The sequence below is a fragment of the Pseudomonas cerasi genome, from assembly GCF_027983475.1.
Classification (GTDB): domain Bacteria; phylum Pseudomonadota; class Gammaproteobacteria; order Pseudomonadales; family Pseudomonadaceae; genus Aquipseudomonas; species Aquipseudomonas cerasi.
Map to the genome: position 1 here is coordinate 286,612 of NZ_JAQJVM010000004.1, position 57,671 is coordinate 344,282.

Sequence of the window (57,671 nt, forward strand, 5' to 3'; positions counted from 1 at the left end):
TCTCCGGGCCGATCTTTGCCAATACCATTCAGGGCTTCAGTGACACCCTGAGCCGACACGGTTTTCAGTTGCTGCTGGCCTCCAGCTACTTTTCCGCCGAGCAGGAAGAAAGCGCGGTACGGGCATTTCTGGGCTGGTCACCGGCGGCACTGGTGCTGACCAGTCGCTTTCACAGCCCTGCTACCGAGAAAATGATCGAGCAGACCGATGTCCCGGTGATCGAAACCTGGGACCATCAACCCGACCGCAGTCCGATCCAGATCGGCTTTTCGCACTACGACGTCGGCGTCATGGCAGCCCGTTATCTGCATGACAAGGGCTACCGGCGAATCGCGTTCGTACAGAACAGCATTGCGGGCGACTTCAGCGCACTGGAGCGCCGCGACGGCTACGCTGCGACTCTGGAAGGGCTCGGTATCACGCCGTGGGTCTTCGTCCCGGACGCGGACCGAGCGCCATTCGAGGCAGGCAAACAGGCGATGGACACCCTGATGAACCAAGAGCCCCGCCCTGACGCGATCTTCTTCGCCAACGACAACCTGGCAGCCGGCGCCCTGCTCGCCAGCCAGCGCGCAGGCCTGAGCATTCCGCAGGATTGCGCCGTGATGGGTTTTGGCGACTACGCCTTCGCAGAAATGATGCTGCCCAGCCTGACCACCATCAAACCGCCCGCACTGCAGATCGGCGTAATGGCCGCCACGCGGGTGCTTGAAAGCCTCGGAGTGTTACCAGTAGAGGGAGAGATACAACGCCTGAACCTGCTGGAATGCAGATTGGTAGAGCGAGAGAGTACGTGAGCCTGCCGCACTCTCGAGCCTAAGCGGGAGCGTGAGGAACGATGACCCTGTAACCATCGTGCGACGCTCCGCGTCGCATGCCGTTCTGGACGCTCCGCGTCCTCTCCTGAACATGAGGCGCGGCGCAGAGCGTGAGGGACGATAGTTGTAACCGCCCCCCACGCCCCGATCACCGCACCAGATGCAGGAACTGCATATGCCGCTCGTACTGATCGAGCACGTCGTTGATGACCTGTTCCTTGGTGTAGCCCACCAGGTCGTAGTCCTGACTGCCCTCGCTCAAGTGAACTTCGGCGCGGTAGTAGCGGCGATTGTTCAATTGCTTGGAGCCCATGCCGCCACGAGCGAACGAAGGCGTGAAGAAGCCTTTCATCTGCACTTGGTAAATGAACGGACGTTCTTCGCCGTGACCGATTTCCAGGGTCACCGAGTCGTTGGACGGGTCGGGCACGTTGACCACGTTCAAACCCTTTTCGACGAACACCGCCGTCACTTCTTCAATCGCCGGACGCACGGTCTGATCGAGGAAACGGTACACCTCGTCTCGCGACGGGTAATGCACAGCTTGGCTCAGGCGCTGACGCCACCCGCCGCGCCTTGAACCGGACACTGGCGCCAACGAATACAGTTGCGCAATCTGGCGCTGGGATTCCATGACGAACGCTTTGTGCAGGCCCCACATCATCAGCAGCAGAATCAGCGAGAACGGCAGCGAGGTCAGTACCACAGCCGACTTCAGCGCATCGATACTGCCCGAGAACAACAGGCCACTGGTGATCAGCGCCGTGGCCACACCCCAGAACACCCGCAGCCATTTCGGACCGTCTTCGTCAGGGTTGCCGCCTTTGGCTGACAGTGTCGACAGCACCACAGTGCCCGAATCGGCCGACGTCACGAAGAACACAAAGCTGATGAACACCGTGACCGCAATGACCGTCTTGCTCCACGGATAGGTTTCCAGCAGCAGGTACAGGGTCATCGACGGATCGTCGATAGCCGATTGACCCAGCGCAGTCATGCCATGGTTGAGCACTTGATCGATGGCGCTGTTACCGAAGATCGACATCCACGCCAGGGTGAAGCCCAGCGGGATCAGCAACACACCGAAGACGAACTCACGGATGGTCCGGCCACGCGAGATACGCGCAATGAACAGGCCCACGAACGGCGCCCAGGCAATCCACCAGGCCCAATAGAACACCGTCCAGCCGCCCAGCCAGTCACTCGGCTCGTTGTAGGCATACACGTCGAAACTCTTGCTCGGCAGTGCACCCAGATAGTCACCGATGTTCTGCACCAGCGTGTTGAGCAAGTGCTGAGTCGGGCCGGCGAACAGCACGAACAACAGCAACGCACAGGCCAGCAGCATGTTGATGTCGGACATGACGCGCACGCCTTTGTCGACACCGGCGATCGCCACTAGAATCGCAGCGCCCATCATCAGGGTGATCAGTCCGACCTGAATCCAGTGGGTGTGCGCCACGCCAAACAGGTAATCCAGACCGGAGTTGAGGTGCAGCACCCCGAAGCCCATGTCTGCGCCGAGGCCGAAGATGGTCGCAATGATGCCGAAACCATCGACCGCATAGCCGATAGGGCCGTTGATGCGTTTGCCGATCAGCGGATACAGCGCCGAACGCAGGGCCAGCGGCAGGTTGTGCCGATAGGCGAAATAGGCCAGCGCCATCCCGACGAAGGCAAACACGCCCCAGCCATGCAGCCCCCAGTGCAGAAACAGCAACTGCATGCCCTGGCGTGCTGCTTCTGCGCTACCACCCTCGCCCTGCGGCGGTTGCAGCAGGTGCGTCAGGGGTTCTGAAACGCAGAAAAAGAACAGCGTGATGCTGATGCCGGCGGCAAACAGCATCCCGGCCCATGACAGGTAACTGAACTCGGGTTCGTCGTGGTCGGCACCGAGCTTGATCTTGCCGAAGCCCGACAAGGCGGTGACCACCACGAAGACCAGGTACAGGGTCATGACCATCATGTAGTACCAGCCGACCGTGTTGGCCGCCCAGTTTTGCGCCGCCAGCAGCCATTCGCCGCTGGCTTGCGGGAACGCGATCACGACGATGCCGAAAATCAGAATAAAACTCGCAGCGAAATAGAACACTGGAGCATTCATGCGAACCATGCCGCTTGAAGAGGAACTCGCAGAACTCATCGGTTGAGTGCCTCCGGACTGATAAAACCAACTGCAAAAAGCGGATACGGCAAGGGTAAGCCTCCTGTTGTGAGCGGGCAGCGAACCACCGGTTTAACTTGAACGAGCGTTCAATTTAAACACGAAAACACCCGCGAGACCTAATCGCAGGCCGGTGAATGCTGGCTCAGGCCTGGGTATGACGCATGCTTGATCGGGTTCGTTCCCATGCTGAAGAGGCCATTTGCAGCCCGCCAAATGCGCTGTTTGCAAACACCCAGCGGCAGTTCATTCCCGGCCCGAACGCGGCGCACACATTCCCCGCACCAATCTGTTACCTGCCGCCCCAAAACTGCGCAAAAAGTCATTCAGGTAACAACGTCCAGCCCTCTTCGGAGAAATGCCCCTTTGCTGATCAAAAGCACCAGGCCCGCATAATTAAAGCCCTGCAGATAGATTCGATGGGCAAAAAACAGCGACAGCACAAAGTTGGTCTTTTGATTGCATATGCTTGTATGTACAAGTAGAGACAGGCTGAACACTCTGTCTTCTACCCAAGTGAATAGGCCTGCTTCGCCAGGCGCTGCTCGCCCTTCATCGGGCTGGTTCGAATTGATCGCCGAGGATTTTTTTGTGACCGAGAATAATCAAGACCTTAAGCAGGACTGGACCCGCCATCGCGAAGGCGTCGTACGGGCTGCACGCGGTACTCAACTGACCGCCAAGAGCTGGCTGACCGAAGCACCGCTGCGCATGTTGATGAACAACCTCGACCCGGAAGTCGCCGAAAACCCCAATGAACTGGTGGTTTACGGTGGCATCGGTCGTGCCGCACGCAACTGGGAGTGCTACGACAAGATCGTCGAAAGCCTCACTCAGCTCAACGATGATGAAACCCTGCTGGTGCAGTCCGGCAAGCCGGTCGGCGTGTTCAAGACCCACAGCAACGCCCCGCGCGTATTGATCGCCAACTCCAACCTGGTGCCGCACTGGGCCAGCTGGGAGCACTTCAACGAACTGGATGCCAAGGGCCTGGCCATGTATGGCCAGATGACCGCCGGCAGCTGGATCTACATCGGCAGCCAGGGCATCGTGCAAGGCACTTACGAAACCTTCGTCGAAGCCGGTCGCCAGCACTATGACGGCAACCTCAAGGGCCGCTGGGTGTTGACCGCAGGTTTGGGCGGCATGGGTGGCGCGCAGCCGCTGGCCGCGACATTGGCCGGGGCCTGCTCGCTGAACATCGAATGCCAGCAGAGCCGTATCGATTTCCGCATCAAGACCCGCTACGTCGACGAACAGGCCGCTGATCTCGATGACGCACTGGCGCGTATCGCGAAATACACGGCCGAAGGCAAAGCCATCTCCATCGCCCTGTGTGGCAACGCGGCGGACATCCTGCCGGAAATGGTCCGTCGCGGTGTGCGCCCGGACATGGTCACCGACCAGACCAGCGCCCACGACCCGCTCAATGGCTACCTGCCCAAAGGCTGGACCTGGGACGAGTACCGTGCCCGCTCGGTCAGCGAGCCGACCAGTGTGGTCAAGGCGGCCAAGCAATCGATGGCCGAACACGTCGAAGCCATGCTCGCCTTCCAGCAAGCCGGCATTCCGACCTTCGACTATGGCAACAACATTCGCCAGATGGCCAAGGAAGTCGGCGTCACCAATGCCTTCGATTTCCCGGGTTTCGTGCCCGCCTACATCCGTCCGCTGTTCTGCCGTGGCATCGGGCCGTTCCGCTGGGCCGCGCTGTCGGGCGATCCGCAGGACATCTACAAGACCGACGCCAAGGTCAAAGAGCTGATCCCGGATGACGAGCACCTGCACAACTGGCTGGACATGGCCCGCGAGCGAATCAGCTTTCAGGGCTTGCCAGCGCGTATCTGCTGGGTCGGTCTGGGCCAGCGCGCCAAGCTGGGCCTGGCCTTCAACGAAATGGTCCGCAGTGGCGAGTTGTCGGCACCGGTTGTAATCGGCCGCGACCACCTGGACTCCGGCTCGGTCGCCAGCCCCAACCGCGAAACCGAATCCATGCGCGATGGCTCCGATGCCGTCTCCGACTGGCCGCTGCTCAATGCCCTGCTCAATACCGCCAGCGGTGCGACCTGGGTCTCGCTGCACCACGGTGGCGGCGTCGGCATGGGCTTCTCGCAGCATTCCGGCATGGTGATCGTCTGCGACGGTACGGATGAAGCCGCCGAGCGTATCGCCCGCGTATTGCACAACGACCCGGCCACCGGGGTGATGCGTCATGCCGATGCCGGTTACGACATCGCTATCGATTGTGCCAAAGAGCAGGGCTTGAACCTGCCAATGATCGGACGTTGACAACGTTGCCGGCCATCAGGCCGGCACACGTCGGGGACGGGCATGAGCATGCCCACGGGCCGGATGCCTACTTGAAGCTGCCGTCATCCATTTCAGGCTTAGGAGCATCGACAATGAATATGAAAAAGGCCCTGCTGACCACCCTGGTATCCGCTGGCCTGCTCGCCAGCGCAGGCGCAAGTCAGGCTGCCGGCTGGTGCGAATCAGGCAAGCCGGTGAAATTCGCCGGTCTTAACTGGGAAAGCGCGATGCTGCTGACCGACATTCTGCAGGTCGTTCTGGACAAGGGTTACGGCTGCACGGTTGACGCCCTGCCCGGCAATTCCATCGCCATGGAAAACGCCTTGGGCACCAACGATATCCAGATCTTTGCCGAAGAATGGGTCGGTCGCAGCGAGGTCTGGAACAAGGCCGCCGCTGCCGGGAAAGTGGTTGGTGTCGGCGCGCCGATCGTCGGCGCAGTGGAAGGCTGGTACGTGCCGCGCTATGTGATCGAAGGCGATGCCAAACGCAAGCTGGAAGCCAAGGCACCCAACCTGAAATCCATCAGCGATCTGGCCCAGTATTCAGCCGTGTTCAAGGATCAGGAAGAGCCATCCAAAGGGCGTTTCTACAACTGCCCGGCGGGTTGGACCTGTGAATTGGAAAACAGCGAAATGCTCAAGAGCTACGGCCTGGAAAGCAAATACACCAACTTCCGCCCGGGCACCGGCCCGGCGCTGGATGCGGCGATTCTCTCCAGCTACAAACGTGGCGAACCGATCCTGGCCTACTATTGGTCACCCACGCCGCTCATGGGTCAGGTAGACCTGGTGCGTCTGGAAGAGAAAGCCGGGGTCAACAAGACGATCGATATCAAGGTCGGCGTGTCCAAAGTGTTCCACGATGAGGCCCCTGAACTGGTCGCCATCCTGGAAAAGGTCAACCTGCCTATCGACCTGCTCAACCAGAACCTGGGGCGCATGGCCAAGGAACGCATCGAATCGCCGAAGCTGGCGAAGATTTTCCTGAAAGAGCACCCCGAAGTCTGGCACAAATGGGTCAGCGAAGACGCCGCGAAGAAGGTGGACGCTTCGTTGTAAACGACCGGGCTGTCGGACTGAACGGTTCGACAGCCCCGTCGTTGACCCGACACACCTCATTTGAGAGCCGCTTATGTTTCCTGAAAGCTTCACTTTCTCGATCGCCAACTGGGTCAACGATGGCGTCGACTCACTGGTCACGCAGTACGGCGATGTGTTCCGGCACATTTCCGACACCCTGCTATGGGCCATCGTCAACCTCGAAGGCCTGCTGCGCATGGCGCCGTGGTGGCTGATGCTGATGATCGTCGGCGGTATTGCCTGGCACGCGACACGCAAGATCGTCACGACGCTGGTCATCGTCGGCCTGCTGTTTCTGGTCGGTGCGGTCGGGTTGTGGGACAAGCTGATGCAGACGCTGGCGCTGATGCTGGTCGCCACGATCATCGCGGTGCTGATCGGCATTCCGCTGGGCATCCTCTCGGCACGCAGCAATCGGCTGCGCTCGGTGCTGATGCCGCTGCTGGACATCATGCAGACCATGCCCAGCTTCGTGTACCTGATCCCGGTGCTGATGCTGTTCGGTCTGGGCAAAGTGCCGGCGATCTTCGCCACCGTGATTTACGCCGCACCGCCGCTGATTCGTCTGACCGATCTGGGCATTCGTCAGGTGGATGGTGAAGTGATGGAAGCCATCAACGCGTTCGGCGCCAATCGCTGGCAGCAACTGTTCGGCGTGCAACTGCCGCTGGCGATGCCGAGCATCATGGCCGGTATCAATCAGACCACCATGATGGCGCTGTCGATGGTGGTGATCGCCTCGATGATCGGCGCACGCGGGCTTGGCGAAGACGTGCTGGTGGGCATTCAGACCCTCAACGTCGGGCGCGGGCTGGAAGCGGGCCTGGCCATTGTCATTCTGGCGGTCGTCATCGACCGTATCACGCAGGCCTATGGCCGCCCACGGCATGAGGCGCACAAATGAGCAGCGTGGAACCGAACAAAATCGTCGTCAAAAACGTATTCAAGATCTTCGGCAACCGCTCGAAAGAAGCGCTGGAGTTGATCAGGCAAAACCAGAGCAAGGACCAGGTGCTGGCCCAGACCGGCTGTGTGGTCGGGGTCAACGACCTGTCGCTGTCGATCGGCAGCGGCGAAATCTTCGTCATCATGGGCCTCTCCGGCTCGGGAAAATCGACGCTGGTGCGTCACTTCAACCGGCTGATCGACCCCACCAGCGGCGAGATTCTGGTCGATGGCGAAGACATCCTGCGTTACGACATGGAGGCCTTGCGCCAATTCCGTCGGCACAAGATCAGCATGGTGTTCCAGAGCTTCGGCCTGCTGCCGCACAAGACCGTGCTGGCCAACGTGGCCTACGGCCTGACCGTGCGTGGCGAGAGCAAGGCGCTGTGTCAGGAACGCGCGCTGCACTGGATCACCACCGTAGGCCTCAAGGGCTATGAGAACAAATACCCGCACCAGCTTTCTGGCGGCATGCGTCAGCGTGTGGGTCTGGCCCGCGCGCTGGCGGCCGACACCGACATCATTCTGATGGACGAAGCATTCAGCGCCCTCGACCCGTTGATCCGCGCCGAGATGCAGGACCAGTTGCTGGAGCTGCAAGCCAGCCTGCACAAGACCATCGTGTTCATTACCCACGATCTGGACGAGGCCGTGCGCATCGGCAATCGCATCGCGATCCTCAAGGATGGTCGATTGATTCAGGTCGGTACGCCGAAAGAAATTCTCCACTCGCCCGCCGACGATTACGTGGATCGTTTCGTTCAGCGCCGCGTAGCCACCCTTTAAGGACCGTTGCAGATGTCGCGAGCAGAACAGATCGTCATCGGTGAAGCACCTGCAGGCTGGCAGGACGTGGTCGCCGTGGCCCGGCAGGGCGCAAGACTGGTCCTGTCGGATGCTGCCTGGGCACGGATCGACAACGCTCAGGCCATCGTGCAGCGCATCGTCGTCAGCGGCGAGCGCGCCTATGGCGTGAACACCGGGCTCGGCGCGCTGTGCAATGTGTCACTGCAAGGCGAACAGCTCAGTCGCCTGTCGCGCAATACCCTGCTCAGCCATGCCTGCGGCGTCGGTGCGCCACTGGCCGACGAGCAGACCCGCGCAATCATCTGCGCCGCGATTCTCAACTACAGCCAGGGCAAGTCCGGCATTCACCGGCAAGTGGTCGAAGCGCTACTGGCCCTGCTCAACCGGGGCATCACGCCGCAAGTACCGGCGCAGGGCTCGGTGGGTTACCTGACGCACATGGCGCACGTCGGCGTCGCGTTGCTGGGCATCGGCCAGGTCAGCTATCGCGGGCAGATCGTCCCGGCTGAGCAGGCCTTGAACGAAGAAGGTCTGGCTCCGGTCATCCTCGGCGCCAAGGACGGATTGTGCCTGGTCAACGGCACACCGTGCATGACCGGCCTGAGCTGTCTGGCCATCGCCGACGCCGAGCGTCTGAGCCAGTGGGCCGACGTGATCGGCGCGATGAGCTTCGAAGCCCTGCGCGGCCAGCTGGACGCGTTCGATGCAAGCATCCTCGCCCTCAAGCCGCATCCGGGCATGCAACAGGTGGGCAAGAACCTGCGCACGTTACTGGCAGGCAGCGAAGTGCTCGCCAGCAGCGAAGGCATTCGTACCCAGGATGCGCTGAGTATTCGTTCGATTCCCCAGGTGCATGGCGCCACCCGCGACCAGTTGGCTCACGCCACTCGCCAGGTCGAGATCGAGCTCAATTCAGTCACCGATAACCCGCTGCTGCTCGGCACGCCCGACGCTTTCCGAGTGGTGTCCCAGGCCAATCCACACGGCCAGTCGGTGGCCATGGCGGCAGACCTGCTGTGCATGGCGATGGCCGAGCTGGGCTCGATCGCCGAACGGCGCCTGGACCGCCTGATCAACCCGATGGTCAGTGGCCTGCCGGCGTTTCTGGTCACCCAGCCGGGGGTCAACTCGGGAATGATGATCGTCCAGTACGTCGCCGCTTCGCTGTGCGCGGAAAACCGCCAGATGGCGCAACCGGCTGTGGTCGACAACTACGTGACTTCCGGTCTGCAGGAGGATCACCTGAGCCTGGGCACCAGCGCTGCGCTCAAGCTGCACAAGGTGCTGGGCAATACCACGCAGATTCTGGCCATCGAGTATTTACTCGCGGCCCAGGCATTCGAATTTCTCAAGACACAGGGTTTTGGCGTGGGCACCGGTGCCGCGTGGCGACTGCTGCGCGAGCGCATCCCGGCCTACGACGAAGACCGCTGGCTGGCTCCGGACATCGCCAGCAGCGCGGCCCTGATCAAAGACGAAACGTCGCTGGAAAGGGTTTTCCAGCACTGCCGTAACAACGCGGCAGACCTATAAAAACAGCATACGGCCACCAGCCGTCGCTGACATTCATCAAGGAGTAGCAGCATCGTGACCACCTTATCTGCCAAGACGCTGAACCTGATCCCCGGCCAACTGACCCTGGCGCAACTGCGCGGTATTTATCTACAGCCGGTCAGCCTGACGCTGGACAGCAGCGCAGACCAGCAGATCGACGACAGCGTCGCCTGTGTCGAGCGCATTCTGGCCGAGAACCGCACCGCCTACGGCATCAACACCGGGTTCGGTCTGCTGGCTTCGACGCGGATTGCCAGCGAAGACCTGGAAAACCTGCAGCGTTCGCTGGTGCTGTCGCATGCGGCCGGTGTCGGTCAGCCGATCAGCGATGAGCTGGTGCGTCTGATCATGGTGCTCAAGGTCAACAGCCTGAGCCGCGGCTTCTCGGGCATTCGGCGCGTGGTCATCGACGCCCTGATTGCGCTGATCAATGCCGAGGTCTACCCGCATATTCCGCTCAAGGGCTCGGTCGGTGCTTCCGGCGACCTTGCACCGCTGGCGCACATGTCGCTGGTGCTGCTGGGCGAAGGCAAGGCGCGCTACAAGGGCGAATGGCTGAACGGCGTCGATGCGCTGGCGGCTGCCGGGCTGCAACCGCTGACCTTGGCAGCCAAGGAAGGGCTGGCACTGCTCAACGGCACGCAAGTGTCTACCGCCTACGCATTGCGCGGCCTGTTCGAAGGCGAAGACCTGTTCGCTGCAGCCCTGACCTGCGGCTCGCTGACGGTTGAAGCGGTACTCGGTTCACGCTCGCCCTTCGACGCGCGTATTCATGCCGCACGCGGTCAGCGCGGGCAGATCGACGCGGCAGCCTGCTACCGTGACCTGCTGGGCGAAAGCAGCGGCGTGTCCGAGTCGCACCGCAACTGCGACAAGGTTCAGGACCCCTACTCGTTGCGCTGCCAGCCACAGGTCATGGGCGCATGCCTGACCCAACTGCGTCAGGCCGCCGAAGTGCTGGAAATCGAAGCCAACGCGGTGTCCGACAACCCGCTGGTGTTCGCCGCCGAGAACGACGTCATATCCGGTGGCAATTTTCACGCCGAGCCGGTCGCCATGGCGGCGGACAACCTCGCGCTGGCCATTGCCGAGATCGGCTCGCTCAGCGAACGTCGCATTTCGCTGATGATGGACAAGCACATGTCGCAACTGCCGCCCTTCCTGGTGGCCAACGGCGGCGTCAATTCCGGGTTCATGATCGCGCAGGTGACCGCCGCCGCGCTGGCCAGTGAAAACAAGGCATTGGCCCATCCGCACAGTGTCGACAGCCTGCCGACCTCGGCCAATCAGGAAGACCATGTGTCGATGGCCCCGGCCGCCGGCAAGCGCTTATGGGAAATGGCAGAAAACGTTCGCGGGATTCTTGCCGTAGAATGGTTGGCTGCCTGCCAGGGTCTGGACTTGCGTGAGGGTCTGAAAACCTCTCCGAAGCTGGAGCAAGCCCGCAGCCTGTTGCGCAGCAAGGTCCCGTTCTATGAAAAGGACCGCTTTTTTGCACCGGACATCGAAGCTGCCAGTCAGCTGTTGTCCTCCACTTGCCTGAACCCGTTGGTTCCTGCACGTCTGCTACCCAGTCTGTGATGCACCGCGAGCCTGGCAGGGCTCGCTTTGGTCATCGCTGCGGGAGGCCGGATGCAGGCGTTCTCGCGGCTTTTGCCATACCTGTAATGAAATGGACCTGAAATGACGTCACAAGATGGTTTGAAACGCGGGTTATCCGCCCGCCACATCCGCTTCATGGCCCTGGGCTCTGCCATCGGCACAGGGTTGTTCTACGGCTCGGCCTCGGCGATTCAACAGGCCGGGCCTGCCGTACTGCTGGCGTACCTGATCGGCGGCGCGGCGGTGTACATGGTGATGCGCGCGCTCGGCGAAATGGCGGTCCACGACCCGGTGTCCGGTTCGTTCAGCCATTACGCCACGCGTTACATGGGCCCGCTGGCCGGCTTCGTGCTCGGCTGGACCTACGCGTTCGAAATGATCATCGTCTGCCTCGCCGACGTGACCGCATTCGGCATCTACATGGGCTTCTGGTTTCCGGAAGTACCCCGCTGGATCTGGGTGCTGGGCATCGTCTTTCTGATCGGCGCGCTCAACCTGTGCAACGTAAAAGTATTTGGTGAAACCGAGTTCTGGCTGTCGATCCTCAAGGTCAGCGCCATCGTGGCGATGATCGTCGCAGGCTTCGGCATCATGATCTTCGGTATCGGCAGCTCGACCAGCGGCACCGAAATCGGCATCAGCAACCTGTGGGCACATGGCGGCTTCATGCCCAACGGCGTCACCGGTCTGATCGCCTCGTTTGCGGTGGTGATGTTTGCCTTCGGCGGCATTGAAATCATCGGCATTACCGCAGGCGAAGCGAAGGACCCGCAACGCAGCCTGCCGCAGGCGATCAATGCCGTACCGCTGCGCATTCTACTGTTCTACGTGCTGACACTGTTTGTGCTGATGTGCATCTACCCGTGGCCGCAGATCGGCACGCAGGGCAGCCCGTTCGTGCAGATTTTCGACAACCTGGGTATCGCTTCGGCGGCGACCATCCTCAACATCGTGGTGATCTCGGCGGCCGTATCGGCCATCAACAGCGACATCTTCGGCGCAGGCCGCATGATGTATGGCCTGGCCCGTGATGGTCAGGCGCCCGCCAGTTTTGCCCGCGTTTCACGCCATGGCGTGCCGTGGATGACCGTGCTGGTCATGGGCATCGCGTTGCTGGGCGGCGTGCTGCTCAACTACCTGATCCCCAAGGATGTGTTCCTGCTGATCGCGTCGCTGGCCACCTTCGCTACCGTGTGGGTCTGGCTGATGATTCTGCTGACGCAGGTCGCCATGCGCCGCTCGATGCACCGCGAGGAAGCGGCACAGCTGAAATTCGCCGTGTCGTTCTGGCCTTACGGGCCTGCGGCCGCCATCGCCTTCATGCTGTTCATCTTCGGCGTGCTGGGCTATTTCCCGGACAACCGTGCAGCCTTGATCGTCGGCGCAATCTGGATCGTGCTGCTGCTCATCGCCTACGCTGTGTGGGTCAAGCCCAAGGCGCTCAACAACACTCATTGATCAACGAGGCCTGGAATGAAAACGCTCTGGAAAAACTGTCACATCGCAAGCATGGCGCACGGCAAATACTCGATCATCGAGCATGCCGCCATCGTGACCTCCGGAGCGCTCATCGAGTGGATCGGGCCTCAGGCCGAGCTGGCCGAGCCGGAACATGACAACTGCATCGATCTGGGCGGTGCATGGGTCACGCCCGGCCTGATCGACTGTCACACCCATACGGTGTTCGGCGGCAACCGCAGTGGCGAGTTCGAACAGCGTCTGCAGGGCGTCAGCTACGCAGAAATAGCGGCAGCGGGCGGCGGTATTGCCAGCACGGTGCGTGCGACTCGCGCCGCCAGTGAAGATGAGCTGTACGCCAGTGCCGAGCGCCGCTTGCGGCACTTGCTCAAGGACGGCGTCACGACCGTCGAGATGAAGTCGGGCTACGGGCTGGACCTGGAAAACGAGCGCAAGATCCTGCGGGTGATTCGTCGTCTGGGCAACACCCAGCCAGTCACCGTGCGTGCCACCTGCCTGGCCGCCCATGCGCTGCCGCCGGAATACGCCGATCGCGCCGACGATTACATCAACCACATCTGCAACGACATGCTCCCGGCGCTGGCAGCCGAAGGGCTGGTCGATGCGGTGGATGCTTTCTGTGAATACCTGGCGTTTTCACCTGCGCAGGTCGAGCAGGTGTTCATCACCGCAGGGCAGTTGGCACTGCCGGTCAAACTGCATGCCGAGCAGCTGTCGTCATTGGGTGGATCGAGCCTGGCCGCGCGCTACAAGGCGCTGTCGGCGGATCATCTGGAGTTCATGACCGAGGACGACGCCATCGCCATGGCGGCTGCCGGAACCGTCGCGGTGCTGCTGCCGGGGGCGTTTTACTTCCTGCGTGAAACGCAACTGCCGCCGATGGACGCGCTGCGCAAGCACGGCGTGCCGATTGCGATTTCCACCGACCTCAACCCTGGCACCTCGCCGGGCCTGTCATTGCGCCTGATGCTGAACATGGCCTGCACGCTGTTTCGCATGACGCCCGAAGAAGCACTGGCGGGGATGACGTTCAATGCCGCCAGGGCGTTGGGCATGAGCGCGACCCACGGCTCGCTGGAGGTCGGCAAGGTGGCGGATTTCATCGCCTGGAACATTGAACGGCCGGCTGATCTGGCCTACTGGCTGGGCGGCGATCTGGACAAACGTATCGTGCGCCACGGCGTCGAATCATCGATCTGAAGGAGAGCCCTGTGGATAACGTTCTGACATTCAAGCGTGGCCGTATTCCGCTGCTGATCAGCATGCCGCATGCCGGTCTGAAACTGACCCCGGTGGTCGAAGCCGCGCTGGTGGACGAAGCCTTGAGCCTGCCGGATACCGACTGGCACATTCCGCGTTTGTATGACTTCGCCGCTGAATTGGGCGCCAGCACCCTGGCCGCCGAATACTCGCGCTTTGTCATCGACCTCAACAGGCCGTCTGACGACAAGCCCATGTACGCCGGTGCGACCACCGGCCTGTTTCCGTCGATCCTGTTCGATGGCGTGCCACTGTTCAAGGACGGCCAGACGCCCAGCGCCGAGGAACGAGCGCGGTATCTGCAACAGATCTGGACGCCGTATCACCAGACGCTGGAGCAGGAACTGCAGCGCATGCGTGACGAGTTCGGCTATGCGCTGCTGTTCGACGCCCACTCGATTCGCGGCCACATCCCGCACCTGTTCGACGGCCGCCTGCCGGACTTCAACCTGGGCACCTTCAATGGTCTGAGCTGCGACCCGGAACTGGCCAGCCGACTGGAGCAGGTCTGCGCAGCGGCCAAGGACTACAGCCATGTGTTGAACGGACGCTTCAAGGGCGGCCACATCACCCGCCACTACGGCAACCCGGCCAACAACATCCACGCAGTACAGCTGGAGCTGGCGCAAAGCACCTACATGGACGAATTCGTGCCCTTCCACTACCGCCCGGACCTGGCCGAGCCGACCCGCGCCGTGCTAAAGCCACTGCTGGAAACCTTCATCGCCTGGGGGCAGGAGCGCTTTGGCTGATGAAGGCGGACGCCGAGCGTCCAGAAAGGCGCTACCACGCGGAGCGTGGGAGCGATAGCCAGTGATCGGAGCCGGTGGCCATGATTATCGTTCCCATGCTCCGCGTGGGAATGCCGTTTGGACGCTCCGCGTCCGCCCTTCAACGTTGCCGACTGATCACTTCTTGAGCAAGCGCAAACCGTTGAACACCACCAGCAAGCTCACGCCCATGTCGGCAAACACCGCCATCCACATGGTCGCCAGGCCCGCGAAGGTGATGCCGATGAACAGCACCTTGGTCACGATGGCCAACACGATGTTCTGCTTCAGCACCGCCGATGTCCGGCGTGAAAGCGCAATGAATGTTGGAATCTTGCGCAGATCATCGTCCATCAGGGCGACATCTGCTGTCTCGATAGCCGTATCAGTGCCTGCAGCGGCCATCGCGAAACCGATCTCCGCACGGGCCAGCGCAGGCGCATCATTGATACCGTCGCCCACCATGCCTACCCGGTGATTACGGCCGTAAAGCGCCTCGATCGCACTGAGCTTGTCGGCAGGCAGCAGATTACCCTGCGCTTCATCGATGCCGACCTGATCGGCAATCGCCTTGGCGGTGTGCGGGTTATCACCGGTCAGCATGACCGTCTTGATGCCCAGCTCGTGCAACTGGGCAACGGCTTCGCGGCTGGTCTCCTTCACCGTATCGGCGACGGCAAACAGCGCGATCGGGCCAGAGGCGTCAAGCAACAGCACCACGGTCTTGCCCTGCATTTCCAGCGCATCGAGCCTGGCTTCCAGCTCCGGCGAACACAGGCCCAGCTCCTCCACCAGGCGATGGTTGCCCAGGTGATACATCTGGCCGTTGATCTCGCCTTTCACACCCCGCCCACCCAGCGCCTCGAACGCGCTGACTTCATGCAGCGTCAGGCTGCCATCGGCGGCCTTGGCAATCGCCTGGGAAACCGGGTGATCTGAACGCCCGGCAAGGCTCGCGGCAATCACCGGGGCACTGTCGGCAACAGCAGGGTTCAATGGCACATAATCAGTCTGCACCGGTTTGCCGTGGGTCAACGTGCCGGTTTTATCCAGGGCCAGGTAATCGAGCTTCTCGCCCATTTCCAGATAAACGCCACCCTTGATCAAAATCCCCTTGCGCGCCGCCGCTGCCAGACCGCTGACGATGGTCACCGGCGTGGAAATCACCAGCGCACATGGGCAGGCCACCACCAGCAGCACCAGCGCCCGGTAGATCCAGTCATACCATTCGCCGCCGAAGAACAGCGGCGCGACCAACGCCAATGCCAACGCGACGACGAACACCACTGGCGTATAGATACGGGAAAAGCTGTCGACAAAGCGCTGGGTCGGCGCACGCGAACTCTGCGCCGCTTCTACCGCATGAATGATGCGCGCCAGCGTCGAGTTGTTCGCGGCGGCGGTTACGCGGTACTCCAGCGAACCGGCCTGGTTGATGGTGCCCGCGAAAACCTTGTCGCCGACTGTCTTTTCCACCGGCAGGCTTTCACCGGTAATCGATGCCTGATCGATCGTCGAGCTGCCGGACACCACTTCACCGTCGAGTCCGACACGCTCGCCCGGCTTGATCCGGACGATAGCCTCCAGTTCGACGTTTTTGGCGTCGATTTCCTGCCAGCTGCCATCCGCCTGCTTGACGGTGGCAAGCTCAGGCGTCAGTTGCATCAGGCCACTGATCGCATTGCGCGCGCGGTCCAGTGACTTGGCTTCGATCAACTCGGCGATGGTAAACAGGAACATCACCATTGCCGCTTCCGGCCACTGACCGATCAGAATGGCGCCGGTCACCGCGATGCTCATCAGCGCATTGATGTTCAGGTTGAAGTTCTTGAGTGCGATCCAGCCCTTCTTGTAGGTCGTCAGCCCGCAACTGAAGATCGACACCAGCGCCAGCAAAGCAACCACCCAAGTCGGGCCGAGCGAAGCAAAATGGACCACTTCTGCACCCAGCGCCGCAGCGCCGGACAACGCCAGCGGCCACCAGTGTTTCTTCACCACCGGCGCCGAGTCGGCAGACGCTGCACCTTCCTCGATCGGCTCGGCCTGCATGCCAAGTGAACTGATAGCCTCACGAATCGGGTCGGTGGACGGCAGGTCGTGCCAGACCCCCAGCATGCGGTTGATCAGGTTGAATTCCAGCTTCTGCACACCGGCCAGCTTGCCCAGCTTGTTCTGGATCAGCGTCTGCTCGGTGGGGCAATCCATCGCCTCGATACGGAAACTGCTCAGACGACCACCCGCTGCAGACGCTTCGCCAAAGGTCACTACAGCGGGCTGTGCATCGCTGGAGCAACACGAATGGGCATGCTCCACGGGCTTTTGCTCGTGCGCGTGCTCGCCGTGATCATGGTCATGGTCATGGTCATGTGCGGGGGAATTCTTGATCGTCGTGCCCATTCGTTGTGGCTCCAGGATTCTGCTTGTTGCCAAGTGAACACCCTGTAGCCACTATAGGGTCAAGCACTCAAACGAGATGGGTCCACATGAAAATCGGCGAACTGGCAAAACTGACCGACACCCAGGTCGAAACCATCCGTTATTACGAGCGCGAAGGCCTGCTGCCCGCCCCCGCCCGCAGTGACGGCAATTACCGGCTGTATACCCAGGCGCACATGGAGCGCCTGTCGTTCATCCGCAATTGCCGCAGCCTGGACATGACCCTCGAAGAAATCCGCAATCTGCTCAACCTGCGCGACAGCCCGCAGGACCAGTGCGAAAACGTCAACGCCCTGATCGACGAACACATCGAACACGTCAACGCCCGAGTCGCAAGCCTGCAAGCGCTCCAGGAACAACTGCTCGACCTGCGCCGCCGCTGCAGCGATGGCACGACAGAACATTGCGCGATACTGGAGAGGCTGGAAGTGACGGGGGCTGTGGCAGCGCCAGAGGGCGAGCCTTCACATGTGGGGAGGAGTCATGGGCATTGAGAGGGGTTTGACACCTCTCGTTCCTCAGGCGGGAACGAGAAGGTCATAGCGCGAAGCCCTCTTAGACCGCCATCGGCGCCGTCATTGCCGGGTGGTGCTGGTAGCCTTCCAGGGTGAAGTCCGAAGGCTCGATCAGTTCCAGCCATTCAGGCTGGTACACACCGGTCTTGGCAAACTCGGGTACACGATCGGAGATGACCAGTTTCGGCATCGGGTACGGCTCGCGGGTCATCTGTTCGTTGAGCATGTCCAGATGGTTTTCGTACACGTGGGCGTCGCCGATGAAGTAGGTGAACCAGCGCGGCGTGTAGCCGGTCAGGCGGCCGATGAGGCTCAGCAGCGCGGCGCCTTCGGTCAGGTTGAACGGCGTGCCGAGGCCCAGATCGTTGGAGCGGATGTACAGCGTCAGCGAGATTTCGCGGGTCTGCGGGTTCGGGTGCAGTTGGTACAGCAGGTGGCACGGCGGCAGGGCCATTTCATCGAGCTGTGCGCAATTCCAGCCGTGGAACAGGATGCGGCGGCTGCCTGGGTCGTTGATGATGGTGTCGACGCACTGACGAATCTGGTCGATGGCCTTGTACAGGACCACGAACGACTGACCGTCTTCTTCGGATTCGGCAATCTGACGATACCCTTGGCCCAGCGCCAGTTCGATGGCCGCGACATTGCCGGCATCGATACGCTTGTAGGCTGGCCACTTGCGCCATTGCACGCCATAGATTTCGCCCAGATCGTCCTCGCCCTTGCGGAACGGATTGTTCAGCCACTGAGCGTTTTCGTTGGCGTTCTGATCCCAGACCTTGCAGCCCAGTTCGCGGAATTCCGCAGCGTTGTTCACGCCACGCAGAAAGCCGACCATCTCGCCGATGGCCGATTTGAAGGCCATGCGCCGTGTGGTGATCGCCGGAAAACCTTCCTGCAAGTCATAACGCAGCATCGCACCCGGAAAGCTGATGGTGTTCACGCCGGTACGGTTGGCTTGCAAGGTCCCGTGCTTGATCACATGAGCGACCAGTTCCAGATATTGCTTCATAAATCACCTGCCTTGTTGAACGCGCCGGGTGCTGACACCCGGCGTTTCGGTATTAAGCCGCTGCCTTGCTGGCAGACGGTTCGCGCTTGTAGGCCAGCCAGATCAGGAACAGGCCGGCGATGATCATCGGCAGACTGAGGATCTGGCCCATGGTCACCCAGCCCCACGCCAGATAGCCCAACTGGGCGTCAGGAACGCGGACGAACTCGACCACAAAGCGGAAGATCCCGTAAAACAGCGCAAACATGCCGGAAACGGCCATGGTTGGACGCGGTTTGCGGGCGTACAGATTGAGGATGATGAACAGCGCAACGCCTTCCAAGGCGAACTGATACAGCTGCGAAGGATGACGCGCCAGTTGCGCAGGGTCGCTGAACGGCGGGAAAACCATCGCCCACGGCACGTCGGTCGGCTTGCCCCAAAGCTCGGCATTGATGAAGTTGCCGATACGCCCGGCACCCAGGCCGATCGGCACCAGCGGAGCAACGAAGTCCATCAGTTGGAAGAAGCTTTTGCCGTTGCGCTTGCCAAACCACCAGGCCGCGATCATCACGCCGACAAAGCCGCCGTGGAACGCCATACCACCCTTCCAGACTTCGAAGATCAGCAGCGGGTTGGCGATGTAGGCCGACAGATCGTAGAACAGCACGTAGCCCAGCCGCCCGCCGACAATCACGCCCATGGCCAGCCAGAAAATCAGGTCGGAGAGTTTTTCCTTGGTCCAGGTCGGGTCGAACTTGTTCAGGCGACGCGACGCAAGCAGCCAGGCGCCGCCGATACCGACCAGGTACATCAAACCGTACCAGTGAATTTGCAGCGGGCCGATAGCGACGGCTACCGGGTCAATCTGCGGGTAAGGCAGCATTGCGACTCCTCAATTGGAACGCCCTTGCGAGCGACTGAATCAGGCGCGCATGTTACCGGAGCCCGGCAGGATGCTCTAGCGGCGACCGATGGAAGCCGCCTGAACGAAATGAAAAAAGATACGCCTGATGTGTCCAGCCGTACGCTTAGCGCTTCCGCGCACAGCGTTATAGACAGGTGGAGCGCACTGAATACGTGCCTTACAGGCTTCTGCCCCCAGGGCGCAGGAGCGAACCGGGCAAGGCTTGGCGTATTCGCGAAGATGGTGATTCAGACAATGCATTTTCGGCGATCATGCCGGCCTCTTCGCGAACAAGTTCGCTCCTACGGGGCAGTGTGTACCCCTGTGGGAGTGAGCTTGCTCACGAAGGCGGTAGCCCAAACGCCCCATTCCCCGGAGTCTGTACCGGCCTCTTCGCGAACAAGTGAACGTCGACCGGCCCGCCCCAAAGGTGCATGTGTCCCCCTGGTGGGAGTGAGCTTGCTCACGAAGGCAGTAGCCCAAACGCCCCATTTCCCGGAGTCTGTACCGGCCTCTTGGCGAACAAGCGAACATCGGTAGCCCAAACGCCCCATTTCCCGGAGTCTGTACCGGCCTCTTGGCGAACAAGCGAACATCGACCGGCCCGCCCCACAGGTGCATGTGTACCCCTGTGGGAGTGAGCTTGCTCACGAAAGCATTGGTAGCGCTTAGTGCCCTTTGACCGAGCTCGGGTTGATCATCCGCGACAGGCCGAGGTTTTTCAGCGCCAGTTGCAGAGAACTGCTGATGACTTGCGGGTTATCGTTGGTCATCAGTTGCGCCAGCAGTTCCTTGGCCTTGCTGAGGTTGATCTGGCGCAGCATCCACTTCACTTTCGGCAGGTTGGTGGCGTTCATCGACAGGCTGTCGAAGCCCATCGCCATCAACAGTACCGCTGCTGCCGGGTCACCCGCCATTTCGCCGCAGATGCTCACCGGCTTGCCCTCGGCGTGGGCATCACGCACCACGCTTTGCAGCGCCTGAAGCACTGCCGGGTGCAGGTAATCATAGAGATCGGCCACGCGCGGGTTGTTGCGGTCGACCGCGAGCAGGTATTGAGTCAGGTCGTTGGAGCCGACCGAGAGGAAGTCCACCTGACGCGCCAGATCGCGGGTCTGGTAGACCGCGGCTGGCACTTCGATCATCACGCCCACCGGCGGCATGGGCACGTCGGTGCCTTCGTCGCGCACCTCGCCCCAGGCGCGGTGGATCAGGTGCAGCGCTTCTTCCACTTCGTGGGTGCTGGAGATCATCGGCAACAGAATGCGCAGGTTATTCAGGCCCTCGCTGGCCTTGAGCATGGCGCGGGTCTGGACCAGGAAAATTTCCGGGTGGTCGAGGGTGACGCGAATACCGCGCCAGCCGAGGAACGGGTTGTCTTCCTTGATCGGGAAGTAGGACAGCGACTTGTCGCCACCGATGTCCAGGCTGCGCATGGTCACCGGCAGTGGATGGAAGGCGGCCAGTTGCTCGCGGTAGATCGCCAGCTGTTCCTTTTCACTCGGGAAGCGCTGGTTGATCATGAACGGTACTTCGGTGCGGTACAGGCCCACCCCTTCGGCGCCACGCTGTTGCGCACGCGCCACGTCGGCCAGCAGACCGGTGTTGACCCACAGCGGCATGCGATGCCCGTCGAGAGTGACGCAAGGGAGTTCGCGCAGGGCATCCAGGCCCTGGGAGAGCTGACGCTCCTCCTCCACCACCTTGCCGAACTGCTTGCGCATGATTTCGCTGGGGTTGGTGAAGACTTCGCCATGATAGCCGTCGACCACCAGATCGATGCCATCGACCTTGGAGTAAGGGAAGTCCACAAGGCCCATGACCGTGGGAATGCCCATGGCCCGCGCCAGAATCGCGACGTGGGAGTTGCCGGAACCCTGAACCGACACCAGGCCGACCAGTTTGCCTTCCGGCACTTCGCCGAGCATGGCCGGGGTCAGCTCCTCGCTGACCAGAATCGTATTATCGGGATAGACCAGCGCCTGTTGTCGCGCCTCCTGGAGGTAAGCCAGCAGACGGCGGCCCAGGTCCTTGACGTCCGACGCCCGCTCGCGCAGGTAGGCATCGTCCATCAGCTCGAAACGTTTGACGTGCTCACTGACCACCGAGCGCAAGGCACCCTGCGCCCATTGACCGGTCTTGATGACGTCGGTCACTTCGCTGCCCAGCGAGGCGTCGTCGAGCATCATCAGGTAGACATCGAACAGCGCCCGCTCTTCGGGACGCAACTGGGTGGCCAGTTTGGCTGACAGGGTGCGCATGTCATTGCGTACGCCTTCCAGCGCGTTCTGGAACAGCGCCAGTTCAGCGGCGATGTCAGTGACGGTCTTGTCGGGGACCACTTCCAGATCGGCAGGCGGCAGCATGACCACGGCGACACCGACCGCAGCACCCGGCGAACCGGCCACACCCACGAACTTGGCTTCCTGAATGCCTTTGCCCTGACGACCCAGACCGCGGATCGAGCCGGTCGCTTCGGCATGCGCGATAACGCCCGCCAGTTGCGCGCTCATGGTGACCAGGAAGGCTTCTTCGCCCTCGTCGAACTGACGGCGCTCCTTTTGCTGGATGACCAACACGCCAACCACGCGCCGGTGGTGGATGATCGGCGCGCCCAGGAACGAGGCGTAACGCTCTTCGCCGGTTTCGGCAAAATAGCGATAACGAGGGTGATCTGCGGCGTTTTCGAGGTTCAGCGGTTCTTCGCGCGTACCGACCAGGCCGACCAGGCCTTCATTCGGCGCCATGCTGACTTTGCCGATGGAGCGCTTGTTGAGGCCTTCGGAAGCCATCAGGACAAAGCGGTTGACCTCGGCATCGAGCAGGTAGACCGAGCAGACCTGGCTGCCCATGGCCTCCTTGACGCGCAACACAATAATGCCCAACGCCGCCTTGAGATCCTTGGCGGAGTTAACTTCCTGGACGATCTTGCGCAGCGTATTGAGCATGGCTCGGGGTCGAACTCCGTGTCAGTCGCGCGATAAGAGGCGCGGGGCAAGCTCTTTGAGTGCGCGTCGATACACCTCGCGCTTGAATGTCACCACCTGGCCTAACGGATACCAATAACTGACCCAGCGCCAGCCATCGAACTCCGGTTTACCGGTCAAATCCATCCGCACCCGCTGCTCGTTGGAGATCAGGCGCAGGAGAAACCATTTTTGCTTCTGGCCGATACACAGCGGCTGGCTGTGGGTACGGACCAGTCTTTGCGGCAGACGATAGCGCAACCAGCCCCGAGTGCAGGCAAGTATTTGCACATCATGTCGTTCCAGACCGACTTCTTCATTCAATTCGCGATAAAGCGCGTCTTCCGGCGTCTCCTGCGGGTTGATACCCCCTTGAGGAAACTGCCAGGCATCCTGGTTAATACGCCGAGCCCATAGGACCTGACCAGCATCGTTTGTCAGAATAATCCCGACATTAGGACGGAAACCATCGGGGTCGATCACGGCAACAACCTCGCAAACGCATGTCGCCGCATTGTTCCACAAAGGCGATCAAACCAGCAACGAGGCTTATCACCTTATGTGAAGACTTGTGAAAACCTCGTATTCTGGGGCTCTTTTTTCAACTATTTCAGCGAGTAACCCTATGCGCCTGGCTTTATTCGACCTCGACAACACCCTTCTGGGCGGCGACAGCGATCACGCCTGGGGCGATTACCTGTGCCGGCGCGGGATCCTTGATGCCGCGACCTACAAGACCCGCAACGACGAGTTCTATCAGGATTACCTGGCCGGCACGCTGAACATGACCGACTACCTGAATTTTACCCTGGAGATTCTGGGCAACACTGACATGGCGCAGCTTGAGCAGTGGCATCGCGAGTTCATGCGCGACTGCATCGAACCAATGATGCTGCCCAAGGCGCTGGAATTGATCGCCAAACACCGAGAGGCTGGCGACAAGCTGGTGGTGATCACCGCCACCAACCGCTTTGTGACAGCACCTATCGTGGCGCAGCTGGGCATCGATACCCTGCTGGCGACCGAGTGCGAAATGGTGGATGGACGCTATACCGGTCGTACCACGGGTGTGCCCTGCTTCCGTGAAGGCAAGGTGACACGCCTCAACCAGTGGCTGGAAGACAACGCGTTCAGCCTCGAGGGCAGCTATTTCTACAGTGACTCGATGAACGACCTGCCTCTGCTGGAGCAGGTGGCCAACCCGGTCGCGGTCGATCCGGACGATAAATTGCGTGCCGAAGCCGAGCGACGCGGCTGGCCGGTGATTACCCTGCGCCACTGAGTGCTGGCAATACTCAGGCCGGTTTGAAGCCCGTCAGACCGGCCATTGCCACGAAGCACACAACGCTGATCACCGTCAGCGCCAAGGTGAAGCCGCGCTTGCCACCTTTGGCACCAAGACGCAAGCGGTTGAGCCTGGCCACCAGCCAGACCCAACTGCACAGCCCCAGGGTGTAAAGCACGCTGCTGCCCAGCACCCAGGTCTGGCCCAGTGACAGGCCTTTCAAATGCACCAGCCACCAGCCACTGAACGGCAGCGTCGCCAGGCAAACGGCCATCAACACCCAGAAAAACAGCAATGGCCGCTTGAGCAGGCGATTCTGCACGGTCGTGTCGCCTTCAAGACGCACCTTGACCACCCCGCTGGCCAACACCAGCGCGCTGATCAGCAACAACGCGATGGCGACGATGTGCAGGGTGTTAAGGGTGGTGATGGGTTCCATGACGCGGTGTTCCTCTGGAATCGGGCTTGGGTGAGTTTAGCAGTGTGGACACAAGAGCCGTGCCCTAAGCGCTATCGCGCCCGTGCTCCACGTGGGCATGCCGGTCTGGACGCTCCGCGTCCTCTTGCGACGCAGAGCGTCGTGAACTGCATTCCCACGCTGGAGCGTGAGGAACGATAGTTGTCAGTCAGATCCCCATCGTGCCCATGCTCCGCGTGGGTATGCCGGTCTGGACGCTCTGCGTCCTCTTGTGACGCGGAGCGTCGTGAACGCGAGATATCCCGGCCTTAGCCCAGAAACAGCCTGTACGCCGGGTTCTCGCTCTCGTCCCAATACGGGTAACCAATCTCATCCAGCGCAGCACCGACCAGATGCCGCTCTTCCTCCGGCACCACCAGCCCGGCAACCACCCGGCCGTCAGCAGCGCCGTGGTTGCGGTAGTGGAACATGGAGATGGTCCAGCGGCCGCCCAGACGGTTGAGGAAGTTGAACAGCGCGCCCGGTCGCTCCGGGAACTCGAAGCGCAGCACCACTTCATCATTGACCCGCTCGGCATGCCCGCCAACCATGTGGCGAATATGCAGTTTGGCCAGTTCGTTGTCGGTCAGGTCCAACACCGGGAAGCCCTGGCCGGTCAGGCTGGCGATCAGGGCGCTGCGTGGGTCGTTCTCGGGATGGGTCTGCACGCCGACGAAGATATGCGCCTCGCGATCAGTGTGATAGCGGTAGTTGAATTCGGTGATCTGCCGCTTGCCGATGGCCTCGCAGAACGCCTTGAAGCTGCCCGGTTGTTCAGGAATCGTCACCGCAATGATTGCCTCGCGGCCTTCGCCCAGTTCGGCGCGCTCGGCCACGTGACGCAAGCGGTCGAAGTTGACGTTGGCCCCTGAATCAATCGCCACCAGCGTCTGGCCGCTGACGCCGCGCTGCTCGACATATTTCTTGATCCCGGCCACGCCCAGCGCGCCGGAGGGCTCGGTGATCGAACGGGTATCGTCGTAGATGTCCTTGATCGCCGCGCAGATCTCGTCGGTGCTGACGGTGATCACTTCATCGACATAATGGCGGCACACTTCGAAGGTGTGATGGCCGATCTGCGCGACCGCCACGCCATCGGCAAACAGCCCGACCTGGCTCAGCACCACGCGCTCCCCGGCGGCCATTGCCGCTTGCAGGCAGTTGGAGTCGTCCGGCTCGACGCCGATCACCCTGATCTCCGGGCGCAGGTATTTCACATACGCCGCGATACCGGCAATCAGACCGCCGCCCCCGACAGGAACAAAGATCGCATCCAGTTGGCCCGGTTGCTGACGAAGGATCTCCATCGCCACGGTGCCTTGCCCGGCGATGGTGTCGGGGTCGTCATACGGATGGATGTAGACGAAGCCCTGCTCATCGACCAGCTTCAGCGAGTAGGCCAGCGCTTCCGGGAAGGAATCGCCGTGCAGCACCACGGTGGCACCCCGCGAGCGCACACCTTCGACCTTGATCTCCGGCGTGGTGCGCGGCATGACGATGGTCGCCTTGATCCCCAACTCGCGTGCCGCCAACGCCAGGCCCTGGGCATGATTGCCCGCCGACGCCGTCACCACGCCCCGTGCAGTCTGCTCTGCGGGCAATTGCGCGAGCTTGTTGTACGCGCCGCGAATCTTGAACGAGAACACCGGCTGCAGGTCTTCGCGCTTGAGCAGCACCTGATTGCCCAGCCGTTCGGACAGCTGGCGAGCGCCTTGCAGCGGCGTTTCGATGGCAACGTCGTAGACGCGGGAGGTGAGGATTTTCTTGACGTACTGTTCAAGCATCGGGGTGGCATCACTGACGAAGCGGGCAAGGTCGGGAAGTCTACTCTGCACACCGAAAGACGACCATACGAATGACAGGGCTTTGCGGCGCAGTCGCCGCTATAATGCGGGCCTTTTTTGCATCCCCCTCTTCTACCTACATCAGGCACCGTGGAGCCCGCATGACCCAGGATCAACTCAAACAGGCAGTCGCCCAGGCAGCTGTCGACTTCATCCTTCCGAAGCTCGATGACAAAAGCATTGTGGGCGTCGGCACCGGCTCCACGGCTAATTGCTTCATCGACGCACTGGCAAAGCACAAGGCCGCCTTTGACGGCGCCGTCGCCAGCTCGCAAGCCACTGCGGCGCGCCTGAAGGCGCATGGCATTCCGGTCTATGAGCTGAACACGGTCAGCGACCTGGAGTTCTATGTCGACGGAGCCGACGAAAGCGACGAGCACCTGAACCTGATCAAGGGCGGCGGCGCGGCACTGACTCGCGAGAAAATCGTCGCGGCCGTGGCCAAGACCTTCATCTGCATCGCCGACGGCAGCAAGCTGGTGCCGGTGCTGGGCGCGTTCCCGCTGCCGGTCGAAGTCATTCCGATGGCCCGCAGCCACGTTGCGCGACAACTGGTGAAACTGGGCGGCGACCCGGTTTATCGCGAAGGTGTTCTAACCGACAACGGCAATATCATCATTGATGTGCACAACATGAGCATCACCAATCCGGTGGAACTGGAAGCTCAGATCAACGCCATCGTCGGCGTGGTCACCAATGGCCTGTTCGCCGCCCGTCCGGCCGACCTGTTGCTGCTGGGCACCACTGAAGGCGTGAAAACCCTGACGCGCTGATAAAATCGGTCGTGCCCACGCAAGGTGGGCATGACCCTCACAGGCTCAAGGCTTGCGGAACACGTAAAACAGGTTCGGCTCGCTCACCAGATACAGCGTCCCTTCTGCGTCCATAGCCATCCCTTCAGCCTGCGGCACGTCCTTGCTCAGCCCCATCGCCCCTTTTGCCAACGAGCCGCTGCCAATCGGATGACCGCTGGTGTCGAGTTCAAGAATGCGCTTCGACTCATCGGACAACGCCAGCAAATGGCCGCTGGTTTCATCGAATTGCAGGCTGGAGAGGTCACGAACCGACAGTCGGCCGTCGCGCTTGCTGTTGGAGATGACCTGCAGATTGCCGGGAGCCTCGGAGTTGGTCCTGGGAAAGCCGCGCACTTCGATGATCTGCACCGGATCACGCTCGCGGGCGACAAACAGGCGCTTGCCGACCGAATCATAGGCCAGCCCTTCATAGCCCTTGTTGCCACTGGCGGTGATGCCCAGCGTCAATTGTTCTGCCTGGGCAGCGTCCAGACTTTTGGTGTTGTCATCGACGTGAATCTGAATCAGCCGGAGCCGGCGCTCATCGCTGATCACATAAGTGCCCGGGCTGATGTATTCGACAGCCTCGGCATCACCGAACCCGACCAGCGGAATGCGCCGCAGCACACGACCGTCCAGGCTCAGCTCGACCAGTTCGGGGTTCTGGTTGGTCACCGTAAACAGGCTCTTGCGGTCCGGGTCGAAGCTCAGGCCCGAGACATCATCCTGCAGCCCGTCGATCACCTGTGCTTCGGTGACGACGCGGTACTGATCCAGGCCAATGGACTGAAGCGAGTCGGACTGCCAGAACACCTGCCAGTCGAACAGGGCACTTTCAACATAGCGGTATCGCTGATTGGCGATCACGAACACAACGATCAGGGGTACAAGGGCCAGAAGCAGGACTAAAGAGCGAGTAGAGCGACGCATGAAGGGTGACTCGGGCAGATTGAGCGGACGGGATTGATACCATGCCATCCTGAAAGCAAGCTTAATGGCATGGTGCTATATTTTTGCCGATTGTGTATCGGCGACCTGTGTAGTTGCCGTCCAGGCTCAGTGCTTGTGAAGCGCCCGGTGAAACGAATAGAACAGGTTCGGTTCGCTGACCATGTACAGCGTACCGGCCTCATCAAGGGCCACGCCTTCTGCGCGCGGAATTGTGTCCTTCAAACCGTTCATGCCGCCCAGCAGGGTCATGAAGCTTACCTGCTCGCCTTGCTCGTCGACTTCCAGCAACAAGTGCGAATCGGCAGACAGCGCGAGCATGTGGCCGGTGCGCGGGTCGATGCTCAATGACGACAGATTGCGCATGTCCAGCGAGCGACTCGACAGCGGTTGCTTGTCGCCTTTCAGCACGTCACTGCCATCACTTTTCCAAGTGTACAGCGCGGGAGGTCGCTCCTCGCCCAGTATCAGCTGCTGACGCTGTGGGTCCCAGGCGATACCTTCGAAGCCCTTGTTCTGGTTGGCAGACTTGCCCAGTTCGTACTGGGGGAAATCCGCGATGTTCAGGGTGGTGGTGTCGGCGTTCACTTTAACGATGGTCAACTTGTGTTGGCGCTCATCAGTGATCGCAATCAGGCCATCGTTCATGACGGCGACACCTTCCGGATTGCTCCAGCCCACCAGCGGGATCTTGCGCAGTACATCGCCCGTGAGCGTCAGCTCCACCAGAAACGCATTTTTGCCCATGACCGCAAACAGCGTTTTGGTGACCGGGTTATAGGACAGGTCGGACGCCTCGTCCTTTTCCATGCCCGGCAGCACCTTTGCGTCGATATCCACATGGTAGTCCGGCAGCCAGATACTGGCGTGACGACCTGCCTTGCTCTCGAACCGCTCCTGAAACCAGAGCAGCGCGCGATCATCCCAATGCATGATGAAGGCCAGCCCATAGCCCAGCAAGGCAACCACCAACAACCACGAGTACCAGCGCATGTTGCGTAAGTAAGCGAAGCGTTTTTTGTTACGAGGCGGCGTTGCGGCAGTACTGGCCATTCATGTGTTCCTGAGCAAATGAGACTTCATGACGACGTGGTGCCCTTGCAGGGACGGCCGGATTATCCGGAACAGGTGTGAAAAAAACGCAAAATCGGCGGAACTATCAGTCACTCCACAAACAAAAGCCACCCGGGAGTGATCCCGCGTGGCTTTGGGTACAGCTTGAAGATGCTGTCGGATTACCTGACGACGCTCTCGAACGGCGTCTGCCCGACCAGTTCCAGCGCGATCTGGTCGCCGGCTTCGAACGGCCCGACACCGGCAGGCGTGCCGGTCATGATCAGGTCGCCGGCCTGCAGCGAGAAGTTGGCTGCCATGTGCTGGATCATCGGCACGATCGGGTTGAGCATCATGTTGCTGTTGCCGTCTTGAACCACCTTGCCATTGAGGGTCAGGCGGATACCAATGTCCTCCAGATCAGGGAAGGTCTCGGCGGGCACGAACGGCGGAATCACCGCAGCGCCGTCGAAACACTTGGCCAGCTCCCACGGCAGGCCTTTCTCACGCAGACGCGACTGGACATCACGCAACGTCAGGTCCAGGCCGGGCGCAAAGCCGCTGATCGCGTCCAGCACTTCTTCGCGCGAAGGGTTCTTGCTCAGGGGCTTGCCGATCAACACCACGATCTCGGCTTCGTAATGCACCGAACCGCGGTCTGCCGGGATAGTGAAGCCACCCTCCAGCGCAACCACCGCGCTGCCGGGTTTCATGAACAGCAGCGGCTCGGTAGGCACCGCGTTGCCCAGTTCCTTGGCGTGTTCGGCGTAGTTACGCCCGATGCAGACCACTTTACCCAGCGGGAAGTGAATGTTGGTGCCATCGACATATTTGTGCTGGTAGCTCATGACGTCTCCTGAGGCTGTAAGAGGCAGCCTGCTTATTGTTGCGACGGATCAAATGTTGCGACGGATCAAACGGCGAAGATTTTGCCGGGATTCATGATCCCGTTGGGATCGAATACCGCTTTCAACGCCTTCATGTATTCGATTTCGACCGGCGAGCGACTGTACGTTAAATAGTCACGTTTGGTCATCCCGACGCCATGCTCGGCCGAAATCGAGCCGTTGTACTTTTCGACGGTCTCGAATACCCACTTGTTGACCCGGGCACATTTGACGAAGAACTCGTCCTTGTCGAGGCCCTCGGGCTTGAGGATGTTCAGGTGCAGGTTGCCGTCGCCAATGTGGCCGTACCAGAGCACTTCGAAGTCTGGGTAGTGTTCGGCAACGATCGCGTCGATTTCAGCCAGAAACTCTGGCACTTTCGAGACAGTGACCGAGATATCGTTTTTGTACGGTGTGAAGTGCGAGATGGTTTCGGAGATGTACTCGCGCAGCTTCCACAGGTTGCGTAATTGCTGTTCGCTCTGGCTCATCACGCCGTCCAGCACCCAACCCTGCTCGACGCAGTGCTCGAAGGTCGCCAGGGCCTGATCGGCCAGGTCGTCGGTGGTCGCTTCGAACTCCAGCAACACATAGAACGGGCATGGCGTGTCGAAAGGCGACGGCACATCACCGCGCGCCATGACCCGGGCGAAGGATTTGTCCGAGAAGAATTCGAAGGCGGTCAGGTCGAGCTTGCCGTGAAAGGCATGCAGCACCGGCATGATCGAGTTGAAGTCGGAAGTGCCCAGCACCATCGCGGTGAGGTTCTTCGGCGCACGGTCGAGGCGCATGGTCGCTTCGACGACAAAGCCCAGCGTACCTTCGGCACCGATGAACAACTGGCGCAAATCGTAGCCGGTGGCGTTCTTGATCAGGTCCTTGTTCAGCTCCAGCAAGTCGCCCTTGCCGGTGACCACCTTGAGGCCGGCGACCCAATTGCGCGTCATGCCGTAGCGAATGACCTTGATACCGCCCGCATTGGTGCCGATATTGCCGCCGATCTGGCTGGAGCCCGAAGAAGCGAAGTCGACCGGATAATAAAGGCCGCTCTCTTCAGCCAGCGCCTGTAATTGCCGGGTGATCACGCCAGGCTGACAGACCGCCGTGCGGTCGGTGAGATTCAGATCCAGCACCTGGTTCATGTAATCGAACGAGACGACCACTTCACCGTTGGCCGCCACCGCGGCCGCCGAAAGCCCGGTGCGTCCACCCGAAGGCACCAGCGCCACGAGCCGCTCATTGGCCCAGCGTACGATGGCCTGCACCTGTTCGGTGGTCTTGGGGAATACGATGGCCAGTGGCGCAGGAGTGAACTGCTTGGTCCAGTCCTTGCCGTAAGTTTCCAGAGAACCGGCATCGGTGAGTACCTTGCCAGGGTCAACCAGGGTCTGCAGCTCATCAATCAAAACGCGATCGGTCATTGAATCAACTCTCGAACGATTCATGGGCATCCTGAGAACGGTTCACGTTCGGGATGAGGTTTCGCGGGGCTCATATGCTAGCATACGCCCCCCGCGAGTCGTGCCCAGAGCCGATCCGGCCACCCCCTGCCAATTTTCTTCGGGACACAGGTTTACGCAGATGAGCAAGACTTCCCTCGACAAGAGCAAGATCAAGTTCCTTCTTCTCGAAGGCGTCCACCAATCCGCTGTCGACGTCCTCAAGGCAGCCGGTTACACCAGCATCGAGTACCACACCAAGTCTCTGCCGGAAGCCGAACTGAAAGAAAAGATCGCCGACGCCCATTTCATCGGTATCCGCTCCCGTACTCAGTTGACCGAAGAGCTGTTCGATTGCGCCAAGAAACTGGTTGCGGTCGGCTGCTTCTGCATCGGCACCAACCAGGTTGACCTGAACGCGGCGCGCGAGCGCGGTATCGCAGTGTTCAATGCGCCCTACTCCAATACCCGTTCGGTCGCCGAACTGGTACTGGCCGAAGCCATCCTGCTGCTGCGCGGTATCCCCGAGAAGAACGCTTCCTGCCACCGTGGCGGCTGGATCAAGAGCGCGGCCAACTCCTTCGAGATCCGTGGCAAGAAGCTGGGCATCATCGGTTACGGCTCGATCGGTACGCAGCTGTCGGTGCTGGCCGAAGGTCTGGGCATGCAGGTGTACTTCTACGACACGCTGACCAAACTGCCGCTGGGCAACGCCACTCAGGTGTCGAGCCTGAACGAGCTGCTGGGCATGTCCGATATCGTCACCCTGCACGTTCCGGAAACCTCGGAAACCCAGTGGATGATCGGCGAAAAAGAAATCCGCGCGATGAAGAAGGGCAGCATCCTGATCAACGCCGCGCGTGGCACGGTGGTCGAGCTGGACGCACTGGCTGACGCTATCAAGGACAAGCACCTGATCGGCGCCGCCATCGACGTGTTCCCGGTCGAGCCGCGCTCGAACGACGACATCTTCGAAAGCCCGCTGCGCGGTCTGGACAACGTGATCCTGACGCCGCACATCGGTGGTTCCACAGCCGAAGCGCAGGCCAACATCGGTCTCGAGGTGGCGGAAAAGCTGGTCAAGTACAGCGACAACGGTACGTCGGTGTCCTCGGTCAACTTCCCGGAAGTGGCGCTGCCTGCGCACCCTGGCAAGCACCGCCTGCTGCACATCCACGAAAACATCCCGGGCGTGCTCAGCGAGATCAACAAGGTCTTCGCCGAAAACGGTATCAATATCTCCGGTCAGTTCCTGCAGACCAACGAGAAAGTCGGCTACGTGGTCATCGACGTCGACGCCGAATACTCCGACCTCGCCCAGGCCAAGCTGCAACAGATCAAAGGCACCATCCGCAGCCGCGTTTTGTTCTGATCCGAGCGCCGTGCCCACCCCGTGTGGGCACGCATCCTGTAATTCCCCGCGCTACACCGCCCCACTCAAGACAGGACGCAGAGCGTCCGGAACTGCATACCCACGCGGAGCATGGGCACGATCAGTGTTCTTCCGGACACCGATCGTTCCTCACGCTCCAGCGTGGGAATGCCGTTCGTGACGCTCTGCGTCACACAAGCACTGACAGCCCTACTTCACATTGATGGTGATCTTCTTCGACTCGACCGAAGGGTTCAGCGGCATGTGGCCTTTGTCGCCCATCAGCAATTGCAGGGTGTGCTGGCCCGGCGGCAGGTTGATTTCGGTTTCGGTCTGGCCCTTGCCGAAGTGGCGGATGTTGTCGCTGACCGGCAGGGGTGCATTCATCGCCGGCTGGTCCTTCACGTCGATCAGCAGGTGATGGTGACCGGTCTCGGGCACATCGACACCCGCAGGCGCGACGCCCATACCCTTGAGGCCGAATTGCACCTTGAACGGTGAGGTGACGGTTTCACCGTCCTTGGGCGAGATGATGTACACCTCGGCGCCTTCAGGGGCTGCGGTGCGGGGTATATCGGCGGCGCTGGCCAGCATGGATGCGCTGAGCAACAGTCCGGCGACCATCGTTCCAGAAAATAAGGATTTCATGATTGCTCCGGCTGCAGTTGACGTAAGTCGACCCTCACACGACGAATCCGTCGGTTCAGGAGTGCTCACGATAGACCGCAGTCAGGCCCAATGGCTCATTGCGTTGATGAAACTGTTTTCATGAACGCAGCCCGCAGGTCACTGGAACAGCTCGTTGCCCCGGCGTCTGAACCACCCCGTCAGTGACAGACGATCACGACTGGCGGGCATGACTTCATGGGGAATTTCGCCGGACAGAAAGACCACCAGACAGCCGCCCGTAGGCTGAACGTCGTAAGCCACCTCGTCCTTGAGGTACATGCGCAACTGACCGCCGTGCTCGGGCAGCCAGGCGTTGTTGAGGTAGAGCACCGCCGACACCATGCGCCTGTCGTCATCGCGGAATCGGTCCACATGCCTGAGGTAGCGGGCACCCGGCGGATACAGCGCAAAATGGCTTTCGTAATCTTCCAGGCCGAGGAAAAGGCCGCGATTGAGCGCCTGACGCAAACTGTCCATCAGCTCGAGATAGTGGTCGCAGCACTGCACCTGCCCCGGCTCGAGCCACTGAATGCGGTCGCCACGAATGCCCTCGCGTATTTCCAGCGCGGTTCCCTTGCCAATCGCGGCAGGCTCAAGCTCGCCTTCGGCTGCACGTTTGCGGCACTCTTGCTCAAGTTCCAGAGTCAGAGCTTCGGGCAGGAAAATATTCTGCTGCGACCAGCCGTTGGCGGCCAGATCGTCGACGATTCGTAACAGCAGTGGGTGGTCAGAGGGTATGCGCATGGCGTGCATAGTATCCATAAGCCCTGAAATCGGACAGAGGCTTATACATGCGGTATCAAACGCATGAGATTTCATTCACCGAAGGCACTCATAACTCGACAAATCCACGCTAACACCGGGAGAATAGCGGCCTGCCGACAGGAGTCCCCAATGCGTCGTTTGTTTGTTTTGCTGTTGATGTTCTGCACCTCACCTGCCTGGGCAGACAGCTACGATCAGTTGTACAAGTCTGCAGGCTGGCCGGAACAGCGCGCGCATTTCAACGATGCCCTCAAGGCTGCCCAACAGCGTTACAGCAACAACCTGCCGCCTGCGGTTTATCAAGCGCTGGTCAACAACAGCAATCAGCGTTTCGCCCCCCAGGCCATGGACCAGCGCGCGTCGAAGCGCCTGCGTGAAAGCCTCAAGGACCCTGCCCCGTCACTGCAGTTTTTCCAGTCACCGCTGGGCCGCAAGATCGTCAATGCCGAGCTGACCGCCACCCGCGCCGATCAGTTGGCCAAACATGCCCAGGGGCTGCCGCATATCGAAGCGGACGCGACGCGTCAGTTGTTGATCGGCCATCTGGCCCAGGCACTGCCTGCCAGAGAGGCCGGCGCGGAAGTCAGTCTTGCCATCGCAGGCGTTGCCGCCGACAGCCTGAGCCAGATGATCCCCGGCCTGCTGGGCGGAGGACAGGCGCAGGGCATGCTCGAAGGCCAGCGCGAGCGCCTGATGGCGCAGATGAGTGCTGACCTGAACAACACGCTGCTATACGTCTATCGCGACCTGTCGGACCCTGAGCTCGAAGAATTCTCGACCTTCGCCGAGTCGCCGGAAGGCAAAGCCTATTACCAGGCCGCTCTTGCCGCGATTCGTGCCGGTCTGGCGGTCGGACAGAGTGCGTCGAGCCTGAATCCCGGACAGTAAAAACCGTTCAGGCCTTCAAGCGCCTGAGGTCAAAGGAATGGACACCAGCGTATGAAAGACTCATTGGCTTTGCTCGCCACCGGTATCGTAATGGCCTTTTTCTCCTGGCTGTTCTGGAGTTCTCTGGGGCAGGACGCCTTTGCCGTGTTTGGGGCGCTGATGCTCGTCGTACTGGCCCTTGAAAACTATCGCCTGCGCCGACAGGTCAAGGCGCTGCAGGCCGGCAAGGCTGAAAAAGTCTAACGAAGTCGCCCTTTCAGAAAATCAAAATACCGAGCCCGCAGCTCTGGCGTTTCGTTGGCCAGATGATGCCGGGCATGCCTGAGCATCAGAATCTGCGGTTGGCTGAATTTGTCTTTCAGAATCGCCAGATTGTGCGACCAGTCGACCGTCATGTCCGCCTCACCCTGGATGATCAGCGGGCTGCGCAGGCTGCGCGGCGCGCTTTCGACACGCACGATCCATTGCGCCAGCGCGCCGACCCAGGCCGTGGGCAGTCGCAGCGGCTGTAACGGATCGGCCATCAGAAAAGGCAGGAACGCGGGTGCATTGGAGTTTTCGGTGAAACGGCGGGCAATGCCCTTCACGAACGGTTTGAGCAGGTGATAACTCAGACGCGACCAGCCCCACGCACGCGGCCTGACCAGCGGTGCCAGCAGGATCACCTCACCCTGCGCGGGCGAGTCTGCCCCCTGATGAAGCAGGTGATCCGTTACGATGGCACCGCCCATGCTTTGTCCGCACAGGTGCCAGGGATGTGGCAGCCCAAGACCTTCAGCTTCGAGCAGCAGGCGTTGCAACACCAACTGGTACTCGGCGAAGTCATTGATACAGGCGCGACTGCCGCTCGACAGCCCATGCCCCGGCAGGTCGCAGGCGATCACGGCAAAGCCTTGCTCCAGAGCCCACTCGATTACATGCCGGTACAGGCCCATGTGGTCATAGAAGCCGTGAAACAGAAACAGCGTGGCGACCGGATTGTCAGGCAGCCAGACCTGACCGACCACCTCATAGCCCGCCACATCGAGGCGCCCCAGCCAGCTGCGTATGACGTTTTCGCCACACAGTCCGGCAAGACCGTAGAAGCGCTGATAGGCCAGTCCCTCCATGGAAAGCGGATCAATAACGCTCAGCGGCAGCAGGCTGGCACGCAGGTTATCGGGGTCGAACGTGACGGACATGTGGTTTCCAGATTTCAACAAATGACTCGTAAAGTTGTGTAACGATATTCTTCTGTCTGCCCCGGCATGGCAAGCTAAGCGGCTGTAATCGCAGACATCTGTCATTGAACGTGCACATTGCTGTCTGCACACTGGGCGATGCTCGCGAGCTCACCTGCCCGAATTCGCCCTGAAGCCGTTTCGAACGGGCTCTTGTGTCGGGTTTCATCGAATCAACCGCGTCACAACGATAGTCTTAATTCCCGCCTACGCCATTTACAGAGAAACCGGATGAAACGCAGCCTCTTCATTCTAGCCATCATCTTCGCCCTGCTTGCGGGTGGCGCGGGCTGGTACGTAAATAGCAAACTGCCGGTACGTGACGGCGAGATCGCCATGAGCCGTCTTCAGGCCCCCGTCACCCTGCGCTACGACGAGCGTGGCGTGCCGCACATCCGCGCCGAGAACGAAGCCGACCTTTACCGCGCGCTCGGCTATGCCCATGCTCAGGACCGGCTGTTCCAGATGGAAATGCTGCGTCGCCTGGCACGCGGTGAGCTGGCAGAAGTACTGGGGCCGAATCTGCTCGAGACCGACAAGCTGTTTCGCAGCCTGCGCATTCGTGAACATGCGGATGCGTATGTCGCACACCAAGACAAGAACACCCCCACCTGGAAAGCGCTGGAAGCCTACATCGACGGCATCAACCAGTATCAGGATACCCACGCAAGGCCGATGGAGTTCGACGCGCTGGGCATTCCCAGACGGCCGTTCACCACAGAAGACACGGTCAGCATCGCCGGCTATCTGGCTTACAGTTTTGCTGCGGCGTTCAGAACCGAGCCACTGCTGACCTACGTCCGCGACCAGCTCGGCCCGGAGTACTTGAAAGTCTTCGACCTGGACTGGCACCCGGACGGCATGCTCGACTCGAAACCGGCACTGGCCGACGCCGACTGGAAGGGTCTGAATCAACTGGCGCAGTTGAGTCACAAGACGCTTGAAGATGCTGGCCTGCCGCAATTCGAGGGTAGCAACGCCTGGGTGATTTCCGGCAGCCGCACGCAAAGCGGCAAGCCGATTCTCGCGGGCGACCCGCACATCCGCTTCTCGGTGCCTTCGATATGGTACGAAGCGCAGCTATCGGCGCCGGGTTTCGAACTGTACGGACACTTTCCGGCGCTCAACCCGTTCGCGCTGCTGGGCCATAACATGGATTTCGGCTGGAGCCTGACCATGTTTCAGAACGACGACGTGGATCTGATCGCCGAGAAGACCAACCCGGACAACCCGAATCAGGTCTGGTACCACGGGCAATGGGTGGACATGAAACGCACCGAGCAGCAAATCACCGTCAAGGGCCAGGCCCCGGTCACACTGACGCTGCTCGAATCGCCGCACGGACCGATCGTCAATAACGTGATGGGCAAGAACGCCGGCCAGACGCCAATCGCGATGTGGTGGTCGTTTCTGGCATCCGCCAACCCGGTGCTGGACGGTTTCTATGAGACCAACCGCGCCGATACGCTGGACAAGATGCGTAGCGCGGCCGAGAAGATTCAGTCGCCGGGCCTCAATATCGTCTGGGCCAACGCCAAAGGCGATATTGGCTGGTGGGCGGCGGCGCAACTGCCGATCCGTCCGCAGGGCGTCAACCCCAGTTTCATTCTGGACGGCAGCACGGCACAGGCCGATAAGCTCGGCTTTTACCCGTTCAGCGCCAACCCGCACGAAGAAAACCCGGCGCGTGGCTACATCGTGTCGGCCAACTTCCAGCCGCAGTCGCCGACCGGCATGCCGATTCCCGGCTACTACAACCCGGCCGAACGCGGCCAGGCGCTGAACCGGCAACTGAGTGACTCCAGCATCAAATGGGACTTGGCCGCCAGCAAGGCGCTGCAACTGGGCACGCAGACCGACTATGCACCGAGTATTCTCAGGCCATTGATTCCGGTACTGCGCAGCGCTGTCAGCGACCCGGACGAACTGGCACTCGTGGAGCGACTGGCCAGTTGGAAAGGTGATTACCCGGTCAATTCGGTGGGTGCCACGCTGTTCAATCAGTTCCTGTTCGACCTGACTGAAGAGACCTTTCACGACGAACTGGGCGACGCGATGTTTGAAACCCTGCTGTCGACCCGCGTCCTGGACGCTGCGCTGCCGCGCCTGGCCGCCGATGCCGACTCGCCGTGGTGGAACAATCGCAATTCACCCCACGAAGAAAGCCGTGCCAACACCGTCAAGGTGGCCTGGCGCGCCACTGTTTCGCACTTGAGGTCGCTGTACGGCACCAACCCGGATGAATGGGTGTGGGGCAAGGCGCATACCTTGACTCAAGGCCACCCGCTGGGTTCGCAGAAGCCGCTGGACATGATCTTTAACGTCGGCCCGTATGCCGCGCCGGGCACGCATGAGGTGCCGAACAACCTGTCATCGAGCATCCGTCCTGCCCCGTGGCCAGTCGGCTACGGCCCCTCGACCCGCCGCCTGATCGACTTCGCCGACCCGGCGCACAGCCTGGGGATAAATCCGGTGGGACAAAGCGGCGTGCCGTTCGACAAGCACTACTCGGATCAGGCCAAGGCTTTCGTGAACGGCGAGTACCTGCCGCAGCGCTTCAGCGAGAAGGACGTGGCCGAGCATACGGAAGGGGTTTTGCGGCTGGTGCCGGGGGCCTAGCGACACGCTTTGCGCCGAGTCCGGAAACGGGGCTTCTGCCCGGAGGGCGTGGGAGCGAGCTTGCTCGCGAGCTGTCGGGCACCGACAGTGAAACCTTCACGTACGGTACATCAGGCACAACCGGGTTTGACTATCGTGCCAATGCTCTGCATTGGCATGCCTTTCGTGACGCTCCGCGTCACAAGTCTGCGTAGCACCGCGCTATCAAGATCGGACGCAGAGCGTCCAGAGCTGCGCTCCCACGCTGGAGCGTGGGAGCGATAAACCGAGATAGCTAGTTGCTGCCGGTACCCGGCAGTTCGCGAGCAAGCTCGCTCCCACGCCCTCCGGGCACGATCAGGTTTTCAGGCCGCCGGAGCACGCCTCGGATCAGGCTGCTTCCAGGCGTCTGCCGCGCTTTCCTCGATAGCCTGCTGGATCGCACGCTTGCGGTTGTTTTCGGCGCGGCGGGTGAAGAACCAGACCAGAAAGGTTGCCAGTGACACGGCCAGCAGGATCAGGCTCGCCACGGCGTTGATTTCAGGCTTCACGCCCAGACGCACGGCAGAGAACACTTCCATCGGCAAGGTCGTCGAGCCGGGCCCGGAGACGAAGCTGGCGAGCACCAGGTCGTCCAGCGACAGCGCGAAGGACATCATGCCCCCGGCTGCCAGCGATGGCGCGATCATCGGGATGGTGATCAGCAAGAACACTTTCCACGGACGGGCACCCAGGTCCATTGCAGCCTCTTCGATCGACAGGTCCAGCTCACGCAGGCGCGCCGACACCACCACCGCCACATAGGCCGCACAGAACGTCGTGTGCGCGATCCAGATGGTCATGATGCCGCGTTCCTGCGGCCAGCCGATCAATTGCGCCATGGCCACGAACAGCAGCAACAGCGACAGACCGGTGATCACTTCCGGCATGACCAGGGGAGCTGTAACCAGCCCGCCAAAGAACGTGCGGCCCTTGAAGCGGCTGATGCGGGTCAGCACAAACGCAGCCATCGTTCCCAGCGCCACCGCAGCAACGGCGGTGTAGCAGGCGATTTCCAACGAGCGCATCACCGAGCCCATCAGTTGCGAGTTGTCCAGCAGGCCGACGTACCACTTCACCGACCAGCCGCCCCAGACCGTCACCAGCTGCGAGGCGTTGAACGAGTAGATGACCAGAATCACCATCGGCGCATAGATGAACAGCAAACCCAGAACCAGCATCAGGTTCGAGAATCGAAAGCGGTTCATGCCTTGCCCTCCAATTCTTTGGCCTGACTGCGGTTGAACAGGATAATGGGCACGATCAGCACCAGCAGCATGATGACCGCCAGCGCCGAAGCCACCGGCCAGTCACGGTTGTTGAAGAATTCCTGCCACAGCACGCGGCCGATCATCAGGGTTTCCGGGCCGCCGAGCAGCTCGGGAATCACGAACTCGCCGACCACCGGAATGAATACCAGCATGCAGCCGGCGATCACACCGTTCTTGGACAGCGGTACGGTGATTTTCCAGAAACTGTTGAAGGTGCTCGAACCCAGGTCGGACGCAGCTTCCAGCAGGCTGATGTCGTGCTTCACAAGGTTGGCGTACAGCGGCAGAATCATGAACGGCAGGTAGGAATAGACCACGCCGATGTACACCGCCAGGTTGGTGTTGAGGATCTGCAACGGAGCGTCGATCAGCCCAAGCCACATCAGGAATGCATTGAGCAGCCCGTTGTTGCTGAGGATGCCCATCCAGGCGTAGACGCGGATCAGGATCGCCGTCCAGGTCGGCATCATGATCAGCAGCAACAGCACGGTTTGCAGGTCCTTGCGCGCGCTGGCGATGGCATAGGCCATCGGATAGCCGATCAGCAGGCACAGCAAGGTGCTGATGAAGGCCATCTTCAGCGAGCCCAGATAGGCCGAAACGTACAGGTCATCGCCACTGAGCAAGGTGTAGTTGGCGAAGTTGAGGACCATCTGCAGCTTTTCGTCGGCGTAGCTGAAGATTTCGGTGTACGGCGGGATCGCGACGTCGGCCTCGGCGAAGCTGATCTTGAGCACGATCAGAAACGGCAGGGCAAAGAACAGGAACAGCCAGAGGAACGGCACGCCGATGACCATCTGCCGCCCGTTGGGCTTTATGCGCTCGAACGCGCGCTTGATCTTGCGGATTTTCATGAGCGCAGTACCACGCCGCTGTCGTCTTCCCACCAGACGTAGACTTCATCGCCCCAGGTAGGCCGTGCGCCCTGACGCTCGGCGTTGGCGACGAACGACTGCACCAGTTTGCCGCCCGGCAGCTCGACGTAGAACACCGAATGACCGCCCAGATAGGCGATGTCGTGGACCTTGCCGCGCGACCAGTTGTATTCGAAGCCTGGCTGCTCGGTGGTGATCAGCAGCTTCTCAGGACGCAGTGCGTAGGTGATGTGCTTGTCTTCCACCGACGTACTGACGCCGTGGCCGACATAGATATTGCGCTCCAGCTCGGGACTGCGGATCAGCGCGTGGGCTTCCATGTCTTCGATCACGTCACCTTCGAACAGGTTGACGCTGCCGATGAATTCGCAGACCAGACGGCTGGTCGGGGTCTCGTAGATGTCGATCGGGCTGCCGATCTGCGCGATCCAGCCCAGGTGCATGATCGCGATGCGCTCGGCCATGGTCATGGCCTCTTCCTGATCGTGAGTCACCATCACACAAGTCACGCCGACGCGCTCGATGATCTCTACCAGTTCCAGTTGCATCTGCGAACGCAGTTTCTTGTCCAGCGCGCCCATCGGCTCGTCGAGCAGCAACAGCTTGGGCTTTTTGGCCAGCGAACGGGCCAGGGCCACACGCTGACGCTGACCGCCGGACAGCTGATGCGGCTTGCGCTTGGCGTACTGGGTCATCTGTACCAGCTTGAGCATCTCCGCCACGCGGGCTTCGATTTCCGGCTTGCCCAGCTTGTCCTGCTTCAGGCCGAAGGCGATGTTGTCCGCCACGGTCATGTGCGGGAACAGCGCATAGGACTGGAACATCATGTTGATCGGGCGTTCGTACGGCGGCATGTCGGTGATGTCGACACCGTCGAGGTAGATACGGCCTTCGGTTGGCCGTTCGAACCCGGCCAGCATGCGCAGCAGTGTCGATTTGCCGGAGCCAGAGCCGCCAAGCAGGGCGAAGATCTCGCCCTTGTTGATCTGCAGGGACACATCGTCCACCGCGACCGTCTCGTCGAACTTCTTCGTGACCCGATCGATCCTGACCAGCACCTCTTTGGGTTGCTGACCGCCTTCGATGGCTTTCTTGTAGGCGCCGGAGGCAACTGCCATGGGTGAAACTCCCAACAGGTAGGCAACCCGGCCCATATGGCCGGGTGCTGGATTTTTATTTGCCCGACTTGACCTTGGTCCAGCTGCGGGTCATCAGACGTTGCACCTTGGGTGGCAACTCGCTGTTCACGAACAGGCGGTCCAGCACTTCCTGAGGCGGATAAACCGCTTCATCGGTACGGATGCTCTGGTCCATGAACTCGCCGGAGGCGGGATTGGGGTTGGCATAACCGACTTCATCGCTGACCTTGGCGATCACCTTGGGGTCGAGCATGTAGTTGATGAAGGCACTGGCTTCCTTGATGTTTTTCGAGTCCGCCGGGATCGCCAGCATGTCGAACCACAGGTTACCGCCCTCTTTCGGGATGCTGTAGGCGATCTTCACGCCCTTGCCCGCTTCGTCAGCCCGGGATTTGGCCTGGAACACATCCCCCGAAAAACCTGCGGCGACGCAGATGTCGCCGTTAGCCAGGTCGGTGATGTATTTGGACGAGTGGAAATAGGTCACGTAAGGACGAATCGCCAGCAGCTTGGCTTCGGCCTTCTTGTAATCAGCTTCCTTGGTGCTGTTGGGGTCCAGCCCCATGTAGTTGAGCACCGCAGGCAACATCTCATCGGCGGAGTCGAGAAACGCTACGCCACAGCTGGAGAGCTTCTTGATGTTCTCCGGCTCAAACAGCACGGCCCAGGAGTCGATCTTGTCGACGCCCAACACGGCCTTGACCTTTTCGACGTTGTAACCGATGCCGTTGGTACCCCACAGGTACGGCACGGCGTACTGGTTACCCGGATCGTTCTTCTCCAGACGCTTGAGCAGCGCCGGGTCGAGATTCTTGTAATTGGGCAGCAGCGACTTGTCGAGCTTCTGGAACGCACCGGCCTTGATCTGCTTGCCGAGGAAGTGATTGGACGGCACCACCACGTCATAACCTGTGCGTCCGGCGAGCAGCTTGGCTTCCAGGGTTTCGTTGGAGTCGAACACGTCATACATCGGCTTGACGCCGGTAGCGGCTTCGAAGTCCGCCAGGGTGGTCTTGCCGATGTAATCGGACCAGTTATAAATATGCACGGTGGACTCAGCCTGGGCACTGATCGACAGTGTCAGCCCGGCAGCCGCCAGCAAGGCTTTGGAAAGAATAGAAATAGACAAAGAATGAGTCCTTTTAACAGAGGGGCCTGAGCGCCGGAGGGCGTCCGGAAAACCAAACCGGCGCGCAACTTACCGTCTATGAGCCCAACCAGCAAAGGTTTAGGCAATATTCCTGTCTGCTGGCTGCTGCGCGGCCGAGGCTACGCAGCATCCACAGGTTTGATGACAGGCTTATTTACCTGACTTTATCTTGGTCCAGCTGCGGGTCATGATCCGCTGCGTAGCTGCAGGCAGGTCAGCGATTGCATACAGTTTGGCCTGTACGTCGGCAGGTGGATAAACGCCAGGGTCACTGGTGATTTCCTTGTCGACCAGCGCCGTAGCCGCCGCGTTACCGTTCGGGAAGCGTACGGCGTTAGTGATCTCGGCCATGATTTCCGGCTTCATCAGGAAGGTCATGAACTTGTAGGCACCCTCGACGTTTTCGGCATCCTTGGGAATGGCGACCATGTCATAGAAGCTGCCGGCGCCTTCTTTCGGAATGTTGTAGGCAACCTTCACCTTGCCACCGGCTTCAGCAGCGCGGGATTTGGCCTGGTAGATATCACCCGAATAGCCGACTGCGACGCAGATGTTGCCATTGGCAAGGTCCGAGATGTACTTGGACGAGTGGAAATAGCCAATCGATGGACGAATCTTCATGAACAGCGCTTCAGCTTCGGCGAGCTGCTTCTTGTCCTGAGAATCGGTCGGGTAGCCCAGGTAATGCAAGGCAATCGGCAGCATTTCGGTCGGCGAATCGAGGAAGCTGATGCCGCACGACTTCAGCTTGGCAGCGTTCTCCGGCTTGAACAGCAGGTCCCAGGAATTGACCGGCGCATCGGCGCCCAGCGCAGCCTTGACCTTGTCCGGGTTGATGCCGATACCGATCGAACCCCACATGTACGGGAATGCGTGCTTGTTGTCCGGATCGCTGACCGACACGGCCTTGAGCAGCGATTCGTTGAGGTTCTTCCAGTTCGGCAGCTTGGACTTGTCCAGCTCCTGATAAACGCCGGCCTTGATTTGCTTGGCCAGGAAGTTGTTGGAGGGCACGACGATGTCATAGCCGGATTTGCCAGCAAGCAATTTGGCTTCAAGCGTCTCGTTGCTGTCGAAAACGTCGTAGACCACCTTGATGCCCGATTCTTTCTCGAATTTGGCAACGGTGTCCGGCGCGATGTAATCGGACCAGTTATAGACGTGCAGCACTTTGTCATCGGCCTGCGCAGCAGTGGCCACAACGCCCATCAGGGACAGCGCGAGAAGGGTCTTGCCAAATTTTTTCATGCGTAGCTCCAATGTATTTTTATCACTGACCGTCAGTTAGCGGCGTGTAGCCATTAGTCTGGCAACTTCCTGGGCAGGCTTTCAAGCCGAAGCCCCTCAAACAATGCACATTGCGCTTGAATCGACGCTTTTTTTGCGTTTTCAGCCCTGCAACACCGCCAGCGTCAGATCCAGGCATTTGCGCGCCTTCTCGACCAACTCATCGATTTCCGCAAAACTGATCACCAGCGGTGGCGCAATGATCATGGTATCGCCCACAGCCCGCATGATCAGGCCATTGTCGAAGCAGAAGGTTCGACAGATCATTCCCGCGCCCTTGTCGGTATAGCGCTCGCGGGTGGTCTTGTCCTTCACCAGCTCGATGGCCCCCAGCAAACCGACACCCCGGACTTCGCCCACCAGCGGATGATCGCTCAACTCACGCAAACGCTTTTGCAAATACGGTGCCGTTTCCGACCTGACCCGTTCGACGATCTTTTCTTCGCGCAGGATACGGATGTTCTCCAGCGCCACCGCCGCAGCCACCGGGTGCCCGGAGTAGGTAAAGCCATGATTGAAATCGCCGCCCTCATTGAGCACCGCGACGATTTCATCGCGCACGATCAGGCCGCCCATTGGTACATAACCGGAGGTCAGGCCTTTGGCGATGGTCATCATGTCCGGCTTGAGGCCGTAGAAATCGCTACCGAACCACTCACTGGTACGCCCGAAGCCACAAATCACCTCATCGGCGGCGAACAGGATGTCGTAGCGGGAAAGGATTTCCTTGATCTTCGGCCAGTAGGAATCGGGCGGGACGATCACACCGCCCGCGCCCTGGATCGGCTCGGCAATGAACGCACCGACGTTCTCGACGCCCAGTTCGAGAATTTTCTTTTCCAGTTGCTCGGCAGCCCAGATACCGAACTCGTCCGGCGTCATGTCGCCGCCTTCGCCGAACCAGTATGGCTGGGGAATGTGCACCACCCCCGGAATCGGCAGGTCGCCCTGCTCGTGCATATACGTCATGCCTCCCAGGCTGGCACCGGCGACGGTGGAGCCGTGGTAGCCATTGACGCGGCTGATGATGGTTTTCTTGTTCGGCTGGCCTTTCAGCGCCCAGTAATGACGAACCATGCGCAGCATCGTGTCATTGCCTTCAGAGCCAGAACCGGTGAAGAACACATGGTTCATGCCCTGCGGTGCAATCTCGGAAATGGCCTTGGCCAACTCCAGCACGGGCGGGTGGGCGGTCTGGAAAAACAGGTTGTAGTACGGCAGCTCGCGCATTTGTTTGCTGGCTGCGTCGGCCAGTTCTTCGCGGCCATAACCGATGGCCACACACCACAGGCCGGACATGCCATCGAGGATCTTGTGGCCCTCGCTGTCCCACAGATAAACGCCTTCGGCACGTGTGATGATGCGCGGGCCTTTCTCTTTCAATTGTTTGTAGTCGCTGAACGGTGCCAGGTGATGCTCGCTGCTCAGGGCCTGCCATTCGAGGGTTTGCGGGTTGTTGGCACTCATGCAGCATTTCCTTTGATCAGGTCAGTTGGCAGAGCGCCGCGCATCAATCGCAGCGGCGCTCTGCGTGATCAGACGGCGAAAAGCAGGAATTCCCGCTCCCACGAACTGATCACGCGCTTGAAGTTTTCATGCTCGGCGCGCTTGACCGCGACGTAACCGATGATGAATTTCTTGCCCAGGTATTTTTCGATGGTCTTGCTGTTTTCCATACGCTCCAGCGCGTCTTCGATGGTCAACGGCAGACGCAGATTACGCCGCTCGTAACCCCGCCCGACCACCGGTGCGCTCGGGTTGATGCCTTCGACCATGCCGATGAAGCCGCACAGCAGACTGGCGGCGATGGCCAGATAAGGGTTGGCATCGGCACCCGGCAAACGGTTTTCCACGCGACGGTTCTGCGGTACGGCGTCCGGCACACGCAGGCCGACGGTGCGATTCTCTTCGCCCCACTCGACGTTCACTGGCGCCGAAGTGTCGGGCAGAAAGCGCCGGAACGAGTTGACGTTGGGTGCGAACAGCGGCAACAGCTCGGGGATGAACTTCTGCAGACCACCGACGTGGTTCAGAAACAGCTCGCTCATGGTCCCGTCTTCGTTGGAGAAGATATTCTTGCCGGTCTCGATGTCGATGATGCTCTGGTGCAAGTGCATGGCACTGCCTGGCTCGCCGGTCATCGGCTTGGCCATGAAGGTCGCCGCGACGTCGTGCTTGAGGGCGGCTTCGCGCATGGTGCGCTTGAACACCAGAATCTGGTCGGCCAGCGACAGGGCATCACCGTGACGGAAGTTGATTTCCATCTGCGCCGTGCCGTCTTCGTGGATCAGCGTGTCCAGATCCAGGTTCTGCAGTTCGCACCAGTCATAGACGTCTTCGAACAGCGGATCGAATTCGTTGGCCGCTTCGATCGAGAACGACTGACGCCCGGTTTCCGGTCGCCCGGAGCGCCCGATCGGTGGCTGTAGCGGATAGTCCGGGTCGTCGCTACGCTTGGTCAGGTAGAACTCCATCTCCGGCGCCACGATTGGCTGCCAGCCCTGATCGGCGTAGAGCTTGAGGACCTTCTTCAACACATTGCGCGGCGACAGCTCGATGGGGTTGCCCTGCTTGTCGTAGGTGTCGTGAATCACCTGCGCAGTGGGTTCGACCGCCCAGGGCACCAGATACACCGCGTTCTGGTCGGGACGGCAGATCATGTCGATGTCTGCCGGGTCCAGCAGCTCGTAGTAGATATCGTCTTCTACGTAGTCGCCGGTCACCGTCTGCAACAGCACGCTTTCAGGCAGGCGCATGCCTTTTTCAGCGATGAACTTGTTGGTCGGCGAGATCTTGCCGCGCGTAATCCCGGTGAGGTCGGACATCATGCATTCGACTTCGGTAATCTTGTGTTCTTTCAACCAATCGGTGAGCTGGTCGAGGTTGGTACTCATAAATACCTCAGGGTTTTATTGTCCTGATCGTGATCAGGCGTTCCAGACGCATCGGCGTCATGATGTACAACTCGTTTCGGCAGACGCCGATTAGGGGTAAGGTGACAGCTGCGGGGCCGGATTTCCAGACGGCAGCGGTCACACTGACGACGCCGTTATAGTGGTAATGTCCAGCGCTGAGAGTAGAGCAGACTGGCTTCGATAGCCGTTCAGGGGTGTCGCACAGTGTGGCAACCCACCACGAGCACCGATATCACAGGCATGATGAGCGCTGTACGGACTTGATAGTCGCGTGTCGACCAGGGAAAGGTGAAGCATAGGACCCCCGCTATTGTTGCTCTACTGGGTTGCGATCGAGCTTAGCCTCGTTCATTTTTTTATACAACAACCCGTTAAAAATAGAAGACAGGCCGCTCTAGCTCGTATTTAACAGCGGTCAGAAACGGAATAAAACGCCCTAAATAGCGGCAAAAAAGGCCATATGGCGCAGTTTTAGGGCAAAAAAAGGCTCTATTGACTTCATCATGGCTTTCGGATTGACTGAGATCCGCAATCATTGATGATTGATATTTTTAACAACAAAGGTGTTGCATCATGTCGGTACCCCCGCGTGCCGTTCAGCTTAACGAAGCGAACGCGTTCCTTAAGGAACATCCTGAGGTTCTGTACGTTGACCTTCTGATTGCAGATATGAATGGTGTGGTGCGTGGCAAACGCATCGAACGCACCAGCCTCCATAAGGTTTACGAGAAGGGCATCAACCTGCCTGCCTCTTTATTTGCTCTGGATATCAATGGCTCCACGGTGGAAAGCACCGGCCTGGGCCTGGACATCGGTGATGCTGACCGAATCTGTTATCCCATCCCTGACACCCTGTGCAACGAGCCATGGCAAAAGCGCCCTACCGCGCAGTTGCTGATGACCATGCACGAACTCGAAGGCGACCCGTTTTTCGCCGACCCGCGTGAAGTATTGCGCCAGGTCGTCGCCAAATTCGACGAAATGGGCCTGACCATCTGCGCAGCGTTCGAGCTGGAGTTCTACCTGATCGATCAGGAGAACGTGAACGGTCGCCCACAACCGCCCCGCTCGCCTATTTCCGGCAAACGCCCGCACTCGACACAGGTCTACCTGATCGACGACCTCGACGAATACGTCGACTGCCTTCAGGACATCCTCGAAGGTGCGAAGGAACAAGGCATTCCTGCCGACGCCATTGTCAAGGAAAGCGCCCCGGCCCAGTTCGAAGTCAACCTGCATCACGTCGCCGACGCGATCAAGGCGTGCGATTACGCCGTACTGCTCAAGCGCCTGATCAAGAACATCGCCTACGATCACGAGATGGACACGACCTTCATGGCCAAGCCCTATCCGGGTCAGGCGGGTAATGGTCTGCACGTTCACATCTCGATCCTGGATCGCGATGGCAAGAACATCTTCACCAGCGAGGATCCCGAGCAGAACGCCGCATTGCGTCATGCAATCGGCGGTGTGCTCGAGACCCTGCCGGCACAAATGGCTTTCCTGTGCCCGAACGTCAACTCGTATCGCCGGTTCGGTGCGCAGTTCTATGTGCCTAACTCGCCGACCTGGGGTCTGGACAACCGTACCGTCGCCGTTCGCGTACCGACCGGCACCGCCGACGCGGTACGTATCGAACACCGCGTTGCCGGTGCCGATGCCAACCCGTATCTGGTGATGGCTTCGGTCCTGGCGGGCGTGCACCACGGCCTGGTCAACAAGGTCGAGCCTGGCGCCCCGGTAGAAGGCAACTCCTACGAGCAGCATGAACAAAGCCTGCCGAACAACCTGCGTGATGCACTGCGCGAGCTGGACGACAACCCGGTGATGGCCAAGTACATCGACCCGAAATACATCGACATCTTCGTGGCCTGTAAGGAGAGCGAGCTGGAAGAGTTCGAACACTCCATCTCCGACCTCGAGTACAACTGGTATCTGCATACGGTCTGATTGAGGCCGAGTAGTACAAGACGCCGCAGGCTTTGAGCCTTGCGGCGTTTTTGTTTGGTGTGCACCCCCCGGCACCTATCGTTCCAGCGTGGGAGCGATGATCGTTTGGCGACGACAGCGATTCATCCCGTCAGAATCCCTTACAATGCCCGCAGCCCAACCAAGAGCCACGCCCATGACACGCGCCGCCACGCCTCGCAAACCTCAAGCACGCAGCCAGGCCAGAATCGATTCGATTCTCGACGCCGCGCGCACGCTGCTTGCCGAACAAGGAGTGGCCAGCCTGTCGATTTACAGCGTTGCCGAGCGAGCCGGCATTCCGCCCTCGTCGGTGTACCACTTCTTCGCCAGCGTCCCTGCACTGCTTGAAGCACTGACCGCCGACATCCACGCCGCCTTTCGTGCGTCGCTGCAGGCCCCCATCGATCACGACCAGCTCACCACCTGGCGCGACCTGTCACGCATCGTCGAACTGCGCATGCTGGCCATCTACAACGCCGACGCCGCCGCCCGCCAATTGATCCTTGCCCAGCACGGCCTGACCGAAATCAACCAGGCCGACCGCCAGCACGATATTGAGCTGGGGCACTTGATGCTTGAAGTGTTTGACCGCCACTTCCAGTTGCCCGCACTGCCGGACGATGTAGACGTGTTTGCGCTGGCCATGGAACTGGGGGATCGCGTGTATGCGCGGTCGGTGCAGTTGCATGACGAGATCACACCGCGCATGGCCGAGGAAGGGATGCGGGTATTTGATGCTTATCTGGGGTTGTATTTGCCGGTGTTTTTGGTGAAGAGGGTAGATTGAGAATTACGACCGAGTGGATTTATTTGTTCTCTCGGGTTCTGTAGATACTTAGCCTGATCTCTTTTTTCTCGCTTCAATGCCGCGACCTGATCAGCATAGGTGGTTGAATTCTAATTATCAGTACCTTCAATCCTGGACCTATAATTTATCTTCTCTTGAAAATACTTAATTCTTGCAGCGAAAGCTTCAGTTTCTAGCGTGCCATTAATATAAATAGGACTGTCAGGCTCAGGCTTTTTAATACCGGCAGCTTTAAGTGCAGCATAATATTTTTGGCGTGCACTCCTCACGACAGGATCTCTTCTGGCAAAGCCTATTTGATGCCCTCCTCGTCTTTTACTCGGCCTCGATGAAGCTGCTTTACTGGGTTGAAGAGGTCATGGCAGTTTCTTCAAATAGAGCCAGCTGTCAGCATCCGGCAAAACCGCTACGTCGCTACCTCACATAACTGCTAGGTAAAAAGCAAAAAACCCCGGAGGGTCAGGACCGTCCAGGGTGTTTTTTGCCCATCGTTTACAGCTTGGCGATGGAGACTTCTGTCGACTTCACGAAGGCGATGACTTCGCTGCCGACGACCAGCTCCAGCTCCTTGACCGAGCGGGTGGTGATGACCGAGGTCACGACACCCGATGCAGTCTGTACGTCGATTTCCGACAGTACGTCGCCGTGGACGATTTCCTTGATGGTGCCTTTGAACTGATTGCGAACGTTGATGGCTTTAATAGTCATGGCATGTCTTCCTTTTTGGGTATCAGGGTTAATTTGCCCAGCGCAATTGCGTAGGCAGTGGCGAAAACGGTTCCGGGTCAGGTGGCGAACCCGGCAGGGCCAGCACACGGTTGAGCACTTCAGCCTCCAGCGCCGCAAGGCGATGCGAACCACGAACACGCGGGCGTGGCAGGTCGACCAGCAGATCGAGACCGATCTGCCCCTCTTCGATCAGGATCACCCGGTCGGCAATGGCCACGGCCTCGCTGACGTCGTGGGTTACCAGCAGCACCGTGAAACCATACTGGCCCCACAGCTTTTCGATCAGTTGCTGCATTTCGATCCGGGTCAGCGCATCCAGCGCGCCCAACGGCTCGTCGAGCAACAGCAGACGCGGCTTGTGAATCAGTGCACGAGCCAAGGCAACGCGCTGCTTCTGACCGCCGGACAATGCGGCAGGCCATTCATTGGCGCGCTCGGCGAGGCCGACGGCCTCAAGCGCTTCAAGGGCCTGCGCCCGCCAGTCGCCGCTCAACCCGAGGCCGACGTTGTCGATGATCTTTTTCCAGGGCAGCAAGCGCGCTTCCTGAAACATCAATCGCGTGTCTTCGCGGGCATCGTCCAATGGTGCAGAGCCGGCAAGCAGCTGGCCTTGCGTTGGTTTGTCGAGCCCGGCGAGCAGACGCAACAGTGTGCTTTTGCCACAACCGCTGCGGCCGACGATGGCGACGAACTGACCGGCAGGGATGTGCAGGTCGATGTCCTTGAGCACTTCACGGGCACCGAACGCTTTTTTCAGCTTGCGTACTGCCAGCGGGATGCCACGCAGCAAGTGTGGAGGTTGCTGTTTCAGACTGGTCATGCGGCACCGCCTTTGCTCACTTGATAGGCCGGGTGCCAGCGCAGGCAGACACGTTCCAGGCCTCGCGCCGCCAGATCGGCCAGCTTGCCGAGTACGGCGTACAACACGATGGCCAGCACCACGACGTCGGTTTGCAGAAACTCCCGCGCATTCATCGCCAGGTAGCCGATGCCGGAGCTGGCAGAAATGGTTTCCGCCACGATCAGCGTCAGCCACATGAAGCCCAGCGCAAAGCGCACGCCGACCAGAATCGAAGGCATGGCGCCCGGCAGGATCACATGACGGAACAGGCTGAAACCTGACAGCCCATAGCTGCGGGACATTTCTACCAGTGCCGGATCGATGTTGCGGATGCCGTGGTAGGTGTTCAGATAAATCGGGAACAGGGTGCCCAGCGCGACAAGGAATATCTTGGCGGTCTCATCAATGCCGAACCACAGAATGACCAGCGGAATCAGCGCCAGGTGCGGCACGTTACGGATCATCTGCACCGAGCTGTCCAGCAGACGCTCGCCCCATTTGCTCAGGCCGGTAATGAAGCCCAGCGCCAGACCGATGCCGCCGCCAATGGCGAATCCGATCCCGGCGCGCCAGCCGCTGATCGCCAGATGCGTCCAGATTTCGCCGCTGGCGACCAGGTTTATGCCCGCTTCGATGACAGCGCTGGGTGCGGGCAGAATGCGTGTGGATAACCAGCCGGCGCTGACTGACAACTGCCAGACTGCCAACAACAGCACTGGAAGTGCCCAAGGCGCCAGTCGATGAACGATGCGTTGCGAAGCACTGAGGCTCATGGAGTTGTCTCCTCGAAGGGCCTGACGATCACTGTGCTTGAGCAACAGCAGCAGGAGGTGTCCAGACCACATCAGCAATGCTGAGCGGCTTCGGAATCAGCTTGAGCTGGTAGAAGGTGTCAGCGATTTTCTGCTGTGCCGCCACCACCGGCGGGGTCAGGAACTGCGCGCCGTAGCCCTGACGCTTCACTGAAGTCAGGGTGATGTCGGCCGGCAGCCCCAGCAACGGTGCGACCTGTTGGGTCACTTCATCGGGATTGGCCTTGGACCATTCGCCCACCGCACGGACCTCCTCGATCAGGGCCTGAATGACCTTTGGGTTTTTCTGCGCGTATGGCTTGGTGGCGAGATAGAACTGATGGTTGTCGACAATGCCGGTGCCGTCTTTCAAGGTCCGCGCCTGCAATTGCTTTTCAGCTGCGGCCTGGTAAGGGTTCCAGATGACCCAGGCATCCACGCTGCCGCGCTCGAAAGCGGCACGCGCATCGGCCGGAGGCAGGAAGACGGTCTGGATATCGGTGTATTTCAGACCGGCATCTTCCAGTGCCTTGACCAGCAGGTAATGGACGTTCGAGCCTTTATTGAGGACGACTTTCTTGCCCTTCAGGTCTTTGACCGAGGTGATCGGGGAGTCTTTGGGGACCAGGATGGCTTCACTGGTCGGTGCTGGCGGCTCATAGGCTACATACAGCAGATCCGCGCCTGCGGCCTGAGCGAAGACTGGCGGCGTTTCGCCGGTGACGCCGAAGTCGATGGAACCGACATTCAGGCCTTCAAGCAGTTGAGGGCCACCGGGGAACTCGGTCCACTGGACTTTAACGCCCTGCTCGGCCAGACGCTTTTCCAGCGAGCCCTTGGCCTTGAGCAGCACCAGCGTGCCGTACTTCTGGTAACCGATGCGCAGATCTTCCGCCTGGGCCTGAGTGACCGCACCAAGAGCGACCGCAGCAGCAAACAGCGCGACAAGGCTTCGACGCAAAATGACAGTGCGCATATGCGCTCCTTTACCTATTTGGGGTGATCCCCTGCTCGACCGGTGAGGGACGAGCAAGGTGGGAATAGGCACGACATTAACAGCCCTTTTTTATATCTATAAATCTTATTTATTCATTTAGTTATTCCATAAATGAATATAAGGGAAGTGCCGTTGCCTGCACGTTGCGGACCTGTGACGCAGAGCGTCACGACCTGCATTCCCAGGCTGGAGCGTGAGGAACGATAATCTCAACTATCGTGCCCATGCTCTGCGTCCGCGGTTGATCCAGCGACGCAGCCAGCGGCAGGGAACAATAAAAAAAGGGCCGATAAATCGGCCCGAATAACCCCACGCTTGGTAGATCGAAAATCAGCGGTTTGGCTGTGGTGTCAGGCGCAGATAAGGCGTGACTGCCTTATAGCCCTTGGGAAAGCGTTGCTTGATCTCGGCTTCATCCTTGATCGACGGCACGATCACTACGTCATCACCGTCCACCCAGTTGGCGGGCGTGGCGACCTTGTAGTTGTCGGTCAATTGCAGAGAGTCGATAACGCGCAGAATCTCGTGGAAGTTACGCCCGGTGCTGGCCGGATAGGTGATCGTCAGACGCACCTTCTTGTTCGGATCGATCACGAACAGCGAGCGCACAGTCAGTGTGTCGTTGGCATTGGGATGAATCAGGTCGTACAGGTCGGAGACCTTGCGGTCGGCATCGGCCAGAATCGGGAAGTTGACCAGGGTGTTTTGCGTGGTGTTGATATCGTCGATCCACTTGATGTGCGAATCGACCGGGTCCACCGACAGCGCAATGGCTTTTACGCTGCGCTTGGCGAACTCGTCTTTCAATTTGGCGGTGAAACCCAGTTCTGTGGTGCACACCGGCGTGAAGTCAGCCGGATGAGAAAACAACACACCCCAGCTGTTGCCGAGCCATTCATGAAATCGGATACGACCCTCGCTGGATTCCTGCTCGAAGTCAGGGGCGATGTCGCCAAGTCGCAGTGTCATGGTGTTGCTCCTTGTCTTTATCAGGTAGGCCTTGGTATAGCACTACTGTGCGCCCTGTCGAGGAAAGTTAAAAAGAATAAATAATACGCCCTATAGATCTTTCAGGAATATTAAAAAACAGGCAAAAGAAACCCCGCACGGGGCGGGGTCTCTTTGAGCATCAATACACTTACATGAAGCTGTAGGTGTAGTTGAAGAGGATGCGGGTTTGATCGGTATCAGCAGTAGTAGCGGAGTCGCCTCGGAAACTGCCGTGACGCACAGTTGTACCGAAGCCTTTGAGCGGACCACTCTGAATTACGTAGTCAACGCGCATATCACGCTCCCACTCGGAGTGACTACCCAGATTGCGATTGACGTCACGGATGTCATCACCGCTCAAGTAAGCAATCGCCGCCTTCAGACCAGGAACACCAACCTTGGCGAAGTCATACGAGTACTGACCGAAGGTGGTGTTTTCACCAGCACGGTTGAACCCGTTGATCATCGAGTCAGTGAACAGGTAGAAGCTCGAGCCGCCGTTACCTTCAGGACGGCCGCGACCGTCAACTACGTTGCCCTGGCCAAGATAGACCATGCCGCCGCTGTCACCCACTTGCTGGTGACCGACCATAAGCGCGTGACCGCCCAGGGAGTAAGTGAACATGGCAGACCAGGTCTGGTTGTCGACTTCACCGGTGTGAGAGGCGTAACCACCGTTGTTGTTGAAACGATAGCCTGCTTCGGCTTGGCTGTTTTTGCCGTCAGCGCTACTGTTGAAATAACGCAGGTCAGTCTTGAAGGACTGGTCGTTGTCGATCTGGTAAACATGAACCAGACCCAGGAAGTGTTGCTTGTAGAAATCTTCCAGGTTGGCGTAGTAGTACTGCAGGGTCAGGTCTTTGGTGACTTTCCAGTCTGCACCAGCGAAACGGAACTGGTCGGCGGTCTGGGAAGCACCAGCAACGGACAGGTCAGTCCAGTTGCTCGAAGCACGGCCGATAGACTTGTTCAGTTGACCAGCGGTGAAGGTAACGTTATCCAGATCCTTGGAAGTCAGGATGCCGCCTTCAAAAGCCTGAGGCAAAAGACGACCATCGTTGCTGACCAGAATCGGCAAGTTCGGCGCCAGAGCATTACCGACCTTCAATTCAGTTTTGGAGAAGCGCATCTTGGCGTTGGCGCCTACACGGGACCAATCGCTGACCGAAGAGCCGTCAGTGTCGGTTGGAACTACAGTGTTGGTCGTGTTGGCATTATGGTGCTCAATGCCGCCACCCAAATGCAGACCTACTACAGCTTGTGCATCGAGGCCAAAACCGACGGTGCCCTGAGTAAAGCCAGAGAGGTAGTCGAATTTCAGACCGGTAGCGGTTTCGCGCTGGTCGGAAGCACGAACGCCTTCACGCAGGTCGTTGTTGAAATACAGAGTACGAGAACTAACGGACGCTTTGCTGTCTTCAAGGAAACCAGCTGCACCGGCCTGCTGGGCCAATACACCGACGGTTACGGCCAAGGCCAGGGTGGACTTCTTCATTACTACGCTCCTCGTGAATCTAATTTTTTATGTCTCTGGTGCCGGGCGCTGCCCTGACCCAGAGATATTGCGATAGGCGACAGTCCCGACCTGGAGGTCAATGGATTCTGTCTACCCCGACTTTTGACTAGACCGCGTATGTCGGTGGCCGCACGAATTAGTGAGAATTCTTCATGCTCCAAAGGAACCGTTTTGCAGATCCTAAGAACATTCAGGCATATGTCACAACTCGTGTCAGCCAAGACGTCACGGAGTGTATCGACCTAATTGCGCAATTCCCAAAATTTATTTTGGTACCGTTCGTCAGATCTATCATTTTCGTGCGCTCGACCGGAAAAATGCACCTTCACCGGTCTCGATCTCCGCCAGTAGAGTACAGATGCAAAACTGGCGAAAGCCTTGTATTACGGGAACTTCGGGGAGATTAGTCAGTTAATGTGACAGTTGTCATCACTTTGACGGCGCACCTCGTTCAAGCACAAAAATTTTTTTTCACTTTGCTTTTTGGGGCCATTTTCAAGCGTTTTTCGGCCTTCCGAGCTGCCCTTCACTGTAGCCCACGTGAACAAAAAGGCAATTCTGGTGTCGGGCGCTGTAACAGCCAGCAGATTGGCCAATGCGCAAACGGCTCATTTATGCATGAGACTGGGACGGTCCATCATCGAGTTCGAATGAATGAGTGCATCAGTATGGTTTTTTGCACCCTCGTGGTGCGCAAATTGAGTGCACTCCTGAAAACCGGAAGGCTGGAACATGTACTACGTTACGAGGGATGAGCGACGCTGCACTACGGCTCCGTTCTATAGCCAAATCACCTTCGGCACTCGAAGAACATGTATAAATATTTATAATTCAAAGAGTTATGCGCCGCACAAATAAAGCATGGCATCACACAGAGAGGACCCGTCTCACACGCGGATGCGTTTTTTCTGAAACGATTTGAAAACTGGCACGCCCCCTGCAATAGGTATTACATCACCAGTTTTGGGGACCTTGGTACAGGCAGGCCGGGGATTCCCCTCTTTTATTCCTCCCGGAGACTGACCTCCAGTCTCCAGCGCCCGTCCACCTTCTCAGTGCGCCAGTCGCCATGAAGTGGACGGGCTGCCAGGAGCGTCAGCACCAACCCCTTCTCTCCCCGTTCCACCTTCCAGCGCGCAACCCTATTGTCGAACCTCAGTTGGCCCGTCCACGGCTGTCCTGACGCATCGACGTTGAGTACCACGGCACCATCCACCGTCGCGCCGCGATACTTTGGTTCTTCGTTGAACCAGAGCGCCAGACCGGCAGGCAATTCTTCGATCTGCTCCAGTTCAACCGGGTCAGGCTGCTGCAGACGGCCGATAATCGTGCCCACGGTAAACCCGACAATCGCCATGGAACCAAGAACACGCGGCCATAGCTTCGGTCTCGGGTCCTCTTCAAGGGTAGAATGCATCCCGTCCTTTCGTTCGGAGCCGTGCATGTTTCACGTCATCCTTTTTCAACCAGAAATTCCGCCGAATACCGGCAATGTCATCAGGCTATGCGCCAACAGTGGCTGCACCC

General features: G+C 59.7%; 50 protein-coding genes (2 of these 50 only partly in view). 21 read left to right on the forward strand and 29 right to left on the reverse strand.

The features are described from left to right. Window positions 1-797, forward strand: the 3' portion of a protein-coding gene (locus PI739_RS22995) for a LacI family DNA-binding transcriptional regulator (RefSeq protein ID WP_058397119.1). Its footprint begins 250 nt before the window's first position; the window shows 797 of its 1,047 coding nt (coding positions 251-1,047); its start codon lies beyond the left edge, outside the window; the stop codon is at window positions 795-797. A gap of 169 nt (window positions 798-966) precedes the next feature. Here the strand turns inward: PI739_RS22995 and betT are convergent, their stop codons facing one another. Further along, on the reverse strand, window positions 967-2,922 hold the full coding sequence (betT, locus tag PI739_RS23000) for a choline transporter BetT (RefSeq protein ID WP_201023372.1): 1,956 nt from the start codon (window positions 2,920-2,922) through the stop codon (window positions 967-969). 224 nt (window positions 2,923-3,146) lie between these two features. Here betT and PI739_RS23005 point away from each other — a divergent pair, with 224 nt between their 5' ends. The 10 genes from PI739_RS23005 (at window position 3,147) to hutG (ending at window position 14,773) form a co-directional block, all read left to right on the forward strand. Next, complete coding sequence (locus PI739_RS23005; RefSeq protein ID WP_134816071.1) at window positions 3,147-3,467, forward strand: hypothetical protein; 321 nt, start codon at window positions 3,147-3,149, stop codon at window positions 3,465-3,467. 106 nt (window positions 3,468-3,573) lie between these two features. Next, the gene (hutU, locus tag PI739_RS23010; protein ID WP_003432400.1) at window positions 3,574-5,271 is read left to right on the forward strand and encodes a urocanate hydratase; all 1,698 of its coding nucleotides are present in this window, start codon (window positions 3,574-3,576) and stop codon (window positions 5,269-5,271) included. A 113-nt stretch (window positions 5,272-5,384) separates the two neighbouring features. After that, window positions 5,385-6,353: an ABC transporter substrate-binding protein gene (locus tag PI739_RS23015; protein WP_003432399.1), complete on the forward strand. Its 969-nt coding sequence runs from the start codon at window positions 5,385-5,387 to the stop codon at window positions 6,351-6,353. 73 nt (window positions 6,354-6,426) lie between these two features. Then, window positions 6,427-7,278, forward strand: coding sequence for an ABC transporter permease (locus PI739_RS23020; RefSeq protein WP_003343849.1), 852 nt, complete (start codon window positions 6,427-6,429; stop codon window positions 7,276-7,278). Next, a complete protein-coding gene (locus tag PI739_RS23025) occupies window positions 7,275-8,105 on the forward strand; it encodes a quaternary amine ABC transporter ATP-binding protein (protein ID WP_003432397.1) in 831 nt (276 codons plus the stop codon). The genes PI739_RS23020 and PI739_RS23025 overlap by 4 nt, the downstream gene beginning before the upstream one ends. 12 nt (window positions 8,106-8,117) lie before the next feature. Beyond that, entirely contained in the window at window positions 8,118-9,659 is a 1,542-nt protein-coding gene (locus tag PI739_RS23030; protein WP_074807168.1) for an HAL/PAL/TAL family ammonia-lyase, read from the forward strand. Window positions 9,660-9,713: 54 nt separating this feature from the next. Beyond that, on the forward strand, window positions 9,714-11,261 hold the full coding sequence (gene hutH, locus PI739_RS23035; protein ID WP_003372122.1) for a histidine ammonia-lyase: 1,548 nt from the start codon (window positions 9,714-9,716) through the stop codon (window positions 11,259-11,261). A 102-nt stretch (window positions 11,262-11,363) separates the two neighbouring features. Beyond that, the gene (locus PI739_RS23040; protein WP_271352205.1) at window positions 11,364-12,740 is read left to right on the forward strand and encodes an amino acid permease; all 1,377 of its coding nucleotides are present in this window, start codon (window positions 11,364-11,366) and stop codon (window positions 12,738-12,740) included. 15 nt (window positions 12,741-12,755) lie between these two features. Further along, window positions 12,756-13,961, forward strand: coding sequence for an imidazolonepropionase (hutI, locus tag PI739_RS23045; protein ID WP_271352206.1), 1,206 nt, complete (start codon window positions 12,756-12,758; stop codon window positions 13,959-13,961). A gap of 11 nt (window positions 13,962-13,972) precedes the next feature. Further along, complete coding sequence (gene hutG / locus PI739_RS23050; protein ID WP_003350448.1) at window positions 13,973-14,773, forward strand: N-formylglutamate deformylase; 801 nt, start codon at window positions 13,973-13,975, stop codon at window positions 14,771-14,773. A gap of 156 nt (window positions 14,774-14,929) precedes the next feature. Here the strand turns inward: hutG and PI739_RS23055 are convergent, their stop codons facing one another. Further along, window positions 14,930-17,188 carry a heavy metal translocating P-type ATPase gene (locus tag PI739_RS23055; RefSeq protein ID WP_271352207.1) on the reverse strand — a complete coding sequence of 753 codons (2,259 nt, stop codon included), beginning with the start codon at window positions 17,186-17,188 and terminating at the stop codon, window positions 14,930-14,932. An 86-nt stretch (window positions 17,189-17,274) separates the two neighbouring features. On the opposite strand from PI739_RS23055, the gene cadR reads away from it, so the two are divergent. Next, on the forward strand, window positions 17,275-17,721 hold the full coding sequence (gene cadR / locus PI739_RS23060) for a Cd(II)/Pb(II)-responsive transcriptional regulator (protein WP_010434512.1): 447 nt from the start codon (window positions 17,275-17,277) through the stop codon (window positions 17,719-17,721). A gap of 61 nt (window positions 17,722-17,782) precedes the next feature. Here the strand turns inward: cadR and PI739_RS23065 are convergent, their stop codons facing one another. From PI739_RS23065 to PI739_RS23080, 4 genes are all read right to left on the reverse strand, one after another. After that, window positions 17,783-18,754: a thymidylate synthase gene (locus PI739_RS23065; protein ID WP_002555742.1), complete on the reverse strand. Its 972-nt coding sequence runs from the start codon at window positions 18,752-18,754 to the stop codon at window positions 17,783-17,785. A gap of 52 nt (window positions 18,755-18,806) precedes the next feature. Continuing rightward, entirely contained in the window at window positions 18,807-19,619 is an 813-nt protein-coding gene (lgt, locus tag PI739_RS23070) for a prolipoprotein diacylglyceryl transferase (RefSeq protein ID WP_003432384.1), read from the reverse strand. A gap of 689 nt (window positions 19,620-20,308) precedes the next feature. Further along, a complete protein-coding gene (gene ptsP, locus PI739_RS23075) occupies window positions 20,309-22,588 on the reverse strand; it encodes a phosphoenolpyruvate--protein phosphotransferase (RefSeq protein ID WP_002555744.1) in 2,280 nt (759 codons plus the stop codon). Window positions 22,589-22,609: 21 nt separating this feature from the next. Next, window positions 22,610-23,089, reverse strand: coding sequence for an RNA pyrophosphohydrolase (locus tag PI739_RS23080; RefSeq protein ID WP_002555745.1), 480 nt, complete (start codon window positions 23,087-23,089; stop codon window positions 22,610-22,612). Between the two features lie 142 nt (window positions 23,090-23,231). Here PI739_RS23080 and PI739_RS23085 point away from each other — a divergent pair, with 142 nt between their 5' ends. Beyond that, window positions 23,232-23,888 carry a histidinol-phosphatase gene (locus PI739_RS23085; RefSeq protein ID WP_003372134.1) on the forward strand — a complete coding sequence of 219 codons (657 nt, stop codon included), beginning with the start codon at window positions 23,232-23,234 and terminating at the stop codon, window positions 23,886-23,888. A gap of 13 nt (window positions 23,889-23,901) precedes the next feature. On the opposite strand, the gene PI739_RS23090 is transcribed toward PI739_RS23085, so the two are convergent. Continuing rightward, window positions 23,902-24,330: a DUF2269 family protein gene (locus PI739_RS23090; protein ID WP_003343869.1), complete on the reverse strand. Its 429-nt coding sequence runs from the start codon at window positions 24,328-24,330 to the stop codon at window positions 23,902-23,904. 287 nt (window positions 24,331-24,617) lie between these two features. Then, window positions 24,618-26,132 carry a threonine ammonia-lyase, biosynthetic gene (ilvA, locus tag PI739_RS23095; RefSeq protein WP_060708400.1) on the reverse strand — a complete coding sequence of 505 codons (1,515 nt, stop codon included), beginning with the start codon at window positions 26,130-26,132 and terminating at the stop codon, window positions 24,618-24,620. A gap of 161 nt (window positions 26,133-26,293) precedes the next feature. Between ilvA and rpiA the strand changes: the two genes are divergently transcribed. Beyond that, window positions 26,294-26,965 (forward strand): ribose-5-phosphate isomerase RpiA, encoded by a 672-nt coding sequence (rpiA, locus tag PI739_RS23100; RefSeq protein WP_003343875.1) that lies wholly within the window; start codon window positions 26,294-26,296, stop codon window positions 26,963-26,965. 45 nt (window positions 26,966-27,010) lie between these two features. Here rpiA and PI739_RS23105 read toward each other — a convergent pair whose 3' ends face one another. From PI739_RS23105 to PI739_RS23120, 4 genes are all read right to left on the reverse strand, one after another. Then, complete coding sequence (locus PI739_RS23105; RefSeq protein WP_271352208.1) at window positions 27,011-27,916, reverse strand: SdiA-regulated domain-containing protein; 906 nt, start codon at window positions 27,914-27,916, stop codon at window positions 27,011-27,013. 126 nt (window positions 27,917-28,042) lie between these two features. After that, on the reverse strand, window positions 28,043-28,987 hold the full coding sequence (locus tag PI739_RS23110; RefSeq protein ID WP_003372142.1) for an SdiA-regulated domain-containing protein: 945 nt from the start codon (window positions 28,985-28,987) through the stop codon (window positions 28,043-28,045). A gap of 182 nt (window positions 28,988-29,169) precedes the next feature. Beyond that, window positions 29,170-29,835 carry a fumarylacetoacetate hydrolase family protein gene (locus tag PI739_RS23115; protein WP_002555752.1) on the reverse strand — a complete coding sequence of 222 codons (666 nt, stop codon included), beginning with the start codon at window positions 29,833-29,835 and terminating at the stop codon, window positions 29,170-29,172. A gap of 65 nt (window positions 29,836-29,900) precedes the next feature. Next, entirely contained in the window at window positions 29,901-31,295 is a 1,395-nt protein-coding gene (locus PI739_RS23120; RefSeq protein WP_003372145.1) for a D-2-hydroxyglutarate dehydrogenase, read from the reverse strand. A 160-nt stretch (window positions 31,296-31,455) separates the two neighbouring features. Between PI739_RS23120 and serA the strand changes: the two genes are divergently transcribed. Then, the gene (gene serA / locus PI739_RS23125; RefSeq protein ID WP_002555754.1) at window positions 31,456-32,685 is read left to right on the forward strand and encodes a phosphoglycerate dehydrogenase; all 1,230 of its coding nucleotides are present in this window, start codon (window positions 31,456-31,458) and stop codon (window positions 32,683-32,685) included. A gap of 210 nt (window positions 32,686-32,895) precedes the next feature. Here serA and PI739_RS23130 read toward each other — a convergent pair whose 3' ends face one another. Then, window positions 32,896-33,333 carry a DUF4399 domain-containing protein gene (locus PI739_RS23130; protein ID WP_011269266.1) on the reverse strand — a complete coding sequence of 146 codons (438 nt, stop codon included), beginning with the start codon at window positions 33,331-33,333 and terminating at the stop codon, window positions 32,896-32,898. Window positions 33,334-33,471: 138 nt separating this feature from the next. After that, complete coding sequence (locus PI739_RS23135; protein WP_003372149.1) at window positions 33,472-34,107, reverse strand: 2OG-Fe(II) oxygenase; 636 nt, start codon at window positions 34,105-34,107, stop codon at window positions 33,472-33,474. Window positions 34,108-34,248: 141 nt separating this feature from the next. On the opposite strand from PI739_RS23135, the gene PI739_RS23140 reads away from it, so the two are divergent. Then, window positions 34,249-35,007 (forward strand): DUF2059 domain-containing protein, encoded by a 759-nt coding sequence (locus PI739_RS23140; protein ID WP_003372151.1) that lies wholly within the window; start codon window positions 34,249-34,251, stop codon window positions 35,005-35,007. A 51-nt stretch (window positions 35,008-35,058) separates the two neighbouring features. Then, entirely contained in the window at window positions 35,059-35,250 is a 192-nt protein-coding gene (locus PI739_RS23145; protein ID WP_003372153.1) for a hypothetical protein, read from the forward strand. Here PI739_RS23145 and PI739_RS23150 read toward each other — a convergent pair. Beyond that, window positions 35,247-36,188: a phospholipase BipL gene (locus tag PI739_RS23150; protein WP_248671047.1), complete on the reverse strand. Its 942-nt coding sequence runs from the start codon at window positions 36,186-36,188 to the stop codon at window positions 35,247-35,249. The two genes, PI739_RS23145 and PI739_RS23150, sit on opposite strands and share 4 nt — an antisense overlap. A gap of 270 nt (window positions 36,189-36,458) precedes the next feature. Here PI739_RS23150 and PI739_RS23155 point away from each other — a divergent pair, with 270 nt between their 5' ends. Next, window positions 36,459-38,846, forward strand: coding sequence for a penicillin acylase family protein (locus PI739_RS23155; RefSeq protein ID WP_058416235.1), 2,388 nt, complete (start codon window positions 36,459-36,461; stop codon window positions 38,844-38,846). A 344-nt stretch (window positions 38,847-39,190) separates the two neighbouring features. Here PI739_RS23155 and PI739_RS23160 read toward each other — a convergent pair whose 3' ends face one another. The 7 genes from PI739_RS23160 to PI739_RS23190 form a co-directional block, all read right to left on the reverse strand. Then, window positions 39,191-40,072 (reverse strand): ABC transporter permease subunit, encoded by an 882-nt coding sequence (locus PI739_RS23160; RefSeq protein ID WP_003318275.1) that lies wholly within the window; start codon window positions 40,070-40,072, stop codon window positions 39,191-39,193. Then, window positions 40,069-40,989: an ABC transporter permease subunit gene (locus PI739_RS23165; protein ID WP_271352209.1), complete on the reverse strand. Its 921-nt coding sequence runs from the start codon at window positions 40,987-40,989 to the stop codon at window positions 40,069-40,071. The genes PI739_RS23160 and PI739_RS23165 overlap by 4 nt, the downstream gene beginning before the upstream one ends. Beyond that, the gene (potA, locus tag PI739_RS23170) at window positions 40,986-42,128 is read right to left on the reverse strand and encodes a polyamine ABC transporter ATP-binding protein (RefSeq protein WP_003372162.1); all 1,143 of its coding nucleotides are present in this window, start codon (window positions 42,126-42,128) and stop codon (window positions 40,986-40,988) included. The genes PI739_RS23165 and potA overlap by 4 nt, the downstream gene beginning before the upstream one ends. Window positions 42,129-42,183: 55 nt before the next feature. Next, the gene (locus tag PI739_RS23175; protein ID WP_024662604.1) at window positions 42,184-43,278 is read right to left on the reverse strand and encodes a polyamine ABC transporter substrate-binding protein; all 1,095 of its coding nucleotides are present in this window, start codon (window positions 43,276-43,278) and stop codon (window positions 42,184-42,186) included. Between the two features lie 171 nt (window positions 43,279-43,449). Continuing rightward, entirely contained in the window at window positions 43,450-44,547 is a 1,098-nt protein-coding gene (locus PI739_RS23180; protein WP_003382101.1) for a polyamine ABC transporter substrate-binding protein, read from the reverse strand. 141 nt (window positions 44,548-44,688) lie between these two features. Next, a complete protein-coding gene (locus tag PI739_RS23185; protein ID WP_271352210.1) occupies window positions 44,689-46,053 on the reverse strand; it encodes an aspartate aminotransferase family protein in 1,365 nt (454 codons plus the stop codon). Between the two features lie 68 nt (window positions 46,054-46,121). Beyond that, window positions 46,122-47,480: a glutamine synthetase family protein gene (locus PI739_RS23190; protein WP_002555767.1), complete on the reverse strand. Its 1,359-nt coding sequence runs from the start codon at window positions 47,478-47,480 to the stop codon at window positions 46,122-46,124. A 594-nt stretch (window positions 47,481-48,074) separates the two neighbouring features. On the opposite strand from PI739_RS23190, the gene PI739_RS23195 reads away from it, so the two are divergent. Together PI739_RS23195 and PI739_RS23200 are read left to right on the forward strand one after the other, a co-directional pair. Beyond that, on the forward strand, window positions 48,075-49,451 hold the full coding sequence (locus tag PI739_RS23195; RefSeq protein ID WP_003413528.1) for a glutamine synthetase family protein: 1,377 nt from the start codon (window positions 48,075-48,077) through the stop codon (window positions 49,449-49,451). Window positions 49,452-49,626: 175 nt separating this feature from the next. Beyond that, window positions 49,627-50,259 carry a TetR/AcrR family transcriptional regulator gene (locus PI739_RS23200; RefSeq protein WP_054081344.1) on the forward strand — a complete coding sequence of 211 codons (633 nt, stop codon included), beginning with the start codon at window positions 49,627-49,629 and terminating at the stop codon, window positions 50,257-50,259. A gap of 513 nt (window positions 50,260-50,772) precedes the next feature. Here PI739_RS23200 and PI739_RS23205 read toward each other — a convergent pair. The 7 genes from PI739_RS23205 to PI739_RS23235 form a co-directional block, all read right to left on the reverse strand. Beyond that, a complete protein-coding gene (locus PI739_RS23205; protein WP_002555770.1) occupies window positions 50,773-50,988 on the reverse strand; it encodes a TOBE domain-containing protein in 216 nt (71 codons plus the stop codon). 28 nt (window positions 50,989-51,016) lie between these two features. After that, window positions 51,017-51,829, reverse strand: a complete 813-nt coding sequence (gene ssuB / locus PI739_RS23210; protein WP_003427335.1) for an aliphatic sulfonates ABC transporter ATP-binding protein — start codon at window positions 51,827-51,829, stop codon at window positions 51,017-51,019. Continuing rightward, window positions 51,826-52,623 carry an aliphatic sulfonate ABC transporter permease SsuC gene (gene ssuC, locus PI739_RS23215; protein ID WP_003413534.1) on the reverse strand — a complete coding sequence of 266 codons (798 nt, stop codon included), beginning with the start codon at window positions 52,621-52,623 and terminating at the stop codon, window positions 51,826-51,828. The genes ssuB and ssuC overlap by 4 nt, the downstream gene beginning before the upstream one ends. Before the next feature lie 28 nt (window positions 52,624-52,651). Next, window positions 52,652-53,617 carry a sulfonate ABC transporter substrate-binding protein gene (locus PI739_RS23220; RefSeq protein WP_271352211.1) on the reverse strand — a complete coding sequence of 322 codons (966 nt, stop codon included), beginning with the start codon at window positions 53,615-53,617 and terminating at the stop codon, window positions 52,652-52,654. A 351-nt stretch (window positions 53,618-53,968) separates the two neighbouring features. Next, entirely contained in the window at window positions 53,969-54,607 is a 639-nt protein-coding gene (locus tag PI739_RS23225; RefSeq protein ID WP_271352212.1) for a peroxiredoxin, read from the reverse strand. A 169-nt stretch (window positions 54,608-54,776) separates the two neighbouring features. Further along, complete coding sequence (locus PI739_RS23230) at window positions 54,777-56,123, reverse strand: OprD family outer membrane porin (RefSeq protein ID WP_003434682.1); 1,347 nt, start codon at window positions 56,121-56,123, stop codon at window positions 54,777-54,779. A 1,024-nt stretch (window positions 56,124-57,147) separates the two neighbouring features. Beyond that, window positions 57,148-57,588 carry a hypothetical protein gene (locus tag PI739_RS23235; RefSeq protein ID WP_003372188.1) on the reverse strand — a complete coding sequence of 147 codons (441 nt, stop codon included), beginning with the start codon at window positions 57,586-57,588 and terminating at the stop codon, window positions 57,148-57,150. Here PI739_RS23235 and trmL point away from each other — a divergent pair. After that, window positions 57,587-57,671, forward strand: the start of a protein-coding gene (gene trmL, locus PI739_RS23240; RefSeq protein WP_002551469.1) for a tRNA (uridine(34)/cytosine(34)/5-carboxymethylaminomethyluridine(34)-2'-O)-methyltransferase TrmL. 371 nt of this gene lie beyond the right edge of the window; the window shows 85 of its 456 coding nt (coding positions 1-85); its start codon is at window positions 57,587-57,589; its stop codon lies off the right edge, out of view. The two genes, PI739_RS23235 and trmL, sit on opposite strands and share 2 nt — an antisense overlap.

Bases quoted from the DNA above. Each gene is read 5' to 3' on its own strand.
- PI739_RS23025 (WP_003432397.1), top strand. From the start codon at position 7,275: ATGAGCAGCGTGGAACCGAACAAAATCGTCGTCAAAAACGTATTCAAG.
- hutI (WP_271352206.1), top strand. From the start codon at position 12,756: ATGAAAACGCTCTGGAAAAACTGTCACATCGCAAGCATGGCGCACGGC.
- ilvA (WP_060708400.1), bottom strand. From the start codon at position 26,132: ATGCTTGAACAGTACGTCAAGAAAATCCTCACCTCCCGCGTCTACGAC.
- PI739_RS23115 (WP_002555752.1), bottom strand. From the start codon at position 29,835: ATGAGCTACCAGCACAAATATGTCGATGGCACCAACATTCACTTCCCG.
- PI739_RS23090 (WP_003343869.1), bottom strand. From the start codon at position 24,330: ATGGAACCCATCACCACCCTTAACACCCTGCACATCGTCGCCATCGCG.
- PI739_RS23135 (WP_003372149.1), bottom strand. From the start codon at position 34,107: ATGCACGCCATGCGCATACCCTCTGACCACCCACTGCTGTTACGAATC.
- PI739_RS23200 (WP_054081344.1), top strand. From the start codon at position 49,627: ATGACACGCGCCGCCACGCCTCGCAAACCTCAAGCACGCAGCCAGGCC.
- PI739_RS23230 (WP_003434682.1), bottom strand. From the start codon at position 56,123: ATGAAGAAGTCCACCCTGGCCTTGGCCGTAACCGTCGGTGTATTGGCC.
- PI739_RS23055 (WP_271352207.1), bottom strand. From the start codon at position 17,188: ATGGGCACGACGATCAAGAATTCCCCCGCACATGACCATGACCATGAC.
- PI739_RS23185 (WP_271352210.1), bottom strand. From the start codon at position 46,053: ATGAGTGCCAACAACCCGCAAACCCTCGAATGGCAGGCCCTGAGCAGC.
- PI739_RS23190 (WP_002555767.1), bottom strand. From the start codon at position 47,480: ATGAGTACCAACCTCGACCAGCTCACCGATTGGTTGAAAGAACACAAG.
- PI739_RS23105 (WP_271352208.1), bottom strand. From the start codon at position 27,916: ATGCGTCGCTCTACTCGCTCTTTAGTCCTGCTTCTGGCCCTTGTACCC.
- PI739_RS23085 (WP_003372134.1), top strand. From the start codon at position 23,232: ATGCGCCTGGCTTTATTCGACCTCGACAACACCCTTCTGGGCGGCGAC.
- rpiA (WP_003343875.1), top strand. From the start codon at position 26,294: ATGACCCAGGATCAACTCAAACAGGCAGTCGCCCAGGCAGCTGTCGAC.
- PI739_RS23165 (WP_271352209.1), bottom strand. From the start codon at position 40,989: ATGAAAATCCGCAAGATCAAGCGCGCGTTCGAGCGCATAAAGCCCAAC.
- PI739_RS23235 (WP_003372188.1), bottom strand. From the start codon at position 57,588: ATGCACGGCTCCGAACGAAAGGACGGGATGCATTCTACCCTTGAAGAG.
- PI739_RS23005 (WP_134816071.1), top strand. From the start codon at position 3,147: ATGCTTGATCGGGTTCGTTCCCATGCTGAAGAGGCCATTTGCAGCCCG.
- PI739_RS23030 (WP_074807168.1), top strand. From the start codon at position 8,118: ATGTCGCGAGCAGAACAGATCGTCATCGGTGAAGCACCTGCAGGCTGG.
- PI739_RS23155 (WP_058416235.1), top strand. From the start codon at position 36,459: ATGAAACGCAGCCTCTTCATTCTAGCCATCATCTTCGCCCTGCTTGCG.
- PI739_RS23110 (WP_003372142.1), bottom strand. From the start codon at position 28,987: ATGGCCAGTACTGCCGCAACGCCGCCTCGTAACAAAAAACGCTTCGCT.
- betT (WP_201023372.1), bottom strand. From the start codon at position 2,922: ATGAATGCTCCAGTGTTCTATTTCGCTGCGAGTTTTATTCTGATTTTC.
- PI739_RS23180 (WP_003382101.1), bottom strand. From the start codon at position 44,547: ATGAAAAAATTTGGCAAGACCCTTCTCGCGCTGTCCCTGATGGGCGTT.
- PI739_RS23150 (WP_248671047.1), bottom strand. From the start codon at position 36,188: ATGTCCGTCACGTTCGACCCCGATAACCTGCGTGCCAGCCTGCTGCCG.
- potA (WP_003372162.1), bottom strand. From the start codon at position 42,128: ATGGCAGTTGCCTCCGGCGCCTACAAGAAAGCCATCGAAGGCGGTCAG.
- ptsP (WP_002555744.1), bottom strand. From the start codon at position 22,588: ATGCTCAATACGCTGCGCAAGATCGTCCAGGAAGTTAACTCCGCCAAG.
- PI739_RS23145 (WP_003372153.1), top strand. From the start codon at position 35,059: ATGAAAGACTCATTGGCTTTGCTCGCCACCGGTATCGTAATGGCCTTT.
- PI739_RS23065 (WP_002555742.1), bottom strand. From the start codon at position 18,754: ATGAAGCAATATCTGGAACTGGTCGCTCATGTGATCAAGCACGGGACC.
- PI739_RS23020 (WP_003343849.1), top strand. From the start codon at position 6,427: ATGTTTCCTGAAAGCTTCACTTTCTCGATCGCCAACTGGGTCAACGAT.
- PI739_RS23130 (WP_011269266.1), bottom strand. From the start codon at position 33,333: ATGAAATCCTTATTTTCTGGAACGATGGTCGCCGGACTGTTGCTCAGC.
- PI739_RS23040 (WP_271352205.1), top strand. From the start codon at position 11,364: ATGACGTCACAAGATGGTTTGAAACGCGGGTTATCCGCCCGCCACATC.
- PI739_RS23195 (WP_003413528.1), top strand. From the start codon at position 48,075: ATGTCGGTACCCCCGCGTGCCGTTCAGCTTAACGAAGCGAACGCGTTC.
- PI739_RS23120 (WP_003372145.1), bottom strand. From the start codon at position 31,295: ATGACCGATCGCGTTTTGATTGATGAGCTGCAGACCCTGGTTGACCCT.
- ssuB (WP_003427335.1), bottom strand. From the start codon at position 51,829: ATGACCAGTCTGAAACAGCAACCTCCACACTTGCTGCGTGGCATCCCG.
- PI739_RS23160 (WP_003318275.1), bottom strand. From the start codon at position 40,072: ATGAACCGCTTTCGATTCTCGAACCTGATGCTGGTTCTGGGTTTGCTG.
- PI739_RS23140 (WP_003372151.1), top strand. From the start codon at position 34,249: ATGCGTCGTTTGTTTGTTTTGCTGTTGATGTTCTGCACCTCACCTGCC.
- PI739_RS23205 (WP_002555770.1), bottom strand. From the start codon at position 50,988: ATGACTATTAAAGCCATCAACGTTCGCAATCAGTTCAAAGGCACCATC.
- lgt (WP_003432384.1), bottom strand. From the start codon at position 19,619: ATGCTGCCTTACCCGCAGATTGACCCGGTAGCCGTCGCTATCGGCCCG.
- PI739_RS23220 (WP_271352211.1), bottom strand. From the start codon at position 53,617: ATGCGCACTGTCATTTTGCGTCGAAGCCTTGTCGCGCTGTTTGCTGCT.
- cadR (WP_010434512.1), top strand. From the start codon at position 17,275: ATGAAAATCGGCGAACTGGCAAAACTGACCGACACCCAGGTCGAAACC.
- PI739_RS23225 (WP_271352212.1), bottom strand. From the start codon at position 54,607: ATGACACTGCGACTTGGCGACATCGCCCCTGACTTCGAGCAGGAATCC.
- ssuC (WP_003413534.1), bottom strand. From the start codon at position 52,623: ATGAGCCTCAGTGCTTCGCAACGCATCGTTCATCGACTGGCGCCTTGG.
- serA (WP_002555754.1), top strand. From the start codon at position 31,456: ATGAGCAAGACTTCCCTCGACAAGAGCAAGATCAAGTTCCTTCTTCTC.
- PI739_RS23015 (WP_003432399.1), top strand. From the start codon at position 5,385: ATGAATATGAAAAAGGCCCTGCTGACCACCCTGGTATCCGCTGGCCTG.